Source organism: Pontibacter populi, assembly GCF_040278685.1.
GTDB lineage: Bacteria > Bacteroidota > Bacteroidia > Cytophagales > Hymenobacteraceae > Pontibacter > Pontibacter populi.
In genome coordinates this window covers 1-57424 of the sequence record NZ_JBEOKT010000004.1, presented here as the reverse complement: position 1 = coordinate 57424, position 57424 = coordinate 1, and the positions used below count along the sequence as shown (strand labels likewise).

Annotated in this window: 60 protein-coding genes (1 of these 60 cut by a window edge); 19 read left to right on the top strand and 41 right to left on the bottom strand. The window is 44.7% G+C overall.

Annotated features, from left to right (window positions below; translation table 11 throughout):
* Positions 1 to 153 carry the beginning of a 4Fe-4S binding protein gene (locus tag ABS362_RS05275; protein WP_350411286.1) on the bottom strand. Its footprint begins 198 nt before the window's first position, so 153 of the gene's 351 nt are visible here — the first part of the coding sequence; it begins with the start codon at positions 151 to 153; its stop codon lies off the left edge, out of view.
* Positions 154 to 267: 114 nt separating this feature from the next.
* Between ABS362_RS05275 and ABS362_RS05270 the strand changes: the two genes are divergently transcribed.
* Entirely contained in the window at positions 268 to 1278 is a 1011-nt protein-coding gene (locus ABS362_RS05270) for an acyl-CoA reductase (RefSeq protein WP_350411285.1), read from the top strand.
* A 218-nt stretch (positions 1279 to 1496) separates the two neighbouring features.
* Here the strand turns inward: ABS362_RS05270 and ABS362_RS05265 are convergent, their stop codons facing one another.
* Complete coding sequence (locus ABS362_RS05265) at positions 1497 to 2354, bottom strand: nucleoside phosphorylase (protein ID WP_350411284.1); 858 nt, start codon at positions 2352 to 2354, stop codon at positions 1497 to 1499.
* A 184-nt stretch (positions 2355 to 2538) separates the two neighbouring features.
* Between ABS362_RS05265 and ABS362_RS05260 the strand changes: the two genes are divergently transcribed.
* A complete protein-coding gene (locus ABS362_RS05260; protein WP_350411282.1) occupies positions 2539 to 3378 on the top strand; it encodes an aminotransferase class IV in 840 nt (279 codons plus the stop codon).
* 225 nt (positions 3379 to 3603) lie between these two features.
* Here ABS362_RS05260 and trhO read toward each other — a convergent pair whose 3' ends face one another.
* The 22 genes from trhO to ABS362_RS05150 all read right to left on the bottom strand — a co-directional run bounded on the left by trhO (position 3604) and on the right by ABS362_RS05150 (position 26452).
* Positions 3604 to 4572 carry an oxygen-dependent tRNA uridine(34) hydroxylase TrhO gene (trhO, locus tag ABS362_RS05255; RefSeq protein WP_350411281.1) on the bottom strand — a complete coding sequence of 323 codons (969 nt, stop codon included), beginning with the start codon at positions 4570 to 4572 and terminating at the stop codon, positions 3604 to 3606.
* A gap of 334 nt (positions 4573 to 4906) precedes the next feature.
* Entirely contained in the window at positions 4907 to 5542 is a 636-nt protein-coding gene (locus tag ABS362_RS05250; RefSeq protein ID WP_350411280.1) for an acetyltransferase, read from the bottom strand.
* Between the two features lie 269 nt (positions 5543 to 5811).
* Positions 5812 to 7095, bottom strand: coding sequence for a hypothetical protein (locus ABS362_RS05245; protein WP_350411279.1), 1284 nt, complete (start codon positions 7093 to 7095; stop codon positions 5812 to 5814).
* Positions 7092 to 8387 carry a DUF2851 family protein gene (locus ABS362_RS05240; protein ID WP_350411278.1) on the bottom strand — a complete coding sequence of 432 codons (1296 nt, stop codon included), beginning with the start codon at positions 8385 to 8387 and terminating at the stop codon, positions 7092 to 7094. Before ABS362_RS05240 ends, ABS362_RS05245 begins: the two co-directional genes overlap by 4 nt.
* A gap of 50 nt (positions 8388 to 8437) precedes the next feature.
* Complete coding sequence (locus ABS362_RS05235; RefSeq protein WP_350411277.1) at positions 8438 to 9016, bottom strand: carboxypeptidase-like regulatory domain-containing protein; 579 nt, start codon at positions 9014 to 9016, stop codon at positions 8438 to 8440.
* Between the two features lie 32 nt (positions 9017 to 9048).
* On the bottom strand, positions 9049 to 9873 hold the full coding sequence (locus ABS362_RS05230) for a carboxypeptidase-like regulatory domain-containing protein (RefSeq protein WP_350411276.1): 825 nt from the start codon (positions 9871 to 9873) through the stop codon (positions 9049 to 9051).
* Between the two features lie 327 nt (positions 9874 to 10200).
* On the bottom strand, positions 10201 to 11103 hold the full coding sequence (locus tag ABS362_RS05225) for a DUF5996 family protein (protein ID WP_350411275.1): 903 nt from the start codon (positions 11101 to 11103) through the stop codon (positions 10201 to 10203).
* A 399-nt stretch (positions 11104 to 11502) separates the two neighbouring features.
* Positions 11503 to 11973, bottom strand: coding sequence for a YehS family protein (locus tag ABS362_RS05220; protein WP_350411274.1), 471 nt, complete (start codon positions 11971 to 11973; stop codon positions 11503 to 11505).
* A gap of 8 nt (positions 11974 to 11981) precedes the next feature.
* Positions 11982 to 12434 carry a GNAT family N-acetyltransferase gene (locus tag ABS362_RS05215; RefSeq protein ID WP_350411272.1) on the bottom strand — a complete coding sequence of 151 codons (453 nt, stop codon included), beginning with the start codon at positions 12432 to 12434 and terminating at the stop codon, positions 11982 to 11984.
* 66 nt (positions 12435 to 12500) lie between these two features.
* A complete protein-coding gene (locus ABS362_RS05210; RefSeq protein ID WP_350411271.1) occupies positions 12501 to 13214 on the bottom strand; it encodes an endonuclease/exonuclease/phosphatase family protein in 714 nt (237 codons plus the stop codon).
* 56 nt (positions 13215 to 13270) lie between these two features.
* Positions 13271 to 14101: an orotidine-5'-phosphate decarboxylase gene (gene pyrF, locus ABS362_RS05205; RefSeq protein WP_350411270.1), complete on the bottom strand. Its 831-nt coding sequence runs from the start codon at positions 14099 to 14101 to the stop codon at positions 13271 to 13273.
* A 342-nt stretch (positions 14102 to 14443) separates the two neighbouring features.
* Positions 14444 to 15091 (bottom strand): outer membrane lipoprotein periplasmic chaperone LolA1, encoded by a 648-nt coding sequence (gene lolA1 / locus ABS362_RS05200; protein WP_350411269.1) that lies wholly within the window; start codon positions 15089 to 15091, stop codon positions 14444 to 14446.
* Between the two features lie 23 nt (positions 15092 to 15114).
* Positions 15115 to 17739: an FtsK/SpoIIIE family DNA translocase gene (locus ABS362_RS05195; RefSeq protein ID WP_350411268.1), complete on the bottom strand. Its 2625-nt coding sequence runs from the start codon at positions 17737 to 17739 to the stop codon at positions 15115 to 15117.
* A 77-nt stretch (positions 17740 to 17816) separates the two neighbouring features.
* Positions 17817 to 18848 (bottom strand): quinone-dependent dihydroorotate dehydrogenase, encoded by a 1032-nt coding sequence (locus ABS362_RS05190; protein WP_350411266.1) that lies wholly within the window; start codon positions 18846 to 18848, stop codon positions 17817 to 17819.
* 498 nt (positions 18849 to 19346) lie between these two features.
* The gene (locus ABS362_RS05185; RefSeq protein WP_350411265.1) at positions 19347 to 20414 is read right to left on the bottom strand and encodes a M48 family metallopeptidase; all 1068 of its coding nucleotides are present in this window, start codon (positions 20412 to 20414) and stop codon (positions 19347 to 19349) included.
* A 3-nt stretch (positions 20415 to 20417) separates the two neighbouring features.
* Entirely contained in the window at positions 20418 to 21404 is a 987-nt protein-coding gene (locus tag ABS362_RS05180) for a YjgN family protein (protein ID WP_350411264.1), read from the bottom strand.
* Between the two features lie 149 nt (positions 21405 to 21553).
* Complete coding sequence (locus ABS362_RS05175) at positions 21554 to 22132, bottom strand: hypothetical protein (RefSeq protein ID WP_350411263.1); 579 nt, start codon at positions 22130 to 22132, stop codon at positions 21554 to 21556.
* An 18-nt stretch (positions 22133 to 22150) separates the two neighbouring features.
* Positions 22151 to 22747, bottom strand: coding sequence for an LURP-one-related family protein (locus tag ABS362_RS05170; RefSeq protein ID WP_350411262.1), 597 nt, complete (start codon positions 22745 to 22747; stop codon positions 22151 to 22153).
* A 25-nt stretch (positions 22748 to 22772) separates the two neighbouring features.
* A complete protein-coding gene (locus ABS362_RS05165) occupies positions 22773 to 23819 on the bottom strand; it encodes an alpha/beta fold hydrolase (protein ID WP_350411261.1) in 1047 nt (348 codons plus the stop codon).
* Positions 23820 to 23940: 121 nt separating this feature from the next.
* Positions 23941 to 24288 (bottom strand): DUF6970 domain-containing protein, encoded by a 348-nt coding sequence (locus ABS362_RS05160; RefSeq protein ID WP_350411260.1) that lies wholly within the window; start codon positions 24286 to 24288, stop codon positions 23941 to 23943.
* A gap of 93 nt (positions 24289 to 24381) precedes the next feature.
* A complete protein-coding gene (locus ABS362_RS05155) occupies positions 24382 to 24771 on the bottom strand; it encodes a hypothetical protein (protein WP_350411259.1) in 390 nt (129 codons plus the stop codon).
* 139 nt (positions 24772 to 24910) lie between these two features.
* Positions 24911 to 26452 carry a hypothetical protein gene (locus tag ABS362_RS05150; protein ID WP_350411258.1) on the bottom strand — a complete coding sequence of 514 codons (1542 nt, stop codon included), beginning with the start codon at positions 26450 to 26452 and terminating at the stop codon, positions 24911 to 24913.
* A gap of 217 nt (positions 26453 to 26669) precedes the next feature.
* Between ABS362_RS05150 and ABS362_RS05145 the strand changes: the two genes are divergently transcribed.
* Both ABS362_RS05145 and ABS362_RS05140 read left to right on the top strand, forming a co-directional pair.
* Complete coding sequence (locus tag ABS362_RS05145; RefSeq protein ID WP_350411257.1) at positions 26670 to 27389, top strand: hypothetical protein; 720 nt, start codon at positions 26670 to 26672, stop codon at positions 27387 to 27389.
* 28 nt (positions 27390 to 27417) lie between these two features.
* Positions 27418 to 28005 carry a hypothetical protein gene (locus ABS362_RS05140; protein ID WP_350411256.1) on the top strand — a complete coding sequence of 196 codons (588 nt, stop codon included), beginning with the start codon at positions 27418 to 27420 and terminating at the stop codon, positions 28003 to 28005.
* Between the two features lie 292 nt (positions 28006 to 28297).
* On the opposite strand, the gene xerD is transcribed toward ABS362_RS05140, so the two are convergent.
* Positions 28298 to 29197, bottom strand: a complete 900-nt coding sequence (gene xerD / locus ABS362_RS05135) for a site-specific tyrosine recombinase XerD (protein ID WP_350411255.1) — start codon at positions 29195 to 29197, stop codon at positions 28298 to 28300.
* Positions 29198 to 29516: 319 nt separating this feature from the next.
* On the opposite strand from xerD, the gene aroQ reads away from it, so the two are divergent.
* The 5 genes from aroQ to ABS362_RS05110 all read left to right on the top strand — a co-directional run bounded on the left by aroQ (position 29517) and on the right by ABS362_RS05110 (position 33134).
* The gene (aroQ, locus tag ABS362_RS05130; protein WP_350411254.1) at positions 29517 to 29966 is read left to right on the top strand and encodes a type II 3-dehydroquinate dehydratase; all 450 of its coding nucleotides are present in this window, start codon (positions 29517 to 29519) and stop codon (positions 29964 to 29966) included.
* 89 nt (positions 29967 to 30055) lie between these two features.
* On the top strand, positions 30056 to 31120 hold the full coding sequence (locus tag ABS362_RS05125; RefSeq protein WP_350411253.1) for an aminotransferase class V-fold PLP-dependent enzyme: 1065 nt from the start codon (positions 30056 to 30058) through the stop codon (positions 31118 to 31120).
* Positions 31121 to 31157: 37 nt separating this feature from the next.
* Complete coding sequence (locus ABS362_RS05120; protein WP_350411252.1) at positions 31158 to 31724, top strand: MarC family protein; 567 nt, start codon at positions 31158 to 31160, stop codon at positions 31722 to 31724.
* A gap of 83 nt (positions 31725 to 31807) precedes the next feature.
* Complete coding sequence (gene rnhA, locus ABS362_RS05115; protein ID WP_350411251.1) at positions 31808 to 32272, top strand: ribonuclease HI; 465 nt, start codon at positions 31808 to 31810, stop codon at positions 32270 to 32272.
* A gap of 145 nt (positions 32273 to 32417) precedes the next feature.
* Complete coding sequence (locus ABS362_RS05110) at positions 32418 to 33134, top strand: tRNA1(Val) (adenine(37)-N6)-methyltransferase (RefSeq protein ID WP_350411250.1); 717 nt, start codon at positions 32418 to 32420, stop codon at positions 33132 to 33134.
* Positions 33135 to 33427: 293 nt separating this feature from the next.
* On the opposite strand, the gene ABS362_RS05105 is transcribed toward ABS362_RS05110, so the two are convergent.
* The gene (locus ABS362_RS05105) at positions 33428 to 34792 is read right to left on the bottom strand and encodes a saccharopine dehydrogenase family protein (protein WP_350411249.1); all 1365 of its coding nucleotides are present in this window, start codon (positions 34790 to 34792) and stop codon (positions 33428 to 33430) included.
* Positions 34793 to 34921: 129 nt separating this feature from the next.
* Here ABS362_RS05105 and cdd point away from each other — a divergent pair, with 129 nt between their 5' ends.
* From cdd to ABS362_RS05080, 5 genes are all read left to right on the top strand, one after another.
* Complete coding sequence (cdd, locus tag ABS362_RS05100; RefSeq protein ID WP_350411248.1) at positions 34922 to 35407, top strand: cytidine deaminase; 486 nt, start codon at positions 34922 to 34924, stop codon at positions 35405 to 35407.
* A 37-nt stretch (positions 35408 to 35444) separates the two neighbouring features.
* Entirely contained in the window at positions 35445 to 36092 is a 648-nt protein-coding gene (locus ABS362_RS05095; RefSeq protein WP_350411247.1) for an alpha/beta hydrolase, read from the top strand.
* On the top strand, positions 36079 to 36693 hold the full coding sequence (locus tag ABS362_RS05090; RefSeq protein ID WP_350411246.1) for a hypothetical protein: 615 nt from the start codon (positions 36079 to 36081) through the stop codon (positions 36691 to 36693). Before ABS362_RS05095 ends, ABS362_RS05090 begins: the two co-directional genes overlap by 14 nt.
* A 258-nt stretch (positions 36694 to 36951) precedes the next feature.
* Positions 36952 to 37785: a hypothetical protein gene (locus ABS362_RS05085; RefSeq protein WP_350411245.1), complete on the top strand. Its 834-nt coding sequence runs from the start codon at positions 36952 to 36954 to the stop codon at positions 37783 to 37785.
* A gap of 254 nt (positions 37786 to 38039) precedes the next feature.
* Complete coding sequence (locus ABS362_RS05080; protein ID WP_350411244.1) at positions 38040 to 39362, top strand: hypothetical protein; 1323 nt, start codon at positions 38040 to 38042, stop codon at positions 39360 to 39362.
* Between the two features lie 110 nt (positions 39363 to 39472).
* Here ABS362_RS05080 and ABS362_RS05075 read toward each other — a convergent pair whose 3' ends face one another.
* Both ABS362_RS05075 and ABS362_RS05070 read right to left on the bottom strand, forming a co-directional pair.
* A complete protein-coding gene (locus ABS362_RS05075; RefSeq protein ID WP_350411243.1) occupies positions 39473 to 39889 on the bottom strand; it encodes a TonB-dependent receptor plug domain-containing protein in 417 nt (138 codons plus the stop codon).
* A gap of 72 nt (positions 39890 to 39961) precedes the next feature.
* Entirely contained in the window at positions 39962 to 40360 is a 399-nt protein-coding gene (locus tag ABS362_RS05070; protein ID WP_350411242.1) for a VOC family protein, read from the bottom strand.
* Positions 40361 to 40473: 113 nt separating this feature from the next.
* Here ABS362_RS05070 and ABS362_RS05065 point away from each other — a divergent pair, with 113 nt between their 5' ends.
* Complete coding sequence (locus ABS362_RS05065; protein ID WP_350411241.1) at positions 40474 to 41319, top strand: hypothetical protein; 846 nt, start codon at positions 40474 to 40476, stop codon at positions 41317 to 41319.
* 52 nt (positions 41320 to 41371) lie between these two features.
* On the opposite strand, the gene lgt is transcribed toward ABS362_RS05065, so the two are convergent.
* From lgt to ABS362_RS05040, 5 genes are all read right to left on the bottom strand, one after another.
* Positions 41372 to 42223 carry a prolipoprotein diacylglyceryl transferase gene (lgt, locus tag ABS362_RS05060; RefSeq protein ID WP_350411240.1) on the bottom strand — a complete coding sequence of 284 codons (852 nt, stop codon included), beginning with the start codon at positions 42221 to 42223 and terminating at the stop codon, positions 41372 to 41374.
* Positions 42224 to 43029: 806 nt separating this feature from the next.
* Complete coding sequence (gene nadE / locus ABS362_RS05055) at positions 43030 to 44916, bottom strand: NAD(+) synthase (RefSeq protein WP_350411239.1); 1887 nt, start codon at positions 44914 to 44916, stop codon at positions 43030 to 43032.
* 249 nt (positions 44917 to 45165) lie between these two features.
* Positions 45166 to 45900, bottom strand: coding sequence for a ribonuclease III (gene rnc / locus ABS362_RS05050; protein ID WP_350411238.1), 735 nt, complete (start codon positions 45898 to 45900; stop codon positions 45166 to 45168).
* Positions 45900 to 47153 (bottom strand): beta-ketoacyl-ACP synthase II, encoded by a 1254-nt coding sequence (fabF, locus tag ABS362_RS05045; RefSeq protein WP_350411237.1) that lies wholly within the window; start codon positions 47151 to 47153, stop codon positions 45900 to 45902. The genes rnc and fabF overlap by 1 nt, the downstream gene beginning before the upstream one ends.
* 56 nt (positions 47154 to 47209) lie before the next feature.
* The gene (locus tag ABS362_RS05040; RefSeq protein WP_018477241.1) at positions 47210 to 47446 is read right to left on the bottom strand and encodes an acyl carrier protein; all 237 of its coding nucleotides are present in this window, start codon (positions 47444 to 47446) and stop codon (positions 47210 to 47212) included.
* Between the two features lie 153 nt (positions 47447 to 47599).
* Here ABS362_RS05040 and ABS362_RS05035 point away from each other — a divergent pair, with 153 nt between their 5' ends.
* Both ABS362_RS05035 and pyk read left to right on the top strand, forming a co-directional pair.
* A complete protein-coding gene (locus ABS362_RS05035) occupies positions 47600 to 48028 on the top strand; it encodes an IPExxxVDY family protein (RefSeq protein ID WP_350411236.1) in 429 nt (142 codons plus the stop codon).
* Positions 48029 to 48030: 2 nt separating this feature from the next.
* A complete protein-coding gene (pyk, locus tag ABS362_RS05030; RefSeq protein WP_350411235.1) occupies positions 48031 to 49458 on the top strand; it encodes a pyruvate kinase in 1428 nt (475 codons plus the stop codon).
* A gap of 269 nt (positions 49459 to 49727) precedes the next feature.
* Here pyk and rpsT read toward each other — a convergent pair whose 3' ends face one another.
* Positions 49728 to 49985 (bottom strand): 30S ribosomal protein S20, encoded by a 258-nt coding sequence (gene rpsT / locus ABS362_RS05025; protein ID WP_350411234.1) that lies wholly within the window; start codon positions 49983 to 49985, stop codon positions 49728 to 49730.
* 278 nt (positions 49986 to 50263) lie between these two features.
* Complete coding sequence (locus tag ABS362_RS05020; protein WP_350411233.1) at positions 50264 to 50716, bottom strand: hypothetical protein; 453 nt, start codon at positions 50714 to 50716, stop codon at positions 50264 to 50266.
* Positions 50717 to 51156: 440 nt separating this feature from the next.
* Here ABS362_RS05020 and ABS362_RS05015 point away from each other — a divergent pair, with 440 nt between their 5' ends.
* Positions 51157 to 52122 carry a YheT family hydrolase gene (locus ABS362_RS05015; protein WP_350411232.1) on the top strand — a complete coding sequence of 322 codons (966 nt, stop codon included), beginning with the start codon at positions 51157 to 51159 and terminating at the stop codon, positions 52120 to 52122.
* A 690-nt stretch (positions 52123 to 52812) separates the two neighbouring features.
* Here the strand turns inward: ABS362_RS05015 and ABS362_RS05010 are convergent.
* The 6 genes from ABS362_RS05010 to ABS362_RS04985 all read right to left on the bottom strand — a co-directional run bounded on the left by ABS362_RS05010 (position 52813) and on the right by ABS362_RS04985 (position 56090).
* On the bottom strand, positions 52813 to 53004 hold the full coding sequence (locus tag ABS362_RS05010; protein ID WP_350411231.1) for a hypothetical protein: 192 nt from the start codon (positions 53002 to 53004) through the stop codon (positions 52813 to 52815).
* Positions 53005 to 53043: 39 nt separating this feature from the next.
* The gene (locus tag ABS362_RS05005; RefSeq protein ID WP_350411230.1) at positions 53044 to 53211 is read right to left on the bottom strand and encodes a hypothetical protein; all 168 of its coding nucleotides are present in this window, start codon (positions 53209 to 53211) and stop codon (positions 53044 to 53046) included.
* A 77-nt stretch (positions 53212 to 53288) separates the two neighbouring features.
* Positions 53289 to 53918, bottom strand: coding sequence for a 16S rRNA (guanine(527)-N(7))-methyltransferase RsmG (rsmG, locus tag ABS362_RS05000; RefSeq protein WP_350411229.1), 630 nt, complete (start codon positions 53916 to 53918; stop codon positions 53289 to 53291).
* A gap of 32 nt (positions 53919 to 53950) precedes the next feature.
* A complete protein-coding gene (locus ABS362_RS04995) occupies positions 53951 to 54172 on the bottom strand; it encodes a hypothetical protein (protein ID WP_350411228.1) in 222 nt (73 codons plus the stop codon).
* Between the two features lie 215 nt (positions 54173 to 54387).
* Positions 54388 to 54996 (bottom strand): RNA polymerase sigma factor, encoded by a 609-nt coding sequence (locus tag ABS362_RS04990; protein ID WP_162347085.1) that lies wholly within the window; start codon positions 54994 to 54996, stop codon positions 54388 to 54390.
* Entirely contained in the window at positions 54987 to 56090 is a 1104-nt protein-coding gene (locus ABS362_RS04985) for a glycosyltransferase (protein WP_350411227.1), read from the bottom strand. Before ABS362_RS04985 ends, ABS362_RS04990 begins: the two co-directional genes overlap by 10 nt.
* A gap of 287 nt (positions 56091 to 56377) precedes the next feature.
* Here ABS362_RS04985 and tgt point away from each other — a divergent pair.
* Positions 56378 to 57424, top strand: a 1047-nt coding sequence (tgt, locus tag ABS362_RS04980) for a tRNA guanosine(34) transglycosylase Tgt (protein ID WP_350411226.1), incomplete at its 3' end; no start/stop codon positions are given.

The window sequence follows — 57424 nt, the reverse complement described above, 5'->3', positions numbered from 1 at the left end:
GGCAATTACCTCGCCGCCGTCTATCTCCACTTCTTTCAGGGCAGTACCGCCACCCCAGGTCCATTCGGCACCGCCTTCGTAAATAGCAGTGTTAGGGCACTCTGGTTCGCAGGCTCCGCAGTTTATACATTCATCGGTTATCATTATAGCCATAATCGTATCTCCTGTATATTTTTTATACTTTTGTATGTCGTGTTTCTAAGCCGCAAAATTAGGAACAATAAACGCCTTTTCAAATAAAATTTACAGCCATACTATATATACGTCATGACATTAGAGAACAGGATCGAAGCTTTTGTGGAACTGGGCAGGCAATTAAAAAGCCTGACTCCGGAAGACCGACAGGTATGGGCGCGCATGGCGCAGTCGCGTAACCCGTGGTTTGATGAAGAAAACGTATCCAGTGCCCTCAATGGCATAACTCAGATGTTGGAGGAACAATACCTCCGTGAATGGCTTTACCCATATCATCTCAAACAGGTTACACCTAAAAAAGTTGGTGTAGTGATGGCCGGCAATATCCCGATGGTGGGTTTTCACGATTTTTTGTCGGTGCTGATGAGCGGGCATTACCTTTTGGCCAAGTTAAGCTCTAACGACCAACCCCTGATGCGCCGCCTGGCCGATATGCTGGTAGGCATAGAGCCTGCTTTCGCCAACCAGTTCGAGTTTGTAGAGATGCTAAAGGATGCGGATGCCATAATAGCTACCGGCTCCGACAACACCGCCCGTTACTTTGAATATTATTTTGCCAAGCGCCCGCATATCATCCGAAAAAACAGAACTAGTATAGGCGTGCTTACCGGCCACGAAGAAGCTGATGACCTGAAAGCTTTAGGCGAAGATTTTTTCCGCTACTATGGCTTGGGTTGTCGAAATGTATCTAAGGTGTTTGTACCGGAAGGCTATAAATTTGACAAGTTCTTTGAAGCGAATGAACACCGCAGCAAAGTTTTGGATCACCATAAATACCAGAACAACTATGACTACAACAAATCTATATTGCTGGTAAACCGTGTACCTCACTTCGATAACGGTTTTATGCTGGTGCATGAAAGTGAGAACCTGGTCTCTCCTATCTCGGTGCTGTTCTATGAAACCTTCAGTTCACTGACAGACCTGCGCGAGAAACTGAATGCTATTAAAGATAAAACCCAGGTAATAGTGTCGGCGCACGGCTGGCTGGAAGGCAGTATACCGTTTGGCGAAGCACAATGCCCAATGGTATGGGATTATGCCGACGGCGTGGATACCATGGAGTTTTTGCTGAAGCTATAGTTGGATCATCTGCTAAAGTAAATCATCCCCCCGCCCCCTTCAAAGGGGGACACTTAGCAATGCGTAAACTTTTAGTTTAATTACCTTAGTAGATAAAGTCCCCCTTTGAAGTGGGTAGGGGGATGACTCGTTGCGATTAACATAAACACTAACCATAAAACAGCACAGCCGGACGAAGCAAATTCATCCGGCTGTGCTGTTTTAAAGTATAGATCTGCTTAAATCCTATCAAGCGTTTTGCGGATCAGGCTGTCTATAATCTCTTCAGAGTTAGTGGCAAATTCCTGGGTAATGCGGTTAGCAACTATAGCGTTCAGCGACAGCATTTCGTGACCCAGTAAACGGCCCATGGCATAGTAACCGGCAGTTTCCATTTCAAAGTTGGTCATCTTAAAATCGCATACATTAAAGTTCTGGTACACCTGCAACAGATTCTGGTTGCGTAAGCCGGCACGCAGCACCCGGCCCTGCGGTGCGTAAAAACCCGGACAGGTAAGTGTATTGCCCGGTATCATATCAAAGGCTAACTTATCGATCAGTTCTTTAGAACCTGGTACGCAGTAAGGTGTAAAACCAACGCCTAATTGTTCTTTCAGGGCTTTGGTGATACTTTGTTCATTCTCGTTCTGCTCCAGCGGGTAAAACTCCATCAGCGAGTCGAGGCCAACGCCGTAATGCGACGCCACATGGCTGCCCAGCGGAATAGAATCCTGTAGCGAACCCGAAGTACCTACACGAACTATCTTCAGCTTTATCTTTTCCTCATTAGGCTCACGACTCTGGAAATCAATGTTTACCAGTGCATCCAGCTCGTTCATCAGGATATCGATATTATCTGTACCCATACCCGTGGACATAACCGTAAGGCGTTTTCCTTTATAGTAGCCAGTGTGGGTAACAAATTCACGCTTTACAATCTGTACTTCAATCTCATCAAAATACTTACTCACCATCGCTACGCGGTCAGGGTCGCCAACGGTAATAATGGTGTCGGAGATATGTTCAGGTAAAAGGTTAAGGTGGTAAACGGTGCCGTTTTTATTGATGATCAGTTCTGATGCGGGTATTGCTGCCATGTTTGATTGCTTTGAGTTTCTAGCATCTGAAATGCTATCCTGTTGTATACTTTATAGTTGCTGTATAGTTTAAACTGAACCAGGAACAACTGAGGCAAAAGTAGGAAGCTTCCCGTACAAATACACTGATGTATATCATTTCTTATTAATTTGACTACTTAATCCTCAACTACAAGTCATCTGTATGCCATCAAACCCTAAACTACAGGCCTACATCAATGGCAAAATTCAGCCTTACGAAGATGTAGTACTACATATCAGCGACCTTTCTATCCAGCGGGGTTATGGTGTGTTTGATTTCTTTAAAGTGCAGGACGGCCAGCCAGTCTTTATGAAAGATTACCTGGAGCGGTTTAACGAATCAGCCAGGTTGATGGAGCTACAAGTACCGCTAACTGAAAAAGAATTAGCTGATACTATCTACCAGCTGATAACGATAAACAACCTGCCCATCTCGGGCATAAAGATGATACTAACGGGTGGCTATTCCGGCAACGGTTACGACCCTGCCGAACCTAACCTGCTCATACAACAACTGCCCCTGCTGCTGCCAGCCCCGGACATTGTAGCACAAGGTTTAAAAGTAATTACCCACGACCATGTACGGGAAATGCCTCGGGTTAAAACTATAAACTACGCCATGGGCATCCGCCTGATAAAGCAGATACAAAAGGCTGGCGCCAGCGATGTGCTGTACCAGAAAAATGGTGTGGTTTCGGAGTTTCCGCGATGTAACTTCTTTATAGTTACCCAGGATGATACTATAGTTACACCCTCAGAAGATGTGCTCTTGGGTGTGACGCGGAAAAATGCACTGGCACTTGCGGGCAAGAACTATAAAACCGAAGAACGAACTATAACTATAGCTGAAATTGCCACTGCTAAAGAAGCCTTCCTGACCAGCACCACCAAACGCATTTTGCCTATAGTTCAGGTGGATAATGTGATAATTGGAAATGGAAAACCGGGCGCTGTAACTATGGGGTTATTGCAGGATCTGATAGATTTGGAGAAGAAACTTTAGAGTTGATTCGGACATTTGTGTCCGAATCCCTACTGTGGGGGACATCCATGTCCCCTTGCACCTGCTAACGCGGACAAGGATGTCCGCTTCAGAGTGAGTTTCGGACACAGATGTCCGAAACAGCAAAGGATTGAAGAGCAAACTATAGTTCACAAATCTAAACACCATAAAATAAGAAAAGCGTGCCCGGTTAGGAGCACGCTTTTCTTTGCTTTAGAGAATACACTATGCGTGTACGTCGTTTTTCTTGCGACGGTTAAATCCTTTCAACGGGTTGTAGCCGTTCATCTCTTTCTGGTAGTAGCCAGTGCCGTCGTAAGGGCGCTTTTCGGGGTGGCCTTTGCACTCTGTTGAACAGGCGCCTTCCAGTTCCCAGCCACACTTCTCGCAGATAGCCACATGCAGGTTACATACCGGATTGGCGCAGTTCACCATGCGGTCGTCTTCGGTGCCGCACACATAGCAGGTCGAGATCACTTTCGGGTTTACTGAGTTCACATCAACTGCCACACGGTTATCGAACACATAACACTTACCTTCAAAGTCTTCGCCACCGGCTTCTTTGCCATATTTAATAATACCGCCATGCAGCTGGTATACATCTTCAAAACCCTGCTCCAGCAAAAACGCGCTGGCTTTTTCGCATTTAATACCGCCGGTACAGTAAGTTAGTATTTTCTTATCCTTATACTTTTCCTTCAGCTCAGCCACCTTCTCCGGAAACTCACGGAAGTTCTCAATATCCAGCGTTACAGCATTCTTGAAGCGGCCAACATTGTATTCGTAATCTGAGCGCACGTCCAGCACTACCACATCGTCGCGGTCTTTCATATCCCGGAACTCTTTTGGCTCCAGGTGCTTACCGGTGCGGGCATTCGGGTCTATGTGCAGCAGGCCGGAGTGTACGATCTCGGATTTGGTACGCACGTGCATTTTGGTAAATGCATGGCCTTCTGATTCATCTACTTTGAAGTCGATCTTAGCGAAGCGCGGGTCAGCGTGCATCAGCTCCATGTACTTTTCGCAGTCTTCTTTCAGACCAGACACGGTGCCATTCAAGCCTTCTTTTGAAACAATGATTCGGCCGAGCAGATTCAGCTCAAGGCACATCAGGTGGTGTTGCTCACGGAATTCTTCCGGATCCGCTATCGGGGTGTAGCAGTAGTACAGTAAAATGCTGTATGGTTTGTTCATAACGGCTTAGTTTCAGCTAAGTGTTTTTAATTTGGTTATTCGTTAATTGCTAAAATTTGAATCTGGGTTTTATGGATTTGCGGGTGAACAGGATTTTTCTATTCACTTATCCACTCAATCACTCATTCAAAAAAATTATAGTTTAAACCTGACCACAGGCTCTTAAAAACAAAAAAATAGTTGGCGGTTAAATTGCTGGCCTTCAAAAATCTGCTACTTCTGACACCAGCAATTTAACCTGTAACTATCTGGTGGTAAAAGTAAAAACCAAACTGCTGTCAACAAATGACATTTATCAGTTCGGGTAAATAACAGCAACTATAACTATAAAAGTTTATTTTATGGCCGCTGCCGGGTTACCGAAAACAGTTGCTTTGGCAGGCACATCGGCTACCACAACAGAGCCGGCTCCCACACGCGCATTCTTGCCAATTTTTACGCCACTAACTATAACCGCACCCGATCCAATGTAAGCACCTTCTTCTACTTTTACTTCGGAGTTAATGATAGCACCTGCACCGATCTGTACAAAATCACCGATCTCGGCATTGGTATCTACCAGCGCTCTTGATTGTATAATGCAGTTGTCGCCTATTTTAGCATTGTTATTAACAATAGCACCAGCCGCTACCATGTTGCCATGGCCCATCCACGCGTATTCCGACACGGCACTGAATTTATGGATAGCGTTTACAGGCACCACTTTGTACTCGTCCTTCAGCATGTGGATCAGGCCTTTGCGGGCAGCCGAATCTTCTACCGCCACAAACACGTCGCACTTCTTTCCGATCAGTTTCAGAAATTCGCCGTCTTCGGTACTGCTCATCACCGACACGTTATTGATCTCCTGCTGCTGCAGGTCTTTTTTGTCGTCCAGGAAGCAATAAACTACAACACTGTTGCTGTTAAAAATATCTAAAGCGGCCGTACCCAGTTGTTGGGCACCCAATATGATGACAGGATTCTGCATAGCTTTTCTAAAATAAGGTGCAAAGGTACGAAGAAGTGTGTGAGATTGAAAGTGCTGGTAATTTGCGGATTTTGTTGCTCAATGCATCCCATTTTCTATTTGTCATTCCGAACAGCGTGAGAAATCTATTTCGAATTCCAGATAAATCTCTCCTAACGTCGAGATGACAAACAGCTATAGTTTTATTATGCTGTCGCGGGTTTGCAGCTCGTGTCTTATTATAGTAATCCGGCTGGGCCAGAGGCCAAACTAAAGGACGCTCGCGCCATTTACATTTTTACTAACCACCGTTGCGCAAACCTGTTCTGTAAAAGCAAATACACCAGGAACGGCAGGAAAATAATGCGATAACGGCTGAGCGTGCCGAAATTAGGTGTACTGATGCCGATAACTATGGCTGATGCAACTATAAACAGCATCAGAATTACATGCCATAGTTTGATATGTTGCAGCCAACTTTTAGAGAAAGCTGACACAATAGCTATAATTGTTAGTGCCAGCAAAAACAAATTTTCCAGCCCCAGTAACAGATATAGAACTTCTGAAGATTCACCAATAAAAGGCCGGTAAATGGCACTAAAAAATGCTTTAGGAGAATTAGAAAATATAGATGGTATGGTTGACTCCAGCGAACTATAGCTCAGGTGCGGCCCGCCCAACGATAAGGCTAGCAAGCCATCGTAGGTCTTTACCAGGTGGTGCAGGATAAAACCCAAACTGAAAATGCCGCTGATCTGCCATACTATAGTTCCCGCCAAAACTATAAATCCAGCCAATGTCTGCAACTGCGCTGTTATAGTTTGCAGCAGTTTCATAGTTCGGGAAAGCCAGATTATTAGTAGATAACTACCCAGCAAAAACAGTAGCAGCGCCGCAAAAAAGATCTTGATCTTAACAAACAGGTAGAGTTGTAAGGGCAGCAACAGCCAGGTAGCTATAGCTTGTTTCTGCTGATGCGCCAGCTGCAGCACAAAGGCCATTGCCCAGCACATACTGCCCATCAGCACCGCATCTTTCAGCAAGCCCGAACTCCAGAACACCACCGAAGGAAAGAATAGCAAGGCAACTATAGCCGCCTTCTTTGTATCCGGAAAAACTATAGAGAGTGTAGCCGCCAGCCTCGCCATTCCCCAGAAACTGAACAACGAAAAGTATAGCCCGATCAGGTAATAACTGCTGCCTGTAAGCAGGTTAAAAAGACTGATGACTTTGAGCAGGAAAAAGGAATTGGAGAAATCAGCAAAGCGCGTAAATGGCACGCTCTCTTTAAAGCTCTCACTCGGAAACTCATTTAACAGCAACAAACGCCAGTAAGCACCAGCATCGTCACGGGCCAGTTGGGTCAGCTTTTGAGATGCGTTAAAGTAGGTTATGGTATCACCTTCGCCGTAGTAATGGAAGTAAAGCAGGCCCAGTAATATTCCGCAAACTAATTTTAAACCCAGCGCAGGAAACAGGTAAGGCTTAAGTATTTGCGCCCAGCTTTGTTTGAAAAGCAGCCAGCCCAGACCCAACAGCAACGCAACATTCAATAAGTAAACAAGCACTATCACGAGCCGGAAAGGATGTTTTGTTTCAGAATTTTATTACCCACCGCACATTGCAGGCAGTTTACCGGCTGACAGTAATTTTTGTAAAGCGAAAGTGCCGCTTGGTTATCAGCTGCCGTTTTGGCTTTCCAGCCCAGTTCTTCATACAGCCTCGTAATTTTGTTTGATGCTTCCTTTACTTTCTCAAGCAATTCAATGGCTTTTTCAAGATAAGTTCGGTCGCCGGAGAAATGGCTGTAAGCGGCCAGTAACGGCACGGCTACATTTATGACCAGGTTGTGCGCGCTGCCTTTTCCCATCGTTTTGGTTGCTTTGGTCGGCTCCGGAGTAAATGTAAAGTGCTGTTGCCAGAACTCCGAAACTTCGGCCATAAACAGCGCTTCGTAGTGTTTTATAGTTTGGGCTTCTAAAATAGTGGTAAAAAAGCTTTGCCGGTTTGCCAGCACCGCCGCCAGTTGCGCCAGTCGCACCGTCGGGAAATTAGCAGGTCGCATTCGCATAAAATTCCAGTGGTGGCGCTGCATGGCTTTCTCTCCTAAACTATACTTGTGGCTCAGGAAACTATACTCTTTTGCCAACTGCTGCGCATATTCCGTTTCAAGATCCGCTAAAAAACCGGCCTGCCCAAACAGCATGGCTTCCAGTTGAAAAAGCTGCCGGTGCTTCCGAACTATAGTTGCAGGCAAGGCTGCCGCTAGCCGCTCCATCGGCTGTTGGTTAATCTTAAACCCAAACCCTTTGAACAACACATGATAGGCCGTTGCTTCCCAGTCGTGGTTATAGTTGGTGTATAGTTGCAGTACTTCGTGTCCTTTCTGCTCTAAGCGCTCGGTAAGCGCACGGCCCAGCATCATGGTTTTGGTTATTTCGGGCACAGCTGGCCATACGTTGGCGCAGGGTATGGTGGTGCGGGCTTCCTGTAGTTGCCTGTAAGTATAAACCAGCGCGGTATCAACCCTGTCCTTCAGTTCCAGTACCGGAATTATAGTGCCGTCGGTCCGCAAAACCGGAGTATCTGCTTCCCACACCACATGCAGCGTTACCTGGTCGTATTTCAGGTCGGTTTGGTGGTTGTGGCGGCGCCAGTCCGATGCCCGCAAATGAACCTCCACACTCCCCGACCACTCCACATCGCCTATCCGAACTATAGCTTCTCTGAAATCAGGGCCAGCATCGGTGTTATAGTAGCCAGTGCGCATTACCTGCACAGGCTCGCCTTCCGTAGTAGCCAGGTCGGTTTTACGGTAGTACTGGTGCTGCCAGATGTAATGCAGAAAATCTTCTTTCATGGACATGCGCGGCCCGGTTCTGAGCAAAGTCCTAAGATAAGCGCAATTCGGCAGATTTAAAAAATGCGGATAGTAGTGGGTACAAGGTAGCGTTGTTCACGCATCTGCTGATGGTGTTTAAAACCTTGCTTTACGTTGTCGGCAGCGTCCATAACAGGCCCTTCAAAAATAGATTTATAGTTATCAGGCAGTGAACCAAGTTCGGGAGTCACGGCAGGCTCTTTTGGCAGGTTTAGATTTCTTACTGCAACCTTAAAATCCTGCTGGGTAGCCCATGGCATTACCTGCACTTCGGGCAGTTGTTTGGTTAGCTGTGTCAGGCGGATGCTTGTGGTAAAACTTTCCGGAGTATTTGTTTTGGGAATGATGATATACTGTTTCTCGAAGCCCAGCGCCTGGAATACCACACTATCGCCGGCAAGTACCGGGAGCGTAAAAAAGCCGTCCTGCCTGGAGACCGTTCCCCGATTTGTGCCCGGCACATACACCGCTATTCCTGCCAGCCCTACTGTACTATCCGCATTTATAACTACCCCTGATAGTTGAACCACAGGCTTTAGCTGCTGCGCTTTTGCAGGCAACACGCAAACTATAGTTAGCGCCAGTAACAGCGAATACAGGGCAGAACTTTTCAACAGATTATAGTTCAGAAAATGCAACCTACAGTTTATTGCCTGACAGTTACATAAGAAGCCAACCTTGCTCCTATGCCTTTTTCCCAGTCTCCCAAACTAACTTTCCGGGTAAAATAGCTCCCACCAAAAGCGGCCCCAAAGGCAAACAAATACTTCTCTTTATGACTTGGATCAGGCAGGTATTCAAACCCAATAAAAAAGTCTTCGGCGACGGTAATGTTATAGTCTTCTAAATCTATCGTTACCCAGCCTTCTTTCATAGGTAGTCTCTTAATAATACTTTTCTCCACAATTCGCTGCCCCGGCATACCATCCACATGCTCATAAAAGTTGATGCGCATGTTAGCAGAATCTATTTTATTGCTGCGCAGGTACAACGTAGCCGACAGAATGTCCGATGGCTTGTTGTTTAGGTTGATCAGTTTACCTAATTCCGAAATATCATTCGCATTTTGTGCCTGGGAGGTGCCGTAAATGAAGGGATTGCGTGAAGTGGTCCCGAACTTTCTGATCTTGGGCGCTTTGCTTTTTACTACCACTTCGCGCAAACTGGTAGTTTTTTCTGTCAGGTTAAATTCAGATAATCCACCGTCAACTATAGTTTTAACCGGAACCGACAGCTCGTTATAACCGACAGCCGAAAAAGTCAGCGTATCAATAAGGGAAGCATTCTGAAGGCTTAAAGTAAACGTACCGTCTATAGTTGCTGCCGTGCCAATACCTTTCTTTTTAATGCCGATGTTCACATACGGAATCGGCTCTTTGCCATGCAGCGCGGTGCCTTTTAAAACTATAGTCTGGCTGTGAGCTGCGAATGAAATAAGCAGAAAAGTGGCAGCAAGGATAAGTCTGGTCATAGGTGGTGTAGAGGGTTTTAATAGTAACGCTGATGGCTCATACTATAGTATAGTTGTTTCTGAATATTCAACGATTCCCTGAATTCTCTGTTTAAACCTAAGATCACACGCTCTTTCGGATTTGTAATCCGAAAATACTTACTGCGAGGATCTGCAATCCGACTTTATAAAGTTTGGCTAATGATGGTGCTTGTAACAAAAGTATGGAAGCGGATTACAAATCCTGATAACAACCTGCTTTCGGATTACAAATCCGAAAGAGCGCAGGCAGCCACGGGTTAGTTACCTGCTTTAACTATAAATATCAGGCTAGCAAAAATTATAGTATCAGGCCTCCAGTGTTTGCGTGTCCCAGTTGGCGTGTTTGGCGGCGGCCTCGTACGTGCTTCTCAAAAAATCCAGGAGCATCGCATCCGGGTTATCTGCACTCCGCACGGCTTCATAAGGCAGTATAAATTCGCCTAAGGTTTCATGGAAATAGGCTTCTGCAGGTTTTACGCTGGCTGTTCTGTATCCTTCAGGTTCGGGGTAGATGTAACTATAAAAGGCTGCTTCGGGGAGGGCTTCGTTGCCGGGCCAGAATCCAGCGCTACTCACTTCGTGCGAGTAGGCTTCCTGTGCCACCCAATCCGGCAGGTTTGGTACGCCACCCGGATGCTTGGGAGCAGTGCGCCCCGAAAACCGCGAAACAGCCAGGTCAAAACTTCCCCAGAAAAAATGTACCGGGCTACACTTGCCCCTGAACTCCGCCCGAAATTTCTGCATCACTTCCTGCGCCTTCAGCAAGGCCTGGTGCAAAGCGGTTACCTGTCCGGGGTTGTAAGTTTTATGGGTATTATCTTCGTCAAACGGGATAGGATTTTCCAGCTCACAGGGGACTTTATAGATCTCTACATCAATGCCCAGTTCGGCCAGTGCATGCATTATTTTCTTGTAAAACTCGGCAACCGATATATGTCCTAAAGCCAGCGTGCGGCTTTGCCCGGTGCTGGTTTTTATACTTACCTGGTGCTGCACCAGGTCCAGGTCTATCTGGAAATGCTGGTTTTGGCCTGAAAGGTCGCCGGTAGTTAACCCGGTTGGCGTTACGGAAAGCGTTACGTGCCACGAGTGGTTAACCCAGGGCTGCATTTTCAGCTTTATTTTGCCAAGTATCTGCGTCCAGAGGTGCAGCGTTTCCAGTGTGTCTTTTGATGTGTGGTAGTTAAGTTCAGGCCAGCCGGTTTTCATAGTCTGCTATAGTTAGTGGTGCATTTTACATTAACGATAGAAGTTATTTAAAGTGTAGAGAAACAGTATTTTAGATCAGGAAATGCTTTTGAGCAAAAAATACTCTTTCAGATTAGCAAAGCCGAAAGAACTTAGTTGGAATTCTATAGCACAATAGTTAGCGCCGTTGGTAAGCCTGTCCCTGTCGGGCCAGTTGAGTCAGGAGACTCAACTTCATAATCAGACACGAGTCCGGAGACTCGCGCCAGCAGAAAGAGTTAATTGTTAACTATAGAACTGTAATTGTAGCTATAACTTCAGCAGAAATTCACCTCTTGAGAGGGGCCAGGGGTGTTTTACTCCTTCCCCTGTTTTGGGAGTAAGGCCCCCTTTAAAGGGGAAGGTTGGGAAGGGGTTAACCTATTTCCCCGACTCCGGCCTATACTTAAGCTGCAGGCCGAGCAGGAAATTTCGCAGGATCTGGTCTTTTAGCGGGCGGTAATGCTGGTGGTCGGGTTTCCGAAAGAAAGCGCTGAGCTCAGATTTGCTTAAGCGGAATTTTACTTCGTCCAACACGCCCAGGATGTCTTCGTCTTTATAGTTCAGAGCAATCTTAAGCTTTCGCAGGATGATGTTGTTGTTCAGACTTTTTTCGGGCTTGGGTTGCTCACCTTCTTTTTTGCCGCGCTTCTCGTTTATAAAACCGTTCAGGAAAGCAGCCAGGTTAATATCTACCAGCTTCTGAAATTCTTCATGGTCTTCAGGCTTCATCCAGTCACTTATCTCGGCGCGTGTTACTTCTTTTCCACCAGAGGCAAACATGTCTATCATTCTATTGTCGCTGATATCGAATGTATAGCGCAGGCGGCGGAGTATATCGTTGTTGTTCATTTCTCTTCTTAAATCAGTTGTTTCTGCATACACACGCTGTTTTCAACGCCTGCATACTGCCCGTAGTTCGGAATTATGTTGTAGCCGTTGTTTTTATATAGTTCTATGGCATCGGCTTGTTTCATGCCAGTCTCTAAAACAGTTGAACTATAGTTCAGCTCCATTGCCCGGTCTTCTAAAGCAGTCAGTATCTTTTTGGCAATTCCCTGCCTTCTGAAATCCGGGTGCACGAACATGCGCTTTACTTCGGCTATAGTTGGGGTGTATGGTTTTATAGCACCACAACCAGCTGCCACGCCATCTTTATAAGCCACGATCACCTCTTTTATACTATTCACTTTATTGAACTGCGCATAAAAAGCATGATCGTCGCCATCTTTCTCTTTCAGGTCTTGGTCCAGTAAAACTACAAGGCTCCGGAAGTCGGGGTTATCGGAAGTGGTGCGGGTTAGGGTTAGCATTTAGAGGACACTGAATTTAACAAAAACTAAGCATTCGTAAAATATTTATGGTTGGCGCAACTTCTATTAGTCTACTGAAAATTCGCACAAAATTGGCATATGATCACTTATATTTAACCATCCATCAGCTTGTCCGACCTCAATATTCTTTAGTTTTTCAGAGAACTTTTGAGCACCAAAAACATAATCAATGTGATACGGTCTCTCAAGTTTTCGTTGGAAGTACAAAGTTGGGCTGGTTTCTTTGCCTTGTTGTTCACCTGTAAACTTGTGGTACAAACTTGTTATCCCAAGCTTTTCCAATTCATTTACAACATCTGAATGGTTCCACCATCTATCCCATTGGTCCCAGATTGCACTGCTATTAAAATCGCCTGCTACTATCGTTTTATTTAATTTATTTTTATTTACCTGTAAGTATTTCCATAACTGTCCAATGTAACCAAAATTGGGGGAGTTGTTAAAGTGAGTCCAAACCGCTAATAAGTCAAATTCATTATTTATAGAACAGGGCAAGAAATGCTTAACAGAATGATCCTGATATTGGTCAAGCCAATCTAACTTTTTCAACTTAATTTCTGGTTTAGCGAATATTGCTAATCCTTTGTTTTTTGTGTCTCCAATCCAAATATAGTTCTCTGCCCAATCTTTATATTTTTGGTGTTTAGCCTCTGCAGGATTCTCACATTCTTGTATAATGTATAGGTCTGCATTAAAGTCCAATATGTTTTCGAACTTATTCCTAAATGCGCCATTACAATTCCAAGTAACGATCTTCAATTTTTAGTCTTATTAATATAAGCCAATTTTACTCAAAAATAAATTTACAAACCTACCTACAAATGCTGCACGTACTGCTCCAGGTATTGCTCCATTTCGCGTTGTACTTCCTGTGCTGCTTCGCGGGCTTTTTCGGCGAAGTCGCGGCCGGATGAGGCGTAGATAATAGCGCGGGAAGAATTGACCAACAGGCCGCAACGCTGGTTCATGCCTAAACGCGAGATTTCTTCGAGGCTACCGCCCTGTGCGCCAACACCAGGCACCAGCAGGAAATGGTCCGGAACTATAGCACGAACGCGCTGCACATACTCAGCTTGCGTAGCGCCAACCACATACATTAACTGGCCGGCTGTGCCCCAGGTAGAACTTTCGCGCAGCACTTGTTCCCAAAGATACTCTTCGCTACCATCAGCCAGGCGCAGCATCTGGAAATCCTGACTGCCCGGGTTAGAGGTTAAAGCCAGCAAAATAACCCACTTGCCCCCCTGCACCAGGAACGGCTTCACCGAGTCAGAGCCCATGTAAGGCGCAACAGTAACAGAGTCGAAGTTCATGGTCTCGAAAAAGGCGCGGGCGTATAGTTCGGAGGTGTTGCCAATGTCGCCACGTTTGGCATCGGCTATGGTAAATATCTCCTGCGGTATGTGGTTTATAGTTCGTTCCAGGCTCACCCACCCTTTCGGCCCCTGCGCTTCATAAAATGCGATGTTTGGTTTATAGGCCACACACAGATCGGCAGTCGCATCTATAATCTGGCGGTTAAACTCAAAAACCGGGTCCTCAAAATCAAGCAGGTGCTCTGGCAACTTCTTTGGGTCAGTATCGAGGCCAACGCACAGGTATGATTTCTTTTGCAGGATCTGCTCGAATAGTTTTTCTCTTGTCATGGCGGTAGGTGGGTTAGGTCTGTACAAATGTAAGTGTTTAAGCTGTGGTGTAAAAACAGAACTATGAGGTTTATGATGGATGTGATTTTTTATGATTGTTTCTTAGAACCATAGTGATTCAGTCCTTTAAATTTCTGCAAAACCTCTTGTACTAAATCAAAGCTTATAGTTCAGACATAAAAAAAGACGCAAAATATTGCGTCTCTACTCTCATCACAAACCTTATAGTTTATAAACTCAACCAGGCTCTTGTCATAATACATCACACCCATCATAAACCTCATAGTCAAAAAAGGCTGCACCGTTTCCGGAGCAGCCTTTCTAATCATATCAGGTTAGGTATTATCTCAAATCTACTACCTGCACGCCTTTATACTTTGCTTTGTTAAAACTAAAAGTATCGGCAGCCAGAGTCGGGTTTGGCTGGAAATTTTTGATGGTATAGGTATAACGAATGCCGTTATTACGGAACATCTTCCAGCTTTTCAACGATTTGTCTTTCTGGTTGATGTACAGGCGCACTTTAAAGATCGGGTTATTGCGGTCTAGCGGTGCCATTTCAATTACATCATACGTCACGCCATCTGCTCCTTTTTCAGGGCCGGTATACGCATACTTGTAACCCTTCTTATACATATCAAATATCTTGCTCGGCGCCATAGCTTCCGCTTCCGGATCAGATTCTGTAATGGTTACTTCGTTCACGTCTTTCAGGTAGGTCCACATCAGTTTACCATCGCTGATGATCTCCTGGCCGCTTACAGCCAATCTATACTTTGGCCCGCTTACCAGTATATTTCCTTCTACAGTCTCTTTCGACTTTGCAGAGGTGCTTTCCATGGTTTGCGCAAACGTAGCTTTAAACGCTTTCATAGCTTTATACTTTGCGCTCATGGCGTTCAGTATTTTAGTTGCCTGCGGGTCTTGCTGCGCACTTGCTAGGTTCACAAACAGTACCATGGCAAACAGTAGGGCGAATATTCTTTTCATTTCAAAAGGTTCTAATTGTTAGCTTAACCCATGGTATTCAATAACTGTTCCAAACTGTATTCGTCTGGTATTAAAACTTCACGGGCCTTGCTACCTTCAAAAGAGCCAACTATACCTGCCGACTCCAGTTGGTCAATTAATCGGCCGGCACGGTTGTAGCCCAGTTTAAGGCGGCGCTGCAACAGCGAGGTACTTCCCTGCTGGTGCTGTACTATAATGCGGGCTGCTTCTTCAAACAACGGATCCCTGGAGCTTGGGTCAAAGTCAACTTTCTCAGCGCCGCTGTCATCCCCCACAAATTCAGGCAATAAATAAGCATCGCTGTAACCCTGCTGCTCACCAATATAATCGCAAATTCTGTCTACTTCCGGGGTATCCACAAACGCACACTGAATACGGATGATATCCGACCCGATAGAGAACAGCATGTCACCCTGACCGATCAGCTGATCCGCACCACCGGCATCAAGTATAGTTCTGGAATCTATTTTAGAGGTTACTTTAAATGAGATACGTGCCGGGAAGTTGGCTTTAATGATACCTGTAATTACGTTTACCGACGGGCGCTGCGTAGCCACAACCAGGTGAATACCAATGGCTCGGGCCAGCTGTGCCAGACGCGCGATCGGGGTTTCCACTTCTTTACCGGCAGTCATCATTAAGTCGGCCAACTCATCTATAACCAACACAATGAAAGGCATAAACTTGTGGCCCTTCTTCGGGTTCAGCCTACGCTCTACAAACTTGCGGTTATATTCTTTCAGGTTACGGCAGCCAGCATCTTTCAGCAGGTCGTAGCGCATATCCATTTCCATACACAGCGAGTTCAGCGTGTTTACTACCTTTTTGGTATCGGTAATGATGGCTTCTTCGCTATCCGGCAGCTTGGCTAAAAAGTGGCGCTCTATCTTATTGAAAAGCGACAATTCCACTTTCTTCGGATCGACCAGTACAAACTTTAGCTGCGATGGATGACGCTTGTAAAGCAGCGAGGTAAGTATAATATTAAGACCAACCGATTTACCCTGACCCGTAGCACCCGCCATCAGCAAGTGAGGCATTTTGGCTAAGTCGGTAATAAAAACTTCGTTGGTGATGGTCTTACCAAAAGCGATCGGCAGGTCCATATCGCTCTTCAGGAACTTCTCCGTCGAAAGTATAGATTTGATAGACACCATTTCTTTTTTGGTGTTCGGCACTTCTATACCTATTGTTCCCTTGCCCGGAATTGGGGCAATAATACGGATACCAAGAGCAGCTAAGCTTAGGGCAATATCATCTTCCAGGTTCTTGATCTTGGAGATACGCACACCTGCATCCGGTACAATTTCATATAGCGTTACAGTCGGGCCTATAGTTGCTTTAATGCTGGCGATACCAATGTTATAGTTGCCCAGCGTCTCTACGATCTTGTCTTTGTTGGCCTCCAGTTCTTCTTTGGTAACCGATACTTTGCTGGCACCATAGTCGGTCAGCAGGTCTATAGTTGGGTACTGGTAGCGGGCAAGGTCTAAGGTCGGGTCATAGTTTTCGATCGCATCACCGGTTTCTTCAACAGGAATAGCTTCGATCTGTAGGTTCAGGTCAGCTTCATCTTCGGCTGTGTCGAACTCCATTTCTGCATCCTCTTCTTCAAACAGGCTTTCGTCTTCAATGTCCAGTTCCAGGGTTGGAGCAGCTGCTTTTGGAGCTATAGGCGGAATAGAACGAAGCTCCATTTCCAAGGCCTGGTTTATGGCATCATCTTCGTCTTCATCGAAATATTCTTCTTCCTCTTCTTCCTCATCAAATTCCAGTGAAGCAGTTGGGTCGGCGTTATGGTTGATGTTACGAGGCGAGCCATGCAACACTTCGCCTATTGACGAAGCTGCTCTGCTATTTACAGTTGTATCGCCGCTTGTTTCGTCAGCAGTAGCTTTGCCCCAGGTAAGGCTCGTGATATCGAAGAAGAAAACCAGGAACACCAGAAACAAAAAGCCAAGTACCAACCCGGAGCCCCAGCCAATAAGTGAGGTCATCCAGATAGCAGTTTCGATACCGATGCCGCCACCTAAAAAGCCCAGTTGCTCTACAGCGCCGGCAGTATAAACAATGTAGCCCAGCGTTAAGCTCAGCCACAGCATACTGAAACTACACAGACCCAGTACATATGATAGCGAAATAGTTACGCGACTGAATACGATGCGGGCACCAGTAAAAAACACGACAGGAATAACGAAAAAAGCACCGATACCCAGCCACTTATAGATAAAGATATGCGAAAGCCAGGCACCAAACAGACCCAACCAGTTTTCGGCTTCCTGACCGCTTTCTTTCAGGCCGGTGCTATCTACTGCCTCTACAACACTCTGGTCGGCGTGGCCCGTGAAGATATAGGACACAAAGGCAATGACCATGCAGAAGGACAAGAGCAGGAAGAAAAAGCCAGCAAACAGCTTGAACCGCTTGTCCTGCAGGAAGCTTATTTTGAAGCTCGGTAACTTTATTTTTGGGAAAGAGAACTTAAAAGACTTCCCGGATTTCTGCTTTTGCTGCGAAGCCTGGCTCCTGGGCGTATTTGCTGCGGCACGCGGCTCATTACGGCCCCTAAATTCATTCGTAGCCCTGCTTCCGTTCTGCGCTTCGTTTCTGTACGTGTTCTTTGCCATACCCTTCGACTAATTAGAATTCCAAATTTACATTTTTTGGGTGGATTGCGAAGAGCAATTTCAACGGTTTTAAAAATTTATCTGGCCAGCAGTTTCTTGTTTATCCGGGTGATGAGTGAAGGGCCTTCGTAAATGAAACCAGTGTATAATTGCACCAGGTCAGCACCGGCGTCCAGTTTCTCCAACGCGTCTTCAGCAGTCATAATCCCGCCTACTCCAATGATCTTTATACTTTGCGGCAAGTGCTGACGCAGGTACCGGATAATTTCGGTAGAGCGCTTGGTTAACGGCTTACCGCTCAAGCCGCCAGCTCCAATTTCTTCTACTTTTTGGGATGATGCATGAAGTCCCTCGCGGCTTATAGTTGTGTTAGTCGCAATTATACCGCTTAGTTTTGCTTCAATGGCTATTTCAACAATGTCATTAAGTTGGGCTTCGTTCAGGTCAGGGGCAATTTTGAGCAGCAGCGGCTTTGGGTGCGGCATTTTGCTGTTCTCGTCCTGTAGGGCTAGTAATAGTTGCTGCAGCGGCTCTTTTTCCTGTAGCGCACGCAGTTCCGGGGTGTTGGGCGAGCTTACGTTTACCACGAAATAATCCACTACATCATACAGTGCCTTAAAGCAGTACAGGTAATCGTTCAGAGCTTCTTCGTTGGGCGTTATTTTGTTTTTACCGATGTTGCCGCCAACTATAACCTTGCTTTTGCGGTTGCGCAGTCGGGCTACAGCAGCATCTACGCCTTCGTTGTTAAAGCCCATGCGATTAATAATAGCCTGGTCTTCGGGTAGGCGGAACAATCGTGGCTTTGGGTTACCTTCCTGCCCTTTTGGTGTAAGTGTACCGATCTCGATAAAGCCAAAACCCAGGTTTACCAGTTCGTCAATCAGCTTCGCATCCTTATCAAAACCAGCTGCCAGCCCAACCGGGTTCGGAAACTTCAAGCCAAACAATTCACGTTCCAGCTTCGGGTTTTGCATCTGGAACATGCTGTTGCTTATACTTTTCGCAAACGGTAGCTTGTAAACAGTTTGCAGGGCATCGGTGGTCAGGTAATGAACTTTCTCAGGATCGAGTTTGAAAAGTAACGGACGAAGCAGGCTTTTATACACGGCAGCAGGGGTTTAGGGTTTGCTGCCCGCAAAGATAGGCAATACAGTTAGAAAGTTGGGAAGTTTGGAAGTTAGAAAGTTATTGGAGTTAAAGAGTTTGGGAGTTAGAGAATTGAGGAGTTAAATTATAGTTAACGAGGAGTAAGTTTAAGAAGCTGCACTCGCTCGCGTCCCGCGAGTGTGGGTTACAAGCGGACTCTGGCCGCGTAAGTTTATTTTAGAAGTGTAACTCCTTCGTTCTTACGGACATCCTTGTCCGCAAGCACTCTGCCGGGGATATCCTTATCCCCGTAGTACAGCTAACGCGGACGTCCGCAGCAAACTTGGTTTCGGACACAGAAATCCGAAACAGCACCAAACTATAGAATTACAAGGAAGTATAGCTTGCACAGCAACAGACCTAGCAGTTTGCACAGCTCCTGCTAGCGTCTATTCCTGTTACAAAGAAACACTAATGATTTCAGACGCTCGTAGGAGTTGCGCGCTACAAGGTCTACTTTACCTGTCTTTCAACTTGGCCCAGGCTGCTTCCAGTTCCGGGTTTGGCTCGGGTTTATAGTTTGTTTTGCGGATGTGGCTTTCAATATTTTTAATGCGGTCGCTGGTATTTGGGTGCGTGCTGATGAACTTCAGGAACTCCGGTTCGTCGGAATTTAATCGTTCCATTAGCCAGACCATACCTTTTGGGTTTAATTTATTTTGCACCAGCAACTCCAGCCCTGCTTTGTCGGAATCTGATTCGGCGGTGCGGCTATACTCCAGGCTATGCAGCGTGGAGGCGTTATCAACTATAACCGCTGCAATACCACTTACATCGCCAAAAAGTATGGATAGCAGCATGTAGTAAGACAAGCTTCGGGTTATGGCTTTGGTAGAATGGCGCATCTGCACATGGCCTATCTCGTGGCCCAGCAAACCAGCCAGTTCTTCGTGGCGCTCCATTTCATCAAGTATACCATCGTGCACTACTATAAATCCACCCGGCACGGCAAAAGCATTTACCATATCGTTTTTGACTACCGTAACCGTTATCGGGAAATCGGATTTCACTTCCAGCGCTGCCAAGTAATCTTGTATAGCCTCGGTTTTAGCAGAATCTATAGTTTGGTCCAGCATCATTTGCGCGTGTAACTGCTCTCCTAATGCTCGCTCATATTCCTCCGGGAAATGCGCTGCCGCTTTTTCGGCCAGTGCCGGTACACCCCACACAAACAAAACGATAGCCAGGGCCAGCAAACTAAGTCCGCCAGCCACTAAACCTGTGATACCGGTTTTAGCAAACGAGCTATAGCTTGACTTCAGAAATTCTGCATCCCCATATTGTTGTTCCAGCGCTTCTTTAAAACCCTGCTCAAACACAGAAATGCTCTGCCTCGGGAACGGGCCATACTCCAGGATAGTGTTGGCGTCGTTAAACTCCGATTTATGTATCTCAGAAAGATGCCAGATCTCGGTGCCGCTCTCGCCACCGGCCTGCCAGGCAACCCGGATGTAAGTGGGCTCGAGTGTAATGAAAGCGGGCATACCTTTGGAGGTACGCCCGTTGTAATATTTTCCTTCAAACATAGTTTATACTAATCCGATGTCCATCATGTCGGCCATGTCTTCAAAGGTAGCGTTTTTATAGTCTTCCTCGGTCTGTGCCAGCGCATCCGGGTTAAACTCTCCGATAATCTCGCAGTTGTTAACTATAGCTGCCATTGTACGGGTAACCACCCAGGCATAGCCAAGGCCAAGTGTAAAGATCATGATCAGCAGGTTACCAACAGCCAGTTTAAAGTATTGCCCACCCGTAAGCGACGAATCCAGACGGCTATACTTGCCATCCTGCTCAATTAAAATATTGTTGATATAGAAGTGGATCAGGTCTTTAGCCCACCAGAAAGAGTAAATACCAAGTGTAAAGATGGTTAGCAGGTAGCCTTTGATATTAAGAACAAACAATTCGCTGCCTTCGCCAATGTAGCTGAACTGCGCGTTACCGAAACGCATGTTCTTAAATACCTCTTTGCGCACATTTGTAGTAAACCAGGCACTATAAATACCAAACGTGATGATGGTCAGGAAAAGGTTTAGGTAGAATAACTTAAACATGCTGCCCAATGTGCCGCGGTAGCCCATGTGTATGCCTCGCCAGCTAGTACGCGATGTACGGTAACGCATCATGCCATGTATGGCTATAGGCACAAGCACTGAAAGACCAGCCAGAAAAATAAGTAAACAGATAAAGTAAGTACCCGGATCTGTCTGGGCTTGCAGCATCCCGTAAATTAATACACTATAAAGCACACCAAATATGCCAATGCCTTTTATAAAGCCGATAAACATCTCCTTCCCGGTGCCGTGGAACGTGAAGGGGCTGTCTGCCATTTCAGTTTTGCGATAAATGTATTGTAAGTTTTTGGCTTTGGCCCATGGGTAATAAAGGCCCAGTGTTACCAGCATCAGGGCGATGTTCACGATCTGGATGCTGAAAAGTTCGGAGCCCTGCCCTTTAAATGCTAATGTTGGTTGGGTAATGGTTGTTTCCTGTTCTGTGGTAGAAGTGTCCTGCATAAGGTTTGTTTTAGGTTGGTTGATAGATTAGTGAGAATACCAGGCACCTTATTTAAATGCAGAATATTCCTCCCTAAATATATATAACAACAGATGTATTTTCCAAATATAGGCGGGAGATTTATAGTTAAGTTGTTACTAAGTACCCATTAACCGAAAACCTGAACCAGGTACACGATTCCGAAAATCCAACCAATGTATAAGCAAGTATAGCCCAGCGAATAAAGTGCTGAAATACCTAAATTACCTTTTGTGACTGCAGCTTTACTGAAAACAAATTTAAGCGCCCTGAAGAACACCCAGTAAAGTATAGCCAGTATAATAAAAACAGAAACCCAAATTACTGCTTCGAGCAGGATAAGCAGTACTATAAAAGTCAGTGCAGCACCTAACCACAACAGTATTGCCACAAATATTCCCCCTTCATCGTCACCAATATCTGTTGCTGGCAGATCGGGCAAAGAGCCGGTAGTTGCAAGATAGTCTCCCCTTTTAAATTTCCGGAACTCCGGAAAGTTATCTACCAGGCCAACTCCGGTGTAAAGCCCAAATAGCATAAACAGGAACAAAGCCCCGGCTATAATGGATAGTGACAAGTATAGATTGGTAGTTAGCGACCTGTTAAAGTTTATGCCCGTCAGGTACACTGTAAGTATGGTAACGCTTACAACTACCAGCGAAACAATAAAAACAGATTTCCCTTTCAGGTAACTTCGGCTAGTGTTCATGTAGTTCTGGTGTTATAGTTACCCTCTGCGTCTTTCAAGCAGGATCATCATCATAAGGCCAAGTACCATGCGTTCTTCTTCGCCGGGCTGTAACTCACCAAATTTAGAAACCTTAAATCGTCTGCCGAAAAATGATTTTTGCTTTTCAAGCCTTGCCACCGGATCTCCGTTTGTTTTGCTGATCAGGTAAGACGGATTGAATAAGTACCCGGTGAACATACCAAGCACAGGAATTTCGCCCAGCAGTCCGTCAGCGACTTTTATCCAGCCGTTCTCTTCCTGTATCAGTAAATCCTGCTGCTTGTGTTCATCAAAAATCTCGTAGCGGGCTTTCCATAACGATGACCAACCTTTACGCGCCACGCTGCCTACCTGTGCCCCGACCTGGTTAGTGAAACTATAGGAAGCCGAAAAGTCGATCCATTTATTGGCGTTGATGGTGTATAGTTGCTCTGATCTGGCTTCGTCGCTGAAAACGTTTACTTCTTCTATAAACTTGAATAGCTTCTGCTTCACGTAATTAATGGTGCGGCCATTGGCATCCTGCACCGTAAAGTCGTTCGAGAAAGTAGAGATCTTAAAAGTAAGGGTAAGTGGAAACTGAATGTCTTGCATGTGTTAGGTGTGGGTGGAGTAGTTTTTATTTGTTTTTGTGATCTAATGACTTTTTCGCGATCTTATACTGAGCGTCAATTATAGCCTGGTTATGACCGTGTGCAGCACCTGGCACCAGCACAAACTCTTTCTTTGGAGCTTTCACCTGATCGTAATAAGCTTTGGCAAGTTCTTTTGGCGTCAGGATATCTTCTTCACCCTGAATAAAATATATCGGTATTTTATATTCCAAACCATCCTTCCTAAAATTAACCCCTGCTCCCATCGATTTGATACCCATGGCCTTAAAACCGGCAAAGTGAATAAAAGAATAATCATCGCCGTTGTACCTGTCCTGCGCGTCTTTTTCGTTATCGTACTCGCTTTTCAACTTCCACCAGTCAGCAGGCGCCGGTATTGAATTCGCTTTTTCATACTTCTTGATGATGCGCAGCAACTGGCCTTCTTTTTTGGCATTCTCGTAAGGTGGTGAACCTAATTGAGTTAAGACCCCAACAGACTCCTGATCGTTGGCATTCTCAGCCATTTTATAAACTGCTTTATAGGCATGGGCAAGTCCTTCTGAAAAGTTTACTACCTGGGAGTGGCCTATGTAAGCAGAAAAAAGATCAGGGCGGGCAAGTGCCATTTTAGCCCCTAATATAGACCCCCAGGAAGTACCTATAAGTATAATTTTTTGCTTCCCGAGGTGTTTTGTCAGGTACTCGGCGAGTACAATACCGTCTGCTGTCATTTGCTCGACAGTTAAAGGATTCTCTATCCAGTAATCTTCACTTACTTCTTCGGGAGCGTTCCGGCCAAAAGTTCTTCCTGCTCCTCTTTGGTCCCAGTTCACCAGCACAAAGTCTTTTTTCCAATAGCCATACATGGTATCATCGTAGGGGTTCATAGTGCTGCCGGGCCCTCCATGCAGAAACAAGACTACAGGTTTTGAGCTGTCCTCCCCACTAATAGTTACCCATTGCTCTATTCCACCAATTGAAAGAAATCTCTCCTCATTAATGGAATTAGTTTGAGCCGCTAACCGACCTGAAAACAGAGCAAGAACTATGATAAGTAAGAATTTATACATGATGGATTGTTAAAATTGGAACAGAGAATTTTGTGTTATGGGTAATGCGGTAAACTGATCTACAGAAACGTGCTTGGCTATAGTGCGTTTATGTACTATAGGTGTTGATGTGTGAGGTAATTTATGGCTTAATTCCAACTATACCTATATACTTTGCCTCTTCAAAAAAATCATTGCATCCCTTCTCATTTCCATTTCCACATAAAGTGTTGCCATTACAATCAGTAGGATTAATTGCCACGTCTGCACAATGGCTATCTAACACATAATATTGCTTGTTTTGATACTCATACAGACTCACAAAGAACTTACACCCCACCTCTTCACCTTTATAACTGACCATTCCATTTTGTTCCAGGTATGTATCCAAACAATCATCCATACATGTAACTTCTTCTTTTTTATCGCACCCCAAGCAGATGAAGAATAGGATGGTAAAAATGGAGAGGAAACTAATTCTGGTTTTCATAAGCACATCTACAGTATAGTACTGTTTAATTTCGTCGCATAATGTAATGGGATTTGCCGTGGCGTAGCCATGGTATAGGTGTGATGGAAGTAGTTATTTTACTTTTTTCATAACTGCTTCAACTTCAAAATCGAACTCTTTGATTGTCGTTAATACCTTGAAATTTTTACCATCAACTCCTATTACTTTATTATAAAGGGTATCAATTTTATACTCTGAAAACTCATCAACCCCTTTTATCATTTTCCTATTATACAGTATATAGGAGCAGTCGTCTCTCCATTTTATGTCGAATTCGAATATTGATCCTGTCCTTCCGACTCTTTCTATCTGTTTATTTTTTGTGCGTGTAATAATATGAGTGCTTCCATCCACGCTGTTTAGTTCAAATGTGCCTTTCTTAAAATCTTTACAATTATTTTCTTTTGCAAAGCAGAAAGAATAAAGAGACAACATAATAAGGGAAATGAGTTTTATGTTCATTTATCTTTTAATTACATACAACTATAGTGTACACTCCAACTACGCTCATCTAAATCATGTTTGGAACTACCACTTTTCAAATCCATAGCAACTATACCGGAGTATATACTTCAGCTAATATAGTATTTTCTTTCTGAACTTATACTTCCTGCCCTTCAACTATAGCATCTGCCCCACTGCCAAGTTCCAGCAGCATTTCGTAATAAGAGCGGGAATACATTTTTGATTTGAGCCAGGCATAAAAACTTATCTCCTGAATATCGGTGCGCTCGAAGGTAGTATAGGCAAGCTTTTCCTCAACGTGTTGCATAAAAGCCGGAGTAGTTACAGCCTGCGGGTTATCGATCAGGACCTTAATTAGATCCAGGAAGCGGTTTACATTACTATAAACGGGTTGTTGCAACAGGTCTTTAAACACGCGCTCTATACTTCTAATCTTGTTCAGAGTAAGGTCTATGTTGCCCAGTTCCAGTTGAATGATCATTTCGCCCAGGTTCTTTTTCAATATCCATTCGCGGCCCATTTTGCTCTCGCACCACTTATCCGAGCGCTTTATGCTCATCAAAACCCGGTTTGCCTTCCCGAACGCGCCCTGGGTAAAGTAACTGAAACTCAAGCCAAGCTGGGCGGTAAGCTGGTCTTTTGTGCTTAGTGTAAGTTTGGCTTTGTGCAGCAGGTGCTCCATCAGTTTTATAGCGTCGTCGTTGCGGTGCAGGAAGATCAGGTTTGCAACCAGCAGAAACGTATAACGCGGGTAAAAATGCGCGTAATGTCCTTTGCCATCGCCTTCCAGCCCTGCCTTTAGCTGCTCTAAATAATGCACCGACTCTGTGAATTTCTTGTTCCGGTACAGCACGTGCGCGATCATGTACAGCAGGCTCAGTTTATAGTATTGGTTGGCTTTCGAGAAACCATACTGCTGTTCTGTTTCGTGGTACTGCTTTATAATGTAAGGCTCAAAAGAAAGGAAATCCTTGCCGGCAAGTATAGCGCTCCGGGCAATAGACATTAGTTTATACAGCAAAGCCGGGCGTTTACTTACCGCTTCGGAAAGCCCGTATTCTTTCAGTACCTCCTGTATTATCCGGCCAAAATGCACATCGCTGCCCTGCTTCCGTACGTCGCGCAGCCTTTTGTTGATGATGCTGTTGGCAATGTTTGCACGCTCTTCTTCGTCGGCGCCCAGCTTGTTTTCGTTGCGTTTGCTGATGATCAGGTCCAGGTCGTCGGCAAACTCGTTTTCTGCTTTCTCAATCTGCAAATTATAGATCGTGTTCAATAAGTCGAACTGCTCGTTGGCTTGAGCCAGTTTCTCTGCTTTCCGCAGGTATGCCCACGCCAGTTTATCTAGCCGCACCTCGAACAGGTAACGCGCCAAAGCCAGCATTCCCATAATAGGCGCCGACGCCGTGGTATCTTCTGCCATGCGTTTCAGCAAAATAAAATCCGACAAGTGGCGCATCAATCGCTTGCGAAGGGCATAATACGCGACCGGGTTCGGGTCATTTTTATAAAGCCTTGCTATGATCTGATCCGATGTCAGCGGTTTTGGCAATTGCAGCAAATGCAGCAGTTCCAGGTCTTTGCGGAATGCCTTCTGTTTCTGTCGCTGTATAAAAGCAGCCAGTGCCTGTTTGTCTTCTTCGTCTAGTGTATCGAGGGTAGTTTTCAAATCATCCATTCCGCAAATTTTATAAACTATAAGCCGGCCTAATATTACAAATTAAAAGTCTGATTACAAACATGTAACTAACTATAAAACAATTATTTAAAAACTATAAAATAAATTTACAAAAGTCTGATTTTCTAAAGCATTGTTTTCTTCCTATATCTACGGGCTATACTTTTGATCCATCTTAAACACGAAAAAATAAAATATAAACCTCAAAAGTATAATCATGAAAAAGCTACTTTTTACCTGCCTTGCCTTATTTGTAGTAATAGCTTGCCAGGCCCAGGACATTTTAACCAAGCGCAACGGCGATGAGCTGCAAGTAAAGGTGCAGGAAATAACACTAACCGAAGTAAAATATAAGCGCTTCGACAACCTGGAAGGCCCGCTTATCTCTATCCTGAAATCGGAAGTGTTTATGATAAAGTATGAGAACGGCTCTAAAACAGTTATTACTGCAGAGCCGGCGCAACAGGCTACTACTCCTTCGCCAGGCTATTACCAACCAGAGCAGCAGCATTTAAAACTATCTGGTCCGCGCCTGGGTTTTACCGTTCTTAGCTCGCGCCTGGTCGATAATTTAGAAGAAGAGCACCAGGAAACTGTAAGCCCGTTCATTACCCAGTTCGGCTGGCAGTTCGAGACGCGCATTTTCACGCTGGAAAACGGAACATCTGGTTTGTTTGAGTTTGTGCCGTTGGTAGGTGGCCTGGAGCAAGGCAAATTTCTGCCAAGTTTAAGCGCCCTGGTTGGTATCCGTGGCCCCAAAGGAATGGAGTTTGGTGTTGGACCTAACGTTTCTGTAGCCGGTGCCGGGCTTGTGTTTGCGGCTGGCACCAACTTCCAGAGCCAGGGTATAAACTTCCCGGTGAATGTGGCCTTTGCCCCGTCTAAAGATGGCGCCCGGTTCAGTGTGCTATTCGGCTTTAACTCACGTCGCTACTAACTATAAACTATAGCTACAACTGAAAGTCATGAAAAAGCATCTACTCATCTTACTCTCTTGTTTGCTGGCACAGGTTGCCATGTCGCAGGATGTGATCGTTAAAATAAACGGCGAAGAGTTAAAAGCCAACGTGCAGGAGATTACCACCACCGATATCATTTACCTGTCTGCTGATACCACTGACACGTTGAACTATAGTTTGGCGAAGACTGAAGTATTTATGATACGCTTTGCCAACGGCACCAAAGAAGTTTTTACAGAGAATTTGCCTTCAGAAACAACTAATGAAACAACTATAGTTGATCCAGTAATGATGTACCAGAAAGGCCGTCAGGATGCCAGGCTACACTATAATGGCACCGGCGCTATGTTGGGTTCTGCTGCTACTGTTTTCCTGGCCGGTCCGGTCGGGCCTATCATAATAGGTGCTGTAAAACCCAGAGCCCGTTATAACAAGGCATTACCCGCTGCATCGTTGCAAGACCCCAACTATGTAAAAGGCTACGAAAAGCAGGCACACAACCGCAAAATAGGAAAAGCAGCAATAGGCTTTGGTGTAGGGACTGGTGTTGGTGTTTTGTACTTACTATTGAGTGTGATGAGTCCTGGGAAGTAGGGTTGTTAAACTATAGATCCTGAAGTTGTGTTGGCTTCGGGATTTATAGTTTGGAAGAAGAGTTTTATTGTGTTTGTATATATTGATCTGCTATCGTTACCCACCCCTGCCCCTCCCAAGAGGGGAATTTATGCAACTGATATAGTTAATTATACAGATTTATAGTTCGTTTTGGTCATTTCCCTGTCCCTTCCAAAAAGAGTACAGGATATTCGGCTTCTATCGGCGTTTTAGTAGCAAGAAAATCCCCCTCCTCGGAGGGGTTAGGGGTGGGTTCAAGTAAGCTAATCTCCTAACTCCTCGGATGGAAATCCTTAATAACCTGCTTCAGGTAATCTCTACCTAAGTGGGTATAGATCTCGGTGGTGGTGATGGATTCGTGGCCCAACATTTCCTGCACGGCTCGCAGGTCGGCGCCGCCTTCAATTAAATGTGTAGCAAACGAATGCCGGAATGTGTGTGGACTTACCTGTTTCTGTATTCCGGCCTTGGCAGCCAGGTCTTTAATGATCGTGAAAACCATAACGCGTGTAAGTCTGGCGCCACGGCGGTTAAGGAACACAATATCTTCGTGGCCTTTCTTTATTTTAAGATGGCAGCGCACACCTTCGCGGTATAGTTTAATATGTTTCAACGCATCGCGCCCAATTGGCACCAGTCTTTCCTTATCTCCTTTACCTGCCACTTTCAGGAAACCCATGTCCTCGTACAGGTTACTCAGTTTCAGGTCCAGCAACTCCGATACGCGCAGACCGGAACTATAAAGTGTTTCGAGCATGGCACGGTTACGTGTTCCTTCGGGTGTAGACAGGTCTATGGCAGCGAGCAGCTGCTCTATCTCATGAAAGTTAAGTGTATCGGGTAGTTTGCGGTCTAGTTTAGGAGCTTCTATGGTTTGGGTCGGGTCGGAGGTCATCATGTCTTCCATGATGAGAAACTTGTAATAAGCCCGGATGCCGGATAGCGTCCGCGCCTGCGAGTGCACCGTCATGCCCAGTTCGTTTACCCATTCCAGGAAATCACGGAGTATAGTTGGCGTTATATTTTCGGGGGCAACCTGTAATCCTTTCAGTTCCAGGAAATCGGTCAGCTTTCTAACATCACGCAAATACGCTTCCACGGAGTTACCCGACAACGACTTTTCAAGGCGCAGGTATTGCTCAAATTGCTTTACAGTTATGTTCCAGGTCATGGGGGGAGTTAGAAAGTTGGGAAGTTTGGAAGTTAGAAAGTTTAGGTGTTAGAGAGTTTAAAAGTTAGAAGGTTAAAAGGTTAGAAAGTTTGGAAGTTTTGTTCTGTAGAGACGCAATACCTTGTGTCTTTTACACTAGCAGAGCCAGCTTTTTAAACAATCAATTGAATCCTATCTATCTTTTAATTCTGAAAATCTTGATTCAGATAAATAACAATTTAACCATCCAACAATTAAACAATTTAATTAAAGCAAATATAGTTAATCCTTACCTTTGTGGCTTCCGTTTTATGCGGAAAACAAGCAACACCCAAACTCTATGAAAATACTGATCCTGAATGGCCCCAACCTGAATTTGCTGGGCATCCGTGAAAAAGCGGTTTATGGCTCCCGTTCGTTCGAAGATTATTTTGAAGAACTGAAAGAAGCGTTTCCGGCACTGGAGCTTACTTACTTCCAGAGCAATACCGAAGGCACATTAATTGATAAGCTGCACGAAGTTGGGTTTACTTACAAAGGGATCGTGTTTAATGCTGGGGCTTACACGCACACCTCGGTTGCCTTATCGGATGCCGTTAAGGCCATAGAAACACCCGTAGTGGAAGTACACATCTCCAACATTTACGCCCGCGAAGCTTTCCGTCACAAAAGCATGCTGGCCCCGTATTGCACCGGATCTATAGTTGGCTTTGGGCTGGAGAGTTACCGCATGGCGTTGCAGTATTTCGAACGACTAAAGCCTAAACAAATCGGTTTTGGCGCTAAATAAACTATAGCTCGACGCGTTAGCATTACGAACTGAACCTTTTTACTCTAAAAAAGTATAGTTTTTACACTATATTTTATTTATATTCCCGAATGATGCTCAATTTTTACCCAGGCCCATCTAAAATATACCCCGAAGTGCGCACCTACATGACAGATGCGTACGACGAAGGTATGTTGGGAACACCACACCGCGGAGAGCAGTTTGTACAGCTTTCGAGAGCCACGGTGGGCTTAATAAAACGCAAGCTCAACATCCCCGAAGATTATTATATTTTCTTTACATCCGGGGCTACGGAGTGCTGGGAGATCCTGATCCAGAGCCTGACAAAGCATAAAAGCTCCCATATTTACAACGGCTCTTTCGGGGAGAAATGGTTCGACTATGCCAAAAAGCTGCGTCCTAAATCAGAAGGCATCGCTTTTGACCTGAACGAGGCAATGCCAGTAGAGCAGTTAGAGATTAGCGCTGATACCGAACTGATCTGCTTTACACAGAACGAGACATCAAACGGTACTCAGGTTTCGGCCACAACTATACTTAATTTACACAACCGCTACCGCGATACCTTAATTGCTGTAGATGCTACCTCGTCTATGGCTGGCCTGAACCTTAAAATAATTAAGGCGGATATCTGGTTTGCATCGGTTCAGAAATGCTTTGGTTTGCCTCCCGGACTTGGTGTAATGGCCTGTTCGCCACGTGCTATTTTCAGGGCAAAGCAAATGGCCGAGCGCGGGCACTACAACAGCCTGGTAAGCATCTACGAAAAAATGCTGAATTACCAGACCACCCACACCCCAAACACGCTGGGTATTTACCTGTTGCGCCGCGTACTCGAAGACCGTCCGTTTATTAAAGGCATAGACCAGGAACTGATTGACCGCTCGACAGCCCTTTACGAATTCTTTGCCCAGTTTCAGGATATACAACTGCTGGTTGAGAATGAAGAAGTGCGCTCCCGTACGGTTATAGCTTTGCAAGCCAGCGAGCGCCTGGTAGATGATATCAAAAAAAGGGCGTTGCACCATAACATACGAATCGGCAATGGCTATGGCGCATGGCAGCGTAATACCTTCCGGATCGCCAACTTCCCGGCTATACTGGATGAAGAGTACGAAGAACTAAAACGCTTTTTCCTGCATTACTACGCCTAAAATCATACCTTTGCGCCAAAACCAACTATAAGCGCACATGGCTCTCTTTAACTTTAAGGAAATCATATCGGTAACGCTGATCCTGTTTGCTATCATCGATATTCTGGGCTCTATCCCGATCATCATAAACCTGCGTAAGCGCGAAGGTGTTATCCAGTCCGAAAAAGCCACGATCATTTCTGGTGTGCTGATGATCTCTTTCCTTTTTGTAGGTGATGGTATTTTAAAGCTGTTCGGTATCGATTTCGAGTCATTTGCGATGGCGGGTGCTATCATTATTTTCCTGATAGGCCTGGAGATGATCCTGGGCAAAGACTTTTTCCATACCGACCCTGAGATAAAAAGCGGCTCTATCGTTCCGCTGGCTTTCCCACTTATAGTTGGCGCCGGCACCATGACTACGCTACTTTCGCTTCGTGCTGCTTATTCGGTTCCCAACATCCTGGTAGGTATTATCCTGAACCTGATGTTTGTGTACATTGTACTGAAAGCTTCAGGCTGGATAGAACAGAAACTGGGCAAGGCAGGCGCCGACGTACTTCGAAAAGTATTCGGGGTTATCCTGCTGGCCATCGCCATAAAACTGTTTAAAACGAATTTGTAAAGGTTGAATTGCTGAATGGTTAAATGGTTGTTTTCACAATTGCAGATCAACCATTTAACAATGCAGCAATATAACAATTAACTATGATCGAATTATTTACGGATGGTGCTTCGCGCGGAAACCCTGGCCCGGGTGGTTATGGTGTGTTACTGCGCTGGGGGCCACATGTTAAAGAACTTACCGCCGGCTTCAGGAAAACCACCAATAACCGTATGGAGTTACTGGCTGTTATAGTTGGCCTTGAAGCTATTACCAAACCGGGCATTCCGATTACTGTGTATTCCGACTCGAAGTATGTGGTAGATGCCGTGGAAAAACGCTGGGTATTTGGCTGGCAGAAAAAAGGCTTTGCCGGTAAAGCCAACGGAGACCTTTGGGCCCGTTTCCTGCGTGTGTATGCCAAACATAATGTAAAATTTGTCTGGATACGTGGCCACGCCGGCCACCCCGAAAACGAACGCTGCGACGAACTGGCCGTTGCCAGCGCCCTACAACCAAACCTGCCTGCCGACGAAGGCTTTGAATCTGGAATGTTTAATTCTAAATAATGAATAATCAGGAATGATTAATTACTAATGTCATCTCGACGATAGGAGAGATCTATCTTGAATCTGAAAAAGATTTCTCGCTTAGGCTCGAAATGACAATCATGACATCCATTACTCATTATTCATTAATAACTGATCATTAAAATTGGCGAACTCCTATTTCCAATTCAAACAGTTCCGGGTAGAACAGGACAAGTGCGCCATGAAAGTGTGTACTGATTCCTGTTTATTTGGGGCTGTAATTGATGTAAGTAAGGCTGGTCGGGTTTTAGATATCGGTACCGGTACGGGTTTGCTCTCGCTGATGGTAGCGCAACGAACAGATGCAACTATAGATGCCGTTGAAATTAACCCGGAAGCAGCGGCACAGGCTGAAGAGAATTTAGCATTAAGCCCCTGGGCAGACAGGCTAAACCTGCACCCGGTAAGCCTGCAGGAATTCGCGAAGGATAATCAGCAGAGCTACGATGTCATCCTTTCCAACCCACCGTTTTTCCTGGCATCATTAAAGTCCGGTAATGCCGCCAAGGACAGTGCCAAACACACCGGCGATCTTTTCTTTGAAGACATCCTGACTTTTACCCAAAAGCATTTAACTGCTGAAGGCAAACTATACATTCTGCTCCCACCCACCGAAGCCCGGCATTTTGCAGAATTGGCAACGGATCATCAACTATACCTGGAACAAACTATAGAAGTATACACCTACATCAACGGCCAGTGCATCCGTCATATCCAGACCTATAGTTTCATAAAGCCCGCTACTTCAACTATAAGCCAGATCCACATCCGGGAAGCTGATAAAGTGACTTATACTTTTAAGTTTTCAGAATTGCTACGGGAGTATTATCTGCATTTATAGTTTTATAGTGAGAGAATCAACTCTTACCTACTAAAAAGAATTGTCCCCTTGAGGGGACCGTTGGGGTGTAAAGCTACGGAGCTTATCGTTTCTATTAGCCAAGTCAAGTAAATCAGCTGGAGTAAACACCCCTATAGTCCCCTCAAGGGGACAATTCCCCGAACATGCCGCAAGTTTAGCGATAGCGCAACTTGTGGCAGCATATGGGGCCAGTTTGTAACTGGCGTTTTTCAGGTTTATACTTTCGCCAGTTACAAACTGGCTGCCTACTTTACCACCAGTTACCGCTGCGCTCAAACTGGCGGCATATTTTTATTATAAGACAGTACCCTATCCTTTTCCACAAAATTAACACCGTAGCTTTTCAGTTCTTCCAGCACAGGTTCGTATAGTTCCGGGTGAATAGGGATGACCACTCCGCAATGTTTGATCTTGCCTTGCAGCAATAATTTGGCGAGTATAGCTACCGGTAAACCTACCGTTTTCGCCATGGCGGTGTGCACTTCGTCATCTCCTTTCACAACCAACGATGATGTAAGTTCATGCTTCTTCCCTGCCAGTTCATACTCAAACAAATGCTGCATCACGATCATGTCTTTGTTGCCGGGAGCAAGTTGCCATTTTTCTTTCAGTATTTTTTCCAACACCTGTGCAGGAGTTGCTCCTGCCAGCTCCACAGGTTCATCAGTGAACAGATCGAGCCAGGCCAGTTTCTGCATTATTTCACCGTGCTCATCTATAGTTAGGTAATTGGCTATCCTCCTTTCTATAGTTTCTCCAGTAACAGCTGGTGGCAGAAAAGCTTCCAGGTAACTGCGGTAGGTCATGTTTTCGGAACCTTCAAGGGTATAGCTATCGTCGGTTAAGCCTAGTTGCACGAAAACGTTCCAGGCGGCGCAATAACCGGGTTTACGCAGTGTGCCGCGTAGCATGGTGGGTATGTCCAGCAGGTTGTAAGGTTCTCGGTAACTGAGCGAGTCGCGGTTGGCATAGCCTTCGAAATTTCCGTGGCCTTCTACGGATAGTTGGTCGGTGCGCTTAAACAGCTGGTGATACGGAATGTATTTGTACTCGCCGTTCTTGATGTACTTGGCTGTGCCCTGACCTGCCAGCACCACGTTACGCGGGTTCCAGGTAAACTTATAGTTCCAGGGATTGGTGTCTGATTCCGGGGCAACCAGTCCGCCGCAGTACGATTTAAAAGAAGTAAGTTTACCGCCTTTGGCTTTTATATGCTGAATAGCCGCCATGGCAGACATATGGTCTATACCCGGGTCAAGGCCCGATTCCATGAGTATAGTTAAGTTCTTTTCCTGTGCTTCGGTGTGCAGCTCCAGGAAGGCTGGCGTAACATACGACGCCGTGATCAGGTGCTTTTCCTGTTTCAGGCACTCTCTGGCCACTTCAATATGAAAAACCGCCGGTAGCAGCGATATCACCAGGTCAGCCCTTTTTACTTCCGTTTCGCGCTGTTCATCGTTGTGCACGTCAAAAACCAGGGCTTCGGCAAAAGAGAGATCATCAACCAAACTATGAAGGTGTGTAACCACAATATCACCAATGCGGATGTGCCAGTTCTCGGAGGGTGCATGCTGTAAAAGGTAAGCGATAAGCGATGAAGCAGAGCGGCCAGCGCCAAGCAGCAGGATATTTTTCATAGATACAGAACAGTAGTTATGCTTCAAGTTAAGGATTACAGGCACGAAGGCAAACCCTTTTATTGCTTTTTCGGAATATTCCTGTAATTTTATAGCCCTTTTCTAGTTTTAGTATTGACACTTACCTGAATGGCAAATAAACTGACCATTAACATAGATATTGACGTGCTGGATTCTGCTGCCGAACTTAGTGAGCAGGAAATGCAGGCCATGGAGCTCGCAAAACAAGCCGCCGCTGATGCCTATGCCCCTTATTCTAACTTTTTAGTAGGTGCTGCGCTGCTTATGGAAGATGGCACCATGTTTAAAGGCAGCAACCAGGAGAACGCAGCTTATCCGTCGGGTTTATGTGCCGAGCGCACTGCTCTTTTTGCCCTAAGCGCCAATTACCCAAAAGCAAAAATTAAACTACTGGCTGTTACAGCCCGCCGCCGCAACGAGCAGGAGTTTCTGCCAGCTATGCCGTGTGGTGCATGTCGCCAGGTGATGGCCGAGTACGAGTTCAAGCAAAAAGAACCTATTCCGGTGCTGTTACAGGCGGAGGATGGTAAGTTCTATCGCTTTAACTCTGTAGCCGACCTGTTGCCTTTCCAGTTTAATTCAGATCATTTATAGGAAGTAAACTGCTGCCTCAAATAGTCACTTCTGATTCATGACCGAGCAACACCTGCTGACCCAGCGCACTGCCCGCTACTATAGTTTAGGCACACCCTCTGACCAGGTAACAGACCTTTGGTTAGTTTGCCATGGTTACGGACAGCTGGCACGCTATTTTCTCCGTCATTTTGCACCCCTGGATAACGGCCATACGGTTATTGTTGCTCCTGAAGCACTTTCGCGGTTTTATTTGGATGGATTTTCGGGGAGAGTGGGCGCGACCTGGATGACCAAAGAAGACCGCATGGCAGAAATTAATGACCAGGCTGCTTACCTTAACTTACTACTCCAAACCCAACTACAGCAACTACCCGAAAATGTGAGGGTAACTATAGTTGGTTTTTCGCAGGGCGGGGCTACAGTCAGTCGCTGGCTGGCTTCCGGTGTTGCTCCCGTACACCGGCTAATACTCTGGGCCGCTTCCTTCCCCGAAGATATTGATTTCACTTCCGGTAAAGCCGCTTTTGGCAACCTGCCTGTAGCTATCGTTTACGGCACCGAGGACGAATTTATAACTCCTGCAAGCCTCCAGAAAAAACAACAGCTCATGTCTGAATTAGGTATTGTGCCGCAGCTTTATACTTTTGAAGGTGGCCATACACTTAATGCGGATACACTGGTAAAAGTGAATGAGCAACTATAAGAAAATGACACAAAACTCTATACCCGGAAAATTCTCTTTCTTCAATGTTATAGCCATCGTTTCATCTGTTGGTATAGTTGCTTGGATTATAACAGACTTTTTTGGAGGGATGATGCTATGGCTTTTTTCATATTGGTTTGTTTTTCTACCAATCATATTACTTTATATCGGCTCATTTTTTGAGAGCGCTGTTACAGTTATCAGAGATGGGAAAAAGCGAAATGAGATCAAGTTGTATTCTCATTTATCTGTAATAGGTGTCATACTACTTTTCAATCTATATCATTCTGAGGTTTTTAAAGCAAAGAGCATTTTAACAGCAACCTTAAAAGACGATCTGTACCATTACACTTTAATATTCAGGGAAAATGGGAAAGTCGAAAATCACGCTTCCGGCATTTTTGGGTACACTGAAACCTTTGAAGGAGATTACTTTATAGTTGGCGATACCATCATATTTACCAAAAAGCCTTATGACAATAATTTTATACCAGACACGCTGCTTTTAGATAAATCAGCTAAAGCCATATTCATCGAAAAAGATGAACACGAACAATTCGTAACAGAAAAGAAGTGGCTAAATCACTTTGAGATTGACTAACAGCCTACCTATTTAAACTATAGTTTCTTGCTCTTATTTAGCAACTATAAGCTTATCTCCACAACTTCAAAAACAAGCCCCAATCAAACTAAAAGGTTAAGTGAACTATAAACTGAGCAGAACGCTGGTTTTACTTAGTATAACTTTACCAACATTAATTTATAGTTTATACCTTTACCCCTACGTTCTACTCACTACCTAAAAGCGGTGTTCCCCTTGCCTGCGCTTATATTTCATTAACCACAATCAAATAAACTTATGAAAAAACAATTGATGCACGGTCACAGACTGTTGCAAACCCTGGCCTTAGTGTCTGTATTTCTGTTTTCGGCTTGCGAACAAGCACAGGATGTACAGCCAACGGCCACACTTGGCGGCAATCAGCAAAAAGCGAAGGCAACTGAGACAAAAACTTACTACGGCGATGCCGTTGCTATTGGGGATGGAACAGCCTGGGTTTGGGTAGAAGTGCTTCAGGGCAAGCCGCTCGCGATGGGGATTGAATTTACTGAAGAAGCGCTGGATGGAATTATGGAACAGGATATGTATGAAGTCGTGCTTCCATTGCCAGGCCAGGCACATGCTACAGGTTATAAAACAGTAGCCATAGGTTGGAACCCCATGGGCCACGACCCGATTGGAGTCTATACCTTGCCGCACTTCGATCTTCATTTTTACATGCAAACCGAAGGCCAGTTGAGCCACATAGCCGGTGGACCAGATGAAGGAGCATGGTCGTTAGTAGGCACTGTTTTCCCTGAGTTTTATTCGTTCGGCCCTACACCATTTGCAGTTCCACATATGGGCGTGCACTGGAGCGATGTGCGTTCTCCTGAGTTTTCACAGGCAGGGTTTTCCAGAACCTTTATTTATGGATCAAGTGGCGACAAGGTTACTTTCCTGGAGCCGATGATAACACTGGCATACCTGGAAAGCCTGGCGACCGGCGACACCGAACATTTGCCTGTCCCTTCGCTCCTGAAATATGTTGATCCGGGCTATTACCCTCAGACATACACAATTACGCACACTACAGAAGGCACTTACTCCATAGCGCTAACAGACCTTGTATTCCGAAATACAAACATGTAACAGTATCAGCTTTTAATTAATTGGTAGGCCCTTTCAGCTATAGTTTAACTGTAACTGGAAGGGTTTTCCTGTATAAACTCCCCTGAAAGTAACAACCTGTCTGCCCCTGTTCTGATCACAAACTATACTTATTGAGGCTCAATCATTATTAGAACATTAATATATTTACTTGCGTATATACCAAAAATTAACAATATAAGCGCTTACTTCATATATTTTTATGGAGGTCTGTCTATTCTAAAACCCTTATAGTTATGCAAAAAAAGTTATACGCTTTCCTCTGCTTGTGCTTTGTGTCGGTTTCAGTTTTCGCCCAGAGTAAGATCAATATCACCTCTAACATCCCCGATGCAAAATTCTTTATGCTCCGCGAATCAGACAATTCTGAAGTAGCTGAACTTGGTGTGGGCAGCATAGAACTGAAACTATCGAAAGACTCCCGTAACAGGATCAAGATCGTGAAAGAAGGCTTCGAGCCATTGATAAAAGAATACCCGCGAACTTTAAAGTGGGAGAAAGAACAAAAAGTAACCCTCGAAAACCGATTGGTTGACATAAGCGTGGAGCCCTATGATGCCGAAATCTATGTAGATGGTCGCATGATCGGGACTAAAAGAACCAACCTTGTTATTGGTAAAGGCAAGTTTCTGACCCTGGAAGTTAAAAAAGCTGGTTTCGCGCCTATAACTAAAATATACTACAACGCTCCGGACCGTGAAGCGCCCCCTATAAAAGACTTTTTTGAGATGAAAGACCGCCAGGTTCGCCTAGAGGTGTTTCCTGCCGATGCTACGGTGCAGATAAATGGGGTTTCGAAAGGCAGAGGTACTTCGGATGTAACAATACCGAACGGCGAATGTGTAACCGTTAATGTAGTGCGCGAAGGCTATGCCGATGTAACCCAGGTTTTCTGCAACAAGCCCGCCACCGACCCGGCCCCTCCTATCCGTTTCAGAGCTGCTTTAGAAGACCGGTTGGTAAAAATAAGCACTGAGCCATCGGATGCTAACATAGAAGTTGCCGGAAAAATACTGGGCGTAGGCAAATACGATCTTAAAGTACCGAAAAATGATTGCGTAGAAGTGCGCGTTGTGAAAGATGGTTTTATCAGATTCACGAAGAACTACTGTAATCAGACAAACATGCAGGAACCACCGTTGACAGAATTTGTAGAGATGGTGGAAGATGAAGCTTATAACTCATCGATCTCGACTGACATGGCTAACGTGCGCATAACTATACCAGTAAATAAGACGATAGCTCCCGAAGATGCCTGGCGCACGCTTAGCTCTATTATTACCCGCAGTTTTGATGTATTGGAAACGGTAGACTATAATACGGGCTATCTGACAACGTCGTGGCAGGTACAGAACTTTAACGGCATGAGTACTATTCGCACGCGTATGATCGTGAGCAGCGGTGGCAACTCAAACGAACTGACCTATGTCGTAAAAATAATAAGCCAGCGGGCCGATGGCGTTATTAGTGTAAAAGAAGACCAGTTGTTCTCGGACTGGGGAAGATTATTGAAACGCTACGGCGGAATTATAGAAGAACTGCAGTCACGCTTGCAATAAAGGTAAACCATAGTTAAACCAAAAGCCTCAGAAGCAATTCTGAGGCTTTTGGTTTATAATTTGGAAAATACATTAGAGAACTACCACAACTATATCAAAACCAAATTCTGTTAAAGTTTCTTCTTTACTTTTCTTTTTGACAGTTTCGATTTGATATTAATTACTCCACTAACTGCTCTAACTCCATATAGTTGAACAGCTGTAGTGTCATTTATAGTCTTTATAGATTTTACATCGTCTAATTTTAAATTTACAAGCTGTGCTTTATTTACTATTACACCATCCAAAACTATAAGTGGATCTGAGTTGGAATTTCCGTTATGACGGATGTTCGTTACATTCAACCCAGTATTTTGTTTAGCAGAATTTCTAAGGCTCTCTTCGATATATTTCTTGTTTAAAGAATAAGTATGTTTCAACTCATTCGCAATAATAGAGTCAACTGCCACGCTCAGTGAAAAATTCTGACCTAGGGCTATATTGGAAAAAAATACTGAAAGAATAAGGGGTAAAATCACTTTTATCATACACTTAATTATAGTGGAATTATGATCAATATAGTTAATCTCTAACTCACAAACTCTCTAACTTTCTAACTTTTATCTCCCTCTCTCCCACATTCCATCCATTACCACTTCTAACAAATGCTCATCCGGGTCCCGGAAGTAGAACGACAGGAAACCACCACCCCAGTCATATTCCTGCTCTATGGGTATGCCGGCAGTTTCTATAGTTTCTTTTGTTGTGGCGTAATTCTGTTTACTTACCTCGAAGGCCAGGTGCAGTTGTCCCGAGCCAAAATGTGGTGGCAAACTTCCGGGTTTACGCGCAGCCTCTGCTATAAAACATAACAGCACCGAACTGCCTGCCCTGAAAAAAATATGTCGCCCAGGCACCTCGCCAATTACATCAAACTTAAGCCTGCCATTATAAAAAGCCTTGGTTTTTGCCAGGTCCGATACATACAGGCAGGTTTCCTTTATCTTCAGAATATTCATTTATAGTTACGAAAACGTTGTTTTGAAATGAATATATAGTAAACGTAAGACCCCATAGTACGTTTACCGTAGGTACCAACACTACTTTTTACACTACTTTACCTATGAAACTTATGATAAAAATTTTTATTGTTTTTGCATCCATTCTGGCAATAGCCTTTTATTTCCTTCGCGACCAGACTGCTCCTGCTTCAAAAGCAATGAAATCTGACACTAATAAATTTGAAACACTTGCCACTTTGCCCGGTGCTATACAAGAAAGCTCCGGCATTGAAATTATGTCCGAAAACGGAAACTACCTCACGCATAACGACGCCAATAACAAGCCTTACCTTTACGAAATAAACGAAGCCGGAAAGTTGATAAAAACGCATAAGTTTCAGCTGCCAAACGTTGATTGGGAAGACCTGACCCGCGACGACAGCGGCAATTTATACATCGGCGACATTGGCAATAACAACAGCAAACGTGACGAACTGGCCATATATAAAGTCAGCTTGCAGGATATGGAAAATCCACAGGCCATCCGTTTCACTTACGAAGATTATAAAGGCAAACCCTCTAAAAAAGATAAAAGCAGTTTCGACTGCGAAGCAATTTTCTGGTACGATGGCAACCTGTACCTGATATCGAAAGACCGCAATGGCAGAAACGAAGCTAAAGTGTACCAACTCTCGGACGAGCCCGGCAACCACACCGCTAAAAAGATAGGAACAGTTAAAATGAGAGAACCTGTTACAGGGGCAAGCATCAGCCCTGATGGAAGCACAGTTGCATTACTAAGCGAAGGCAAAATACACCTGTATCGTAATGTAGAAAACCCGGAATCGTTTTTTGAAGGAGAGTCTGAAGAGATACAACTAAGCGGTGCCGGCCAGACAGAGGCTGTAACCTTTAAAGATAACAACACCCTTATACTTACAAGCGAAGGCGGCAGTCTTTTTAGATATACACTATAGTTTAAACTATAAATAAGAAGGGCTGTAGCGATCAACTACAGCCCTTCTTATTTTATTTAGCTTCTACCAATTTGCCTCCCGGTAATGCTGGCTTAGGGTTTCGCCACACTCTGAACAGTACAAATAACCCGATAATTATAAGCGGGATACTCAACAGCTGTCCGATATTTAACGTCATCGTAGCTTCCTTTGCTACCTGGTCTTCTTTCAGAAACTCTACTACAAACCTGAAACTGAAGAGTAGTGTTACAAACAAGCCAAACAGTAACCCAAGCGGCAACGCCTGCTTATACTTTTTCCAAAGCCAGTACAGCAACACAAACAGGCCGAAAACCATAATAGATTCATAGAGCTGTGCCGGGTGGCGTGGGTCCTGAGAGGCAGCTACTCCGTTAATTATTTCGTTGTTTCGTAAGAATTTAAAAGCCCATGGCACATCGGTTACCTTTCCAATAATCTCGGAGTTCATCAGGTTGCCTAAACGAATCAATGCCCCGCCTAACGCCACTACTATAACGATGCGGTCGAGTACCCACATGTAGTTAAATTTATGGTTACGGCTAAACAACCACAGCGCAAACAGAATTCCTATCGTTGCACCATGACTCGCCAGTCCGCCTTCCCATATTTTGAGTATCTCTATCGGGTTGCTCAGGTAATATTCAGGGTCGTAAAAGAGCGTGTGTCCCAGTCTGGCGCCAATTACAGTACCGATGATCATGTAAAGCGTGATCGCATCTACATCGCCTTCGGTGCGGCCTTCTGCTACATAAATTTTGGTAAGGATGCGTTGCCCAAACACAAAAGCCAGCGCAAAAAACAACCCATACCAACGGACAGAAACCGGCCCGATGTTAAATATTTCCGGATCTACGTTCCAGGGGATAAAATTCAGTAAACTCATAGTTAGGGTGATGATCGTATTTAGCCAAAGTTACAATAAATCGGGCAGGTACAAAATGCAAGGGTTAGAAGTAATGTTGATACTATAGTTTGTTGTTATCATTTCGATCAAGCCCGAGACAGGGATCTTACATTAACCTATACTTTCTTCATTGTCATTCCGAATGCTGTGAGAAATCTGGGTTCTATAGTTTCTCTATTATCATCCCGAGCGGTAGGCGAAGGATCTTGTGTGTCCTATAGTTGAAGATAACTTTCAACTCGAACCAAGCTATCCTTTCAAATCACTTTTCATCCTGGGAGCTTTATTTACCTATCGTTTCAATCCAGCTTTGGTGCCCTCACGGCCGGGAGGCCCCGTCTTTTGGCATCGCGCTGTGCGAATCTCTTTTGCTCCTACGTCGCAATGCCTGCGGCACCAGATATTCACAAGGCGCTCAACCCAAAGACTGAGATCTTTCGCGTAGCAACAGCTAAACTATAGTTCAAACCGGTAAGCTTCGAAATTTATCGTGGTTGTAGTTCTGTAGGGGCAGGTCGCGACCTGTCCGCTCGATAGACTGTAACTATAGAACTATACTTTTAACTATAGGAATAGCAGAACTGTCCCCTTGAGGACAAGTGAGAACGGGAGATCGAAACTTGCGAGCATAGCTCAATAGGGGTGTTAAATCATCAACTATAAAACTATAAAGTAAACTATAGCAAAGGCCGAAAAACTCCCCGCCTTAGATAAGGAGGGGTTGGGGGTGGTTGGACCACAGCTACTATAAAAGGCTCCTGTAAACAGGAGCCTTTTATAGTAGCTTATTTTTCTCCAATCTGTTTTAACTCATCCCTGAAACCACCACTTAGTATCGGAAAACGGAGCCAGCTGCGTGGGTCTAAACTATAATCATCGAGGTGGAAAGCAGGCGCATAACGTTCGCGCTTCCATTGGTTGCGGCTCCATAAACTATAGAATTTGGTCAGCCATCCTTTTATAGTTTCTCCATCGGCCACACCAGCTTCCAGCAACTTATCATACACTTCATCCGGAGCAAAACGGTCGTAAAAAGCCAGTCGCTCAATCTGGTTCAGAATATCATAAGGCATCAGATCCTTTTCGTCGGTCTGTGCTTCTTTAGCCGGACGCAGCTCTGCCGATGGCTGCAGGTTATTTACATATTGCAAGCCCTCGTAACCAAGTTCTGTCTGGCACCACACCAGCAACTGCCTGATAAACGACTTATCAATACCCGCGATCGGGGAGATACTGCCTGCTGTGTCACCATCCATAGTAGCATAGCCCACAGCAGCCTCGCTTCGGTTAGAGGTAGCTAACAACAATGCTCCCTTAATATTGGCCAGCATCCAGATAGACGGGGCACGAACACGGGCCTGTATGTTCTGTAACGTCACATCATCTTCAGCCCAAGTAAGCGGCCGGTTCAAAGCACTTTCTATGATAGAAGTATAGCCTTTTACCTGCTCATCTATCGTCCAGCTATAAAAAACGGCACCTATGCTGGCAGCCAGCTCTTTTGCTGAATTGTAAGTATCATCCGACGAATTGACTGTTCCCTGGTAAGCACAGGTCAGTAACCGGCCAACCAACTCACGAGCCACTTGGTCTTCAGAAAGCGTATCGAAATAAGCTACATCCTTAAGCGGGAACAGCTGCGTTTTAGCCACAAAAGTTACCACGCCCAAACTTTCGATACCTCTCCTAACCATCTCGGCCACAGCCACGGCACATAACGATGAATCAGCACCGCCGCTCAGCGACAACACAAACCCACGGCTATGACTTTTGCGCATATAATCAAACAGGCCCAAGCTTAGGGCAGCCATCACTTCCTTGTTCTCATCTATAGGCGGCAGGTAAGTTATCGTTTCGGCTATAGTTGGGTTCTCACCAAAACTTACTTCTGACACTTCCAGGTCCACATTCTTAAAGCAAAGCAGCTCATTGCGTTTTATCAGGTGGCCGTTCTGGGCTATCAATACTTCGCCATCATAGATTACTTTACCGGCTTCGTTGCCTAACAGGTTAGCATACACATAAGTACACTGGTATTTTTTTGAAGCCTCCACCACCAGCCTGTACCGAAGATCGGTTTTGCTCAGGGCAAAGTGGCTGGCACTAGGGTTAAGTATAAGCTGCACGCCTTTAGCCATGTGGCGCTCGGCAGGTCGGTTTGGCCTCCAGGCATCTTCACATATCTCAAAGGCATATTTCACGCCTTGTTCTTCGTAAATAAGATCACCAATTTTATACTTCTGCCCCAGCATCTCAAACTCACCAACCTGGTTGGCAGGCCACTCCGTGAACCAACGCGGCTCATAGTGTATGCCATCTTTAGCCAGAAACTGCTTGGCCGTAAAACCTATGATTTCTTTGTTTTTGATAACGCAAGCCGTATTGTAAACCTGAGCCCCGATCCACACATGCACACCTACACACACTGTAATATCAGCACACCATTCTTTTACCAGCAACAGTTTCCGGAAAGCTTCTTCCCCGAGCCACGGACTCAGGAAAAGGTCTTCGCAGCCATATCCTGTAATGCAAAGCTCAGGCAGCAGTAAAATATCAACGTTGTGGGTTATCGCCTCGGTAATGGCATCTTTTATATTCTGCAGGTTGTTGTCCCAGTCCAGTGGAGTTTGGTTGAGCGCTGCGCCTGCCAGCGTGAGTCGGGTTTCTTTCATAGAGGTATATAACGCAAGTAAACGGGGCAAGTTAATAGTAATTGTTGAATTGCTATGGTGTTAAATTGACGGGCAGCCGGAGTACCAAACAGGTTTAGCAACTAAGCAAATATAGCTCATTCAAGAAGACAGGTATTCAAAGCTATACTCAGAACGGAAAAGAAAGAAATGCAAACAACTAAACTAGATACACAAGCATAGTTAGCCAGGCTATAGTTTAACTATAGCACCAATGTAGCAATTCAGCAATTAATTGATCTTGAGCAGCTCCAGGGATTTCTCGGCGGCAGCCTGGTCGGCTTTCTTTTTAGACAGGCCTACACCGGTGGCAACAGGTTTGTCGCCGATGTATACTTCGGTTGTAAATTCTGTAGAGTTACCCTGCTGTTTTTTCTTGATGTTCTCGAAACGGATCTCCATGTTCTGGCTTTGCGCCCACTCGATCAGTTTGCTTTTAAAGTTCGCAGTGGTATTTACAAGTTGGTGCAGGTCTACGTGCGGCTTTATGAGCTTACCTAAAATAAACTGGCGTGTCATGTTATAGCCTTTATCCAGGTAAATGGCGCCCACAAGTGCTTCCAAGGCATTCCCGTTCACAGATTTATGCCTGTTAGATCCGGCTTCTACTTTTACGAGCAGGTTCAGCCCAATTTTTAAGGCAATGTGGTTAAGGGACTCACGGTTTACAATGCGCGAGCGTATCTCCGTCAGAAAACCTTCGTCTTCGTACGGAAACTTTCTGAAAAGCACTTCGGCAACTACAGCCCCTAATACGGCATCTCCCAAAAACTCCAGTCTTTCGTTTGTATCGTGCTTGCTGCTGGCAGCCTGCCGTGCAAACGACGTATGGGTAAGGGCAAGTTTATACAGCCTGATATTATCGGGTGTACTTCCAATGATACCGGCAATAGCGCGTACCAGATCTCTGTCTTTGGTAAAAACTCTCTGGTAAAAGCGCCTAACCGGTTTAATAGGACCAAACACTAATCTTTCAGTTCTCTGAAAATTACAGATGTGTTGTGACCACCAAATCCAAACGTATTGCTCAACGCTACTTTTACGTCGCGCTTCTGAGCCTTATTAAACGTAAAGTTCAACTTCGGATTAAAGCTCTCGTCATCGGTAAAGTGGTTGATGGTTGGCGGAACTACATCATATTTGATGGCCAGGATAGAAGCAATAGCCTCTATAGCTCCGGCAGCACCTAATAAGTGGCCCGTCATGGATTTGGTAGAGCTGATGTTCAGCTTGTAGGCATGCTCCCCGAACACAGTCTCTATTGCTTTAGCTTCGCTAACGTCGCCAAGTGGTGTAGAAGTACCATGAACGTTGATATAGTCTACCTCTTCAGGTTTGATGTGTGCATCGCGTAATGCATTCTTCATTACGTTTAGTGCGCCTAGCCCTTCCGGATGTGGTGCAGTAATGTGGTAAGCATCCGCAGACATACCGCCACCTAATATTTCCGCATAGATCTTAGCTCCGCGGGCTTTTGCGTGCTCATACTCTTCCAGTATAAGTGCGCCAGCGCCTTCGCCTAACACAAATCCGTCACGGTCTTTATCAAACGGGCGGGATGCAGTTTCAGGGGAATCGTTGCGCTCTGAAAGGGCTTTCAGGGCATTGAAACCACCAATTCCAGCTTCTGTAACCGCTGCTTCCGAACCACCTGACACAATAACATCAGCAATACCCAAACGGATATAGTTGAAAGCATCGAGAATGGCGTTGGTAGCAGAAGCACAGGCTGAAACAGTAACAAAGTTTGGCCCACGGAAGCCGTACTTTATAGAAATTTGTCCTGCGCTGATGTCAGCGATCATTTTTGGTATGAAGAACGGGTTAAAGCGCGGTGTCCCATCGCCGTTGGCGAAGTTAACGCACTCTTCCTGGAACGTGCGCAGACCGCCAATTCCGGAACCCCAGATCACACCAACTCTGTCAGGATCATAGTTGCCTTCTGTTAGGTTTGCGTCTTGTACCGCCTCATCGGCTACTACAAGCGCAAACTGCGTAAACAAGTCCATTTTGCGGGCTTCCTTACGATCAAAGTATTTCTCAGGATCGTATCCCTTTATTTCACAGGCGAACTGTGTTTTAAACTTACTCGCGTCGAAGCGTGTGATAGGCGCAGCTCCACTCACGCCGTTAGTAAGGCCATCCCAGTATTCTGCGACAGTATTACCAAGTGGCGTGAGTGCGCCTAGCCCAGTAACTACAACTCTCTTAAGCTCCATAAGCTGTTACCAGAGGATAGATAGTAGAAAAATTCTTATAATAAAAACAGAAGGTATTATTTAGCGTGCTCTTCCAGGTAGCTTACAGCCTGACCTACAGTAGCAATGTTTTCAGCCTGATCATCTGGAATAGATACATTGAACTCTTTTTCGAATTCCATGATAAGCTCTACTGTATCCAATGAATCTGCGCCAAGGTCGTTTGTGAAGCTAGCCTCAGGAGTAACCTCTGACTCTTCCACGCCAAGCTTATCAATAATGATAGCTTTTACTTTTTCTGCGATTTCTGACATTTTTCTTATAGTTTATTAAAACACTGTGCAAAGAAATATAAATAGACAGACAATGTCAAAAAAAATTACTCTATTCGTGTTATTACAAAAGATTTGACGTCTGACTGCCGATTTACAAAGTTCGTTCTTAAATTGAGGCGCCAAAGTATTTACATGAAAACTTTTCACCTCGACAATGATTACGAATACGATTTTGACCTCTATGGGTTAGTTTCGTCGGGGAAAGACTATACCATGGCCTGGTGGCTGAACAAACTTTTTGAGTTGCATCTGACCAGGCAAAAAGATTTATGTTTTACTTTGCCGGGCCGCGAACAATTGTTGATCTCTAACTATGAATTTATTACCGATCATAGTGTTATCCGGTTGTTGCGCAATAAAGGCTTAGGCACAAACACGCTTCGCAAGCCATATCTCCTGCCAGATCTGAAGGAGTATGATTATGTGTTGCAAATTGCGGGGTCGCTCCCAAAACGATACACGCAAAGCCTATTAAACACACTGTTACATATACCGTTAGTAGAGTATGTTAAACAGTTTGACCCATTATCACTTAAGTTTAAAGAGAATCTGATTTTTTAAATATGAATATTACGTTTAACAAAACTAAGGTACTTGCAACCGTTGGTCCTGCCTCCAACACGTTTGAGCGCTTACTGGCGCTGGTGCAAGAAGGTGTAGATGCTTTCAGGCTGAATTTTTCGCACGGAGAGCATTCAGAGCACCTCGAAGTTATCAACCATGTACGGGAGATCAACCGCCAGTTTAACACAACAGTTTGTTTGGTGCAAGACCTACAGGGGCCAAAGATCCGGATAGGTGAAGTAGAGAACGGTGGCGTTGAGATCAAGCAGGGACAGGAGATACTTCTTCGTTGCGACGGATCTGTAAGCACAATAGATCATCTAGCCACAAACTATACGCAGCTTGCAAAAGATGTGAAAGTAGGCGATGCTATTTTATTGGATGATGGCAAACTGGAGCTTAAAGTGCTGCATACCGACCACAATATGGAAGTACGCTGCGAAGTTATTTATGGCGGTGTTGTAAAACCGCGTAAAGGTATCAACCTGCCTGACACCAGCGTATCGGCTCCATCACTTACCGAAAAAGACCTGCGCGACCTGCACTTCGGCCTTGACAATGATGTTGAATGGGTAGCCCTTTCGTTTGTTCGCTCTGTAAAGGATATACGCGAGATAAAAAGCATTATTGAAGAGCGTGGCAAAGACACCCGCGTTATTGCCAAAATAGAAAAACCGGAAGCCATTAAGAACATTGATGAAATAATTGAGGCGACTGATGCCATTATGGTAGCCCGTGGCGACCTTGGTGTGGAAGTTGGCATGGAGCAGGTGCCTATGATCCAGAAGATGGTAGTAGAGAAAAGCAACCGCGCTGCCAAGCCTGTTATTATTGCAACCCAGATGATGGAAAGCATGATCGTGAATCCGCGCCCTACACGTGCAGAGACCAACGATATTGCCAATGCTGTGATAGACGGTGCCGACTGCCTGATGCTGAGCGCTGAGACTGCCGTAGGTGCTTACCCTGTGGAAACTATCCGAAGCATGAACTTAACGATACGCACTGTAGAAACGCATGCTGATATCTTTAACAAGACTTATGTGCTTAACCCGCACTCGCCGCACTTTTGCAACGATAGCCTGGTAGCCAATGCCTGCAACCTGGCCCGCGACACAAATGCACGTGCTATTATAGGTATGACCAAGTCTGGTTACACTGCTTTCCAGTTGGCTAAGCACAGACCAAAATCGGATATCTTTATCTTTACTGAGAACCACAGACTGCTTAATACCTTAAATCTTGTTTGGGGTGTAAGGGGCTTCTACTACGATAAGTTCGAGTCTACTGATGCCACGATAGCTGACATCAAGGAAACGCTCTTAGATGGCGGCCATATAGACAAAGGCGATGTATTCATTAATACTGCCAGTATGCCGATAAACGAGCAGAAGCGAACCAACATGATCAAGCTAAGTATAGCGTAACTGGTTCGTGAAACTATAAAACAGAAGCGCCGGCAGGGTTATACCTACCGGCGCTTTTTTTATGTACATTATTTTTGCTTTGGCTACATTGGTGGTGTTAGCTAACGTGTAGTTACAAAACTATAACCTGGCTATAAACTATAGTTTCACATCGGGCAACATACTGAAACTATTGTTATACTGGCCAACTATAAAGCTATAGTTTATTACAAACACAAAAAGCCTTGCGCGTGTGCACAAGGCTTCTAAAACTATAGTTCCGACAAAAATTAAGCTGCCAGTGTATTCACAAATCTAGCCAGTTTTGACTTGTTGTGAGCTGCTTTGTTTTTGTGGATGATGTTTTTCTTAGCCAGACGGTCAATCATTGAAGAAACTGATTTATACAGCTCCTGCGCTTCGGCATGATCAGTCGTGTTTTTCAATTTCTTGATAAAAGTACGAGTAGTTTTCGCCTGATATCTGTTACGAAGACGTTTAGCGTTATTCGCTCTGATTCTCTTTAATGCCGACTTATGGTTAGCCATGTTATTTTATACTGTTAAATATTTTGTTCCGTATCTTGTAATGAGTTTGCAAAGGTAAAAGCTTTGCCGGTAATTTCCAAAGATAGCTCCTGATAAAAATATTTTCTGGAGTTGCTTTCGTTAAATCTTTGCAAAGGTAATGTATCTATAGTTAATCCTGCAATATAATCACAGCTAATATTCTGCAATATAAATAAATAATGTGCTGAACAGACTTAAAAACAAAAGCCGCTGCAACCATAGGCTGCAGCGGCTTTTATAGTTCTAGTTAATGCTTATTAGTTGTTATCGCGGTTTACGTCAACATCTACGTCAATGTCATCTATCTTACCTAAACGCTTCTGAACTTTGTTTTCAAACTCGTTCCAATCAGCTTTGGTCTCTTCCCATTCACGGCGGGTTTCTTCATCCCAGGTAGACGACTCTGCTTCAAATTCAGCTTCTTTGCGGTTATACTCTGCACGCATCTCACGATACTCATCTGCAGTTACCGTTTCAGCTTTTTCAGTATTGGTTTTAACCCAACCTGAGAATTCGTCATACTCCTGGTTTGCTTCTGCTCCGACTTCGTTCAGCTCAGCATTAGCTTCAGCGTTTTCTTCGCTAAGCTCTGTCTGTGCTTCATCTACTTCAGCATTTGTCTCGCTCTGAGTTTCTTGGTTACAGGCAAATGTGAATAAACCAATAGCTAATGCAAATCCTATAGTTCTAAATTTCGATACAATTTTCATAGTAATAAATTTTGATTACGAGGTATTGTACGTAATACAACGGATATTGATATAGAATAGATGAGAATTTTAAAGAACGCTTAAATGAAAGCCGTATTTGTACTTATTCTTTCCCAGTCACTTTACAACTCAGATTAGCACCCTCTGTTACCGGCTATAGTTTATTAGGGATACCCCGGATTTTATTCCACTGTAAAGTTTTACAACTATAGTTAAGCAGTTATATTTTTGGCCTTATCGTCTTTCAATTTTCTTTGATCAGCTTTTGTCTTTCCATAAACTAAGCGGCATTCTTAACTGTTCTGTTAAAGCATACAATTGAAAAACGTGCCTGGCTATATCAAACTATAAAAAGATTTAAATTTGCGATGTGATGCTAGCATACCAATCTGTTTGCACTCGTATACTATACTAAAGTGTAGTACCTTAATCTTACCGCTATGCCTATCTTATCTTCTACCTACAAAGCACCCTTCTACCTTTTTAACGGGCACCTGCAAACTATAATCCCGGGCTTGTTCCGGCAGGTGGAAGGCATAACATACACTCGTGAGCGACTTTCAACTCCAGACCTCGACTTTATTGATGTGGACTGGTCGCAGGTTGGCTCTGACAGCCTGGTTATTCTATCGCATGGCCTGGAAGGAGACAGCAGCAGGCCCTATATTCTGGGCATGGTGCGTGCTTTTAACGAGCGCGGCTTAGATGCGCTTGCCTGGAACTACCGCAGTTGTAGTGGCGAGCCAAACAAACTGCTCCGCTCCTACCATCTCGGTGCTTCCGATGACCTGCATTTTGTGATCGAACATGCCCTTAATTCAGGTAACTATAACACTGTACACCTGATTGGTTTTAGTGCAGGGGGCAACATCACGTTAAAGTACCTGGGCGAAGATCCTGACCAGGTTCCGGCTGAGGTTAAACGCGCTGTCGTGTTTTCTGTTCCGGTAGATCTAAAAGGCTCTGCCCAGACAATTTCCAGAGTCTATACACAAAGATTCCTGAAAACCCTGGGCGAAAAACTGGAACAAAAACGCCAGCTATATCCAGACGATGTGGACCTGACTGACTATAGCATTTTCTGGTCTTTCCCGGAATTTGATAACCGGTACACTGCTCCGCTGCATGGCTTTAAAAATGCCGACGATTATTACGAACGTGTCAGCTCCAAGCAGTTTCTGAAAAACATACAACAACCTACCTTACTCGTAAACGCCAAAAACGACCCGTTTCTGAACAAAGGATGCTACCCTGTGCAAGAAGCCAAAGCCAACCCGTATTTCTTTTTCGAAATGCCCGATAGCGGTGGCCATGTCGGTTTTGCTGAGGATTTCATGAAAGATATTTATTACTCCGAGGCACGGGCTGTGAGGTTTTTATTAGAGGAAGGAAGGTATTGTTTGTAAGTTCGGATTTGGATCAGATTGATTTGTTATTTCGAGCCTGAGTGAGAAATCTTAATTGTCTTATAGTTGGATTCTATACTTGCTTGAACCAAGCTATCCTTTCAAATCTCTATTAATCCTGGGAGCTTTACTTACCTATCGTTTTATAGTTTGCTTTGGTGCACTCACGGCCGGGAGGCCCCGTCTTCGGGCATCGCGCTGCTGATTTCTTGCTACCCTCGTACCTCGGGTTGGCTACGCCACCGCAACAAATCAAAGGCGCTCAACCCAAAGACTGCGATCTTTCGCATAGCAACCACCTGTCTATTGTTTAAACCGGTAAGCTTCGAGATTTATCTTGGTCATAGTTCCGTAGGGACAGGTCGCGACCTGTCCGCTCACAAACTATCGCTATAGAATGATCCTCTTAACTATAGCAGTAGCAGAACTGTCCCCTTGAGGACAAGTGAGAACGGGAGTTCGAAACTTGCGAGGGATGCTAGTGGCTGCTGCGGCCTATAACCTGCAGAAACTGCTGCGCTTCATAAAAAAGAGAAGCCAAATAGCTGTGATGGCCCTGCCACGGCCAGATCAGCCGCCAGTTTTTAAGTTACTTTCAGTGAAATGAAGAGTTGTACGGGTAGGGAAATGATTAAAAGGAAAACTATGAAAGAGTTGTGCAACAGCTACTTTTGTTACATGCTGTAGTTCTTACTTTTTATAGATTACTGTCAAGTTCTCCGCAAATGCGGGCTTTACAACCTTCTCCTCCCAATTCATGTCTGAATTTGGAAAGACTGCTTTCAGCTTTTCTTTGAAGACGTAGTAGCCAGGAGTCTCTTCCGCAATTGTTATAGTTGATGTACCCGTTAAAATATCAACTCGTATTTCATCAACTGTCAAGAGGTCCACTTTATAGGCTCTTATTTCATTAACGTCAGCCTAAAGAACTTCAATAACAGAATTCTTTTTAATTCGAAAACCATCGTCTGAATACTCAAAAAGACCACGTTCCTTCATCCTTTTAATAAAGCTTTCTCCTATCTCTTCATCCGCCTGCTTCCATGCCTTAAAGCCAAATAATCCCTTTATACTTTCAATGATTTTCATTCATTACCTATGACATGTAACTGTAAGCTAGCAGGAACTGTGCACGCCGTTAGGTCTATAACCCTGATTCAAAGAATTTACTTCAACGGCACATAAACAACCTTCTTCGTCTCGAAAAATTCTTCAGTAAAGTAATCTCTGAGGTTGTATTGCTTCGTTATCAGGCCGGATTCAGCAATTTCTTCTTCCAGGTCACCACCTTTCAGATAATAAAGCCCTTCAATAGGGGAGCCGGTTTTTTTGAAACTGTTCATCACCCAGGGCCAGAAGTTAGCCAGACGCGTAACGGCACGACTAACTACAAAGTCAAATTTCTCACGAACCTGCTCGGCCCGTATATGGTCAGCAGTTACGTTCTGCAAATGCAGTTCACGGGCAATTTCCTGCACCACATGTATCTTCTTGCCTATCGAGTCTACCAAATGAAATTTCACCTCAGGAAACATAACAGCTAGCGGCAAACCAGGTAAACCGCCACCTGTACCCACATCCAGCACCGAGGTGTGTTCCGGAAACTGAACTACTTTAGCTATGCCCAGCGAATGCAGGATATGATGCTCGCCGATCATGTCCATATCCTTACGGGAGATCACGTTTATCTTCTGGTTCCACTCCTGGTATAGTTCGCCCATGCGCTCATACTTCTGTAACTGGTCTTCGGTGAGTTCCGGAAAATAACCTGAAAGCAAGGTGCGGATGGCAGTCATATCTATAGTTAGAAAGTTAGAAAATTAAAAAGTTATATGGTGGTGTAGTAAACAACTATAGCTAACAGGGCAACTATAGCAACTACAGCCAGCGCCATAAATATATCAAATAGCAGCATAAGCCCGGCATTGCGGTACTGGCCTTCGTATTTTATAGTTAGTTCCCGCTCAACCTGCGCCTTGTTACGCAAACGCAGCTGCAGGTATAGTTTACCAAAGCGCGAAAGTAAGACATCTGTTATAGTACGGGGCATTGCTATAGTTTACTACTGATCATGTAATATACCTGTCTCCGAAACCTTCGCTCCGAAGTACTGCAAAAGTATAAAATAAGTACGTTATCGGCACTAAAAACAAAAACCCCTGCCGCACTCAGGCAACAGGGGCTTTTAACGTAATCAATATTTTTTAATGGTTAAATGGCTGCATTGTTTAAAGATCAACAATCAAACAATTCAACCTTCAACCATTAAATAAGGTGCTTTTTGTTCTTCACCATGTCATATAGCAATTCGCGGGCGCGGTGCAGTTGGGCTTTTACAGTTCCAAGCGGCGCGTTTAGTTCGGTTGCTATTTCTTCGTAGCTCAGTTCGTTAAAGTAACGCAGTGTTACCAGTCGCTGGTATTTTTCGGGCAGCTTTGCTACCACATACTGCATTATCTCAATTTTCTGATTTTTGATCGCTTCTTCCTGCGGGTTCAGGTTCTTGTCCTTGAAGTCGATGGTTATCTCGTCGCCGTTATCAATTTTAATGGCCGAGTCGATACTCATGGTCTTGATGCGGTTCTTTCGGATAAAGTCGATGCAGTTGTTTGTTGCGATACGGAACAGCCAGGTACTGAAAGCATACTCCGGGTTAAACTTGTGCAGGTTTCTGAAGGCCTTTGCAAAAGCTTCTATCGTTAAGTCTTCTGCATCGTCGGCGTTGCGCACCATCTTCAGTACCACGTGGTACACAGGCTTTTTATAGATACTCATCAGCTCAGCATACGCTTTCTCGTCGTTGTCTTCAACGGCTGCTTGTATCAGCTTGAAATCGTGTTTTGCTTTCGCTGAGAATTGTTTATTTACTTCCATCTGATTCGTTTATACAGTAGTACAGATATACCAAGGAACAGGTAATTAAAAAAGTACACGATATCGAGTACCGGCAATAAAAACAAGGAGAGCTTGTCGTTTAGTCTGCGAGCTACGGATGCATACGCGGTAAACATAACTATGTACCGCAAACCGACTATGGCGGCTAATATAGCTAAATGACTATTTACGACAAGAAGAATGATAGCTAATACGTAAAAAAAGATGTTAGAGATTACGAATGCGCCAATTTTTCTTTTATCATTTGCTTTATACTGCTTTCCTGCAGCCAAGTGTCTTCTTTTCTGAGTAATCCATTCCCGAAACGTCTTTTTGGGAATACTCCAGGTCTGAGCCTCTTTGTCTATAACAATATTTACTTTGCTATTATTGACGGCATCTCTAACAAAAAGGTCATCATCGCCGCCGGTTGTTTTGATATGAGAGGCAAACCCTTTGTTCCTAAAGAAACACGCTTTAGTATAAGATAAGTTTCTACCTACCCCCATATAAGCATGTCCTTTGTTTGCCTGAGACAAATACTGAATAGCTGTCAGTAATGTTTCATATCGGATAAGATGATTTAAAAATCCTTTTAATTGTGCATATGGAGAATAGCCAAGTACCACATCAGCCCCTGTTACGTACCCGCTTTGCATCTTTTCTATCCAACTAGTACTATAAGGCCGGCAGTCGGCATCGGTAAATAGCATGTGCTCATATTTAGCTGCCCGTATGCCTAAGGCTAACGCATATTTTTTAGAATTAAGATATTCCGGGGTCTTTTTTACAGTTACAACTTTAAAATTCGGGAATTGTTTTTCCAGCTCGAACAGGTAAAATTCGGTATCGTCGTCTGAGCGGTCGTTAATAACCAGCACTTCAAACTCCGGATACTCCTGGTCAAGTAGCATGGGCAGCAGTTCAAACAGGTTATCCTGCTCGTTGTGGGCCGCAACTATAACCGATATCGGCACACGCTGAGTAACCTCGGGGTCTTTATGGCGGCTAAGCGGGAAAAAGTAAACAAGGGCAAAAAATAACTGCACCAGCACGCAAATACCGAGCAGCCCTAAGAGTATAAGTGAGGCCAAAGTAAAAGTTTATATCAGATTATCGGATTGTTATATGAACAATAAGTAAAATTGACCTGCTAATGTTAACCGTGCAAGTTCACAACTATAAGCCATTCTACAATTATATCTCAAAAATAGCTATTCTGCGGGGTTTTCCGAATGCTGTTTGTAATTAATAAATCTTTAAGGTTTGTACTGCTCTTGTTCGTATCTTTGCCGCTTATTTCTGTAAAACATAATTAGCTGTTGGTGAATAACTATAACCGGCAGGCGCTCATTAATCCCGGGCGCATTCAAAGCACGATATGCAATTTTCGTTAGTAGCAACAGATAAACAATCCAAGGCACGCGCAGGAGTAGTGCAAACTGCCCATGGCGCCATCGAAACGCCTATTTTTATGCCCGTTGGCACAGCGGGTACCGTTAAGGCCGTACACCAGCGCGAACTAAAAGAAGATGTTAAAGCTGAGATCATACTGGGCAATACCTACCATTTGTATTTGCGCCCAGGACTGAACGTGCTGGAGCAGGCAGGTGGCTTGCATAAATTCAATGGCTGGGACCGACCAATCTTAACAGACAGCGGCGGTTACCAGGTTTTCTCTCTGGCCGGCACACGTAAGATCAAGGAAGAAGGCGTTAAGTTTCGTTCGCATATCGATGGGTCCTCGCTTGATTTTACGCCTGAGAATGTAATGGATACGCAGCGTATTATCGGAGCCGATATTATAATGGCTTTTGACGAGTGCACCCCCTACCCTTGCGATTATACTTACGCCAAAAACTCGATGGAGCGTACGCACCGTTGGCTGCAACGCTGCGTGGACCGTTTCGACAGTACCGAGCCGAAGTATGGTTATGATCAGACGCTGTTTCCTATAGTTCAGGGCAGTACTTACAAAGACCTGCGTGTAAAGTCTGCGGAAACTATAGCCGGTTTTGGCCGCGAAGGAAATGCCATTGGTGGTTTATCGGTGGGGGAGCCTGCGGAGATGATGTATGAGATGACCGAAGTGGTATGCGACATATTGCCTGCTGACAAGCCGCGTTACCTGATGGGCGTGGGCACACCGGCAAACATTTTAGAGAACATTGCGCTGGGCGTGGATATGTTTGACTGCGTGTTGCCGACCCGTAATGCCCGTAACGGCATGCTGTTTACAACGCAGGGGGTTATCAATATCCGGAACAAAAAATGGGCCGACGACTTTAGCCCGATAGATGCGGAACTGGGCGGCTATGTGAGCACGTTCTACACCAAGGCTTATTTGCGCCACCTGGTACACAGCACCGAATACCTTGCCGGCCAGATTGCCAGCGTGCACAACCTTACCTTCTATTTATGGTTGGTA

Excerpts from the sequence above, each read along its gene's own strand:
- ABS362_RS05140 (WP_350411256.1), top strand. The coding sequence starts at position 27,418 with ATGAAAAAGCATCTACTCATCTTACTCTCTTGTTTGCTGGCACAGGTT.
- ABS362_RS05250 (WP_350411280.1), bottom strand. The coding sequence starts at position 5,542 with ATGCAGAATCCTGTCATCATATTGGGTGCCCAACAACTGGGTACGGCC.
- rsmG (WP_350411229.1), bottom strand. The coding sequence starts at position 53,918 with ATGACTGCCATCCGCACCTTGCTTTCAGGTTATTTTCCGGAACTCACC.
- ABS362_RS05020 (WP_350411233.1), bottom strand. The coding sequence starts at position 50,716 with ATGAAAATTGTATCGAAATTTAGAACTATAGGATTTGCATTAGCTATT.
- ABS362_RS05085 (WP_350411245.1), top strand. The coding sequence starts at position 36,952 with ATGAAAAAACAATTGATGCACGGTCACAGACTGTTGCAAACCCTGGCC.
- cdd (WP_350411248.1), top strand. The coding sequence starts at position 34,922 with ATGGCAAATAAACTGACCATTAACATAGATATTGACGTGCTGGATTCT.
- ABS362_RS05015 (WP_350411232.1), top strand. The coding sequence starts at position 51,157 with ATGCCTATCTTATCTTCTACCTACAAAGCACCCTTCTACCTTTTTAAC.
- ABS362_RS05150 (WP_350411258.1), bottom strand. The coding sequence starts at position 26,452 with ATGGATGATTTGAAAACTACCCTCGATACACTAGACGAAGAAGACAAA.
- ABS362_RS04990 (WP_162347085.1), bottom strand. The coding sequence starts at position 54,996 with ATGGAAGTAAATAAACAATTCTCAGCGAAAGCAAAACACGATTTCAAG.
- ABS362_RS05155 (WP_350411259.1), bottom strand. The coding sequence starts at position 24,771 with ATGAACATAAAACTCATTTCCCTTATTATGTTGTCTCTTTATTCTTTC.
- ABS362_RS05105 (WP_350411249.1), bottom strand. The coding sequence starts at position 34,792 with ATGAAAAATATCCTGCTGCTTGGCGCTGGCCGCTCTGCTTCATCGCTT.
- ABS362_RS05225 (WP_350411275.1), bottom strand. The coding sequence starts at position 11,103 with ATGAAAACCGGCTGGCCTGAACTTAACTACCACACATCAAAAGACACA.
- pyrF (WP_350411270.1), bottom strand. The coding sequence starts at position 14,101 with ATGACAAGAGAAAAACTATTCGAGCAGATCCTGCAAAAGAAATCATAC.
- ABS362_RS05160 (WP_350411260.1), bottom strand. The coding sequence starts at position 24,288 with ATGAAAACCAGAATTAGTTTCCTCTCCATTTTTACCATCCTATTCTTC.
- rpsT (WP_350411234.1), bottom strand. The coding sequence starts at position 49,985 with ATGGCTAACCATAAGTCGGCATTAAAGAGAATCAGAGCGAATAACGCT.
- lgt (WP_350411240.1), bottom strand. The coding sequence starts at position 42,223 with ATGAGTTTACTGAATTTTATCCCCTGGAACGTAGATCCGGAAATATTT.
- ABS362_RS05240 (WP_350411278.1), bottom strand. The coding sequence starts at position 8,387 with ATGTCCATGAAAGAAGATTTTCTGCATTACATCTGGCAGCACCAGTAC.
- ABS362_RS05220 (WP_350411274.1), bottom strand. The coding sequence starts at position 11,973 with ATGAACAACAACGATATACTCCGCCGCCTGCGCTATACATTCGATATC.
- ABS362_RS05075 (WP_350411243.1), bottom strand. The coding sequence starts at position 39,889 with ATGATAAAAGTGATTTTACCCCTTATTCTTTCAGTATTTTTTTCCAAT.
- ABS362_RS05175 (WP_350411263.1), bottom strand. The coding sequence starts at position 22,132 with ATGAACACTAGCCGAAGTTACCTGAAAGGGAAATCTGTTTTTATTGTT.
- ABS362_RS05095 (WP_350411247.1), top strand. The coding sequence starts at position 35,445 with ATGACCGAGCAACACCTGCTGACCCAGCGCACTGCCCGCTACTATAGT.
- ABS362_RS05195 (WP_350411268.1), bottom strand. The coding sequence starts at position 17,739 with ATGGCAAAGAACACGTACAGAAACGAAGCGCAGAACGGAAGCAGGGCT.
- ABS362_RS05120 (WP_350411252.1), top strand. The coding sequence starts at position 31,158 with ATGGCTCTCTTTAACTTTAAGGAAATCATATCGGTAACGCTGATCCTG.
- ABS362_RS05230 (WP_350411276.1), bottom strand. The coding sequence starts at position 9,873 with ATGACCAGACTTATCCTTGCTGCCACTTTTCTGCTTATTTCATTCGCA.
- ABS362_RS05270 (WP_350411285.1), top strand. The coding sequence starts at position 268 with ATGACATTAGAGAACAGGATCGAAGCTTTTGTGGAACTGGGCAGGCAA.
- aroQ (WP_350411254.1), top strand. The coding sequence starts at position 29,517 with ATGAAAATACTGATCCTGAATGGCCCCAACCTGAATTTGCTGGGCATC.
- pyk (WP_350411235.1), top strand. The coding sequence starts at position 48,031 with ATGAATATTACGTTTAACAAAACTAAGGTACTTGCAACCGTTGGTCCT.
- ABS362_RS05065 (WP_350411241.1), top strand. The coding sequence starts at position 40,474 with ATGATAAAAATTTTTATTGTTTTTGCATCCATTCTGGCAATAGCCTTT.
- ABS362_RS04995 (WP_350411228.1), bottom strand. The coding sequence starts at position 54,172 with ATGCCCCGTACTATAACAGATGTCTTACTTTCGCGCTTTGGTAAACTA.
- ABS362_RS05180 (WP_350411264.1), bottom strand. The coding sequence starts at position 21,404 with ATGCAGGACACTTCTACCACAGAACAGGAAACAACCATTACCCAACCA.
- ABS362_RS05265 (WP_350411284.1), bottom strand. The coding sequence starts at position 2,354 with ATGGCAGCAATACCCGCATCAGAACTGATCATCAATAAAAACGGCACC.
- rnhA (WP_350411251.1), top strand. The coding sequence starts at position 31,808 with ATGATCGAATTATTTACGGATGGTGCTTCGCGCGGAAACCCTGGCCCG.
- ABS362_RS05165 (WP_350411261.1), bottom strand. The coding sequence starts at position 23,819 with ATGTATAAATTCTTACTTATCATAGTTCTTGCTCTGTTTTCAGGTCGG.
- nadE (WP_350411239.1), bottom strand. The coding sequence starts at position 44,916 with ATGAAAGAAACCCGACTCACGCTGGCAGGCGCAGCGCTCAACCAAACT.
- ABS362_RS05005 (WP_350411230.1), bottom strand. The coding sequence starts at position 53,211 with ATGAAAATCATTGAAAGTATAAAGGGATTATTTGGCTTTAAGGCATGG.
- xerD (WP_350411255.1), bottom strand. The coding sequence starts at position 29,197 with ATGACCTGGAACATAACTGTAAAGCAATTTGAGCAATACCTGCGCCTT.
- trhO (WP_350411281.1), bottom strand. The coding sequence starts at position 4,572 with ATGAACAAACCATACAGCATTTTACTGTACTACTGCTACACCCCGATA.
- ABS362_RS05145 (WP_350411257.1), top strand. The coding sequence starts at position 26,670 with ATGAAAAAGCTACTTTTTACCTGCCTTGCCTTATTTGTAGTAATAGCT.
- ABS362_RS05215 (WP_350411272.1), bottom strand. The coding sequence starts at position 12,434 with ATGCTAACCCTAACCCGCACCACTTCCGATAACCCCGACTTCCGGAGC.
- ABS362_RS05080 (WP_350411244.1), top strand. The coding sequence starts at position 38,040 with ATGCAAAAAAAGTTATACGCTTTCCTCTGCTTGTGCTTTGTGTCGGTT.
- ABS362_RS05170 (WP_350411262.1), bottom strand. The coding sequence starts at position 22,747 with ATGCAAGACATTCAGTTTCCACTTACCCTTACTTTTAAGATCTCTACT.
- ABS362_RS05185 (WP_350411265.1), bottom strand. The coding sequence starts at position 20,414 with ATGTTTGAAGGAAAATATTACAACGGGCGTACCTCCAAAGGTATGCCC.
- ABS362_RS05260 (WP_350411282.1), top strand. The coding sequence starts at position 2,539 with ATGCCATCAAACCCTAAACTACAGGCCTACATCAATGGCAAAATTCAG.
- ABS362_RS05035 (WP_350411236.1), top strand. The coding sequence starts at position 47,600 with ATGAAAACTTTTCACCTCGACAATGATTACGAATACGATTTTGACCTC.
- ABS362_RS05070 (WP_350411242.1), bottom strand. The coding sequence starts at position 40,360 with ATGAATATTCTGAAGATAAAGGAAACCTGCCTGTATGTATCGGACCTG.
- ABS362_RS05040 (WP_018477241.1), bottom strand. The coding sequence starts at position 47,446 with ATGTCAGAAATCGCAGAAAAAGTAAAAGCTATCATTATTGATAAGCTT.
- ABS362_RS05090 (WP_350411246.1), top strand. The coding sequence starts at position 36,079 with ATGAGCAACTATAAGAAAATGACACAAAACTCTATACCCGGAAAATTC.
- fabF (WP_350411237.1), bottom strand. The coding sequence starts at position 47,153 with ATGGAGCTTAAGAGAGTTGTAGTTACTGGGCTAGGCGCACTCACGCCA.
- ABS362_RS05125 (WP_350411253.1), top strand. The coding sequence starts at position 30,056 with ATGATGCTCAATTTTTACCCAGGCCCATCTAAAATATACCCCGAAGTG.
- lolA1 (WP_350411269.1), bottom strand. The coding sequence starts at position 15,091 with ATGAAAAGAATATTCGCCCTACTGTTTGCCATGGTACTGTTTGTGAAC.